This window comes from Streptomyces sp. O3 (assembly GCF_054788135.1).
The window spans coordinates 1-50,772 of the sequence record NZ_JBTVYK010000050.1 but is presented as its reverse complement, the minus strand read 5'-3'; the positions used below and the strand labels follow the sequence as shown (position 1 = coordinate 50,772).

Annotated in this window: 40 protein-coding genes, 2 tRNA genes and 1 pseudogene; 22 read left to right on the top strand and 21 right to left on the bottom strand. The window is 72.0% G+C overall.

Going from position 1 to position 50,772, the window contains the following annotated elements; all coding sequences use genetic code 11:
• Window positions 1-90: 90 nt before the first annotated feature.
• From ACX6XY_RS23325 to ACX6XY_RS23300, 6 genes and pseudogenes are all read right to left on the bottom strand, one after another.
• Complete coding sequence (locus ACX6XY_RS23325; protein WP_460334084.1) at window positions 91-984, bottom strand: cellulose-binding protein; 894 nt, start codon at window positions 982-984, stop codon at window positions 91-93.
• A 133-nt stretch (window positions 985-1,117) separates the two neighbouring features.
• Window positions 1,118-2,311, bottom strand: a pseudogene (locus tag ACX6XY_RS23320) (SUKH-4 family immunity protein); the annotation flags it as partial.
• A gap of 207 nt (window positions 2,312-2,518) precedes the next feature.
• Complete coding sequence (locus tag ACX6XY_RS23315; RefSeq protein WP_460334095.1) at window positions 2,519-3,478, bottom strand: N-acetylglucosamine kinase; 960 nt, start codon at window positions 3,476-3,478, stop codon at window positions 2,519-2,521.
• A gap of 62 nt (window positions 3,479-3,540) precedes the next feature.
• On the bottom strand, window positions 3,541-4,806 hold the full coding sequence (locus ACX6XY_RS23310) for a 6-phospho-beta-glucosidase (protein WP_460334081.1): 1,266 nt from the start codon (window positions 4,804-4,806) through the stop codon (window positions 3,541-3,543).
• A 77-nt stretch (window positions 4,807-4,883) separates the two neighbouring features.
• Window positions 4,884-6,086, bottom strand: a complete 1,203-nt coding sequence (locus tag ACX6XY_RS23305) for an ROK family transcriptional regulator (protein ID WP_460334078.1) — start codon at window positions 6,084-6,086, stop codon at window positions 4,884-4,886.
• 115 nt (window positions 6,087-6,201) lie between these two features.
• The gene (locus ACX6XY_RS23300; RefSeq protein ID WP_460334074.1) at window positions 6,202-7,254 is read right to left on the bottom strand and encodes a mechanosensitive ion channel family protein; all 1,053 of its coding nucleotides are present in this window, start codon (window positions 7,252-7,254) and stop codon (window positions 6,202-6,204) included.
• Between the two features lie 206 nt (window positions 7,255-7,460).
• Here ACX6XY_RS23300 and ACX6XY_RS23295 point away from each other — a divergent pair, with 206 nt between their 5' ends.
• Entirely contained in the window at window positions 7,461-7,997 is a 537-nt protein-coding gene (locus tag ACX6XY_RS23295) for an HNH endonuclease (protein ID WP_460334071.1), read from the top strand.
• Window positions 7,998-8,185: 188 nt separating this feature from the next.
• Entirely contained in the window at window positions 8,186-9,661 is a 1,476-nt protein-coding gene (locus ACX6XY_RS23290; RefSeq protein WP_460334068.1) for a hypothetical protein, read from the top strand.
• Here ACX6XY_RS23290 and ACX6XY_RS23285 read toward each other — a convergent pair.
• From ACX6XY_RS23285 to ACX6XY_RS23270, 4 genes are all read right to left on the bottom strand, one after another.
• The gene (locus ACX6XY_RS23285) at window positions 9,652-10,992 is read right to left on the bottom strand and encodes an ABC transporter permease (protein ID WP_460334065.1); all 1,341 of its coding nucleotides are present in this window, start codon (window positions 10,990-10,992) and stop codon (window positions 9,652-9,654) included. The genes ACX6XY_RS23290 and ACX6XY_RS23285 overlap by 10 nt on opposite strands.
• Window positions 10,982-11,746 carry an ABC transporter ATP-binding protein gene (locus tag ACX6XY_RS23280; protein ID WP_460334062.1) on the bottom strand — a complete coding sequence of 255 codons (765 nt, stop codon included), beginning with the start codon at window positions 11,744-11,746 and terminating at the stop codon, window positions 10,982-10,984. The genes ACX6XY_RS23285 and ACX6XY_RS23280 overlap by 11 nt, the downstream gene beginning before the upstream one ends.
• On the bottom strand, window positions 11,743-12,276 hold the full coding sequence (locus ACX6XY_RS23275; RefSeq protein WP_460334059.1) for a PadR family transcriptional regulator: 534 nt from the start codon (window positions 12,274-12,276) through the stop codon (window positions 11,743-11,745). The genes ACX6XY_RS23280 and ACX6XY_RS23275 overlap by 4 nt, the downstream gene beginning before the upstream one ends.
• Before the next feature lie 93 nt (window positions 12,277-12,369).
• Entirely contained in the window at window positions 12,370-15,504 is a 3,135-nt protein-coding gene (locus tag ACX6XY_RS23270) for a beta-N-acetylglucosaminidase domain-containing protein (RefSeq protein ID WP_460334056.1), read from the bottom strand.
• A gap of 295 nt (window positions 15,505-15,799) precedes the next feature.
• Between ACX6XY_RS23270 and ACX6XY_RS23265 the strand changes: the two genes are divergently transcribed.
• The 5 genes from ACX6XY_RS23265 (at window position 15,800) to ACX6XY_RS23245 (ending at window position 19,892) form a co-directional block, all read left to right on the top strand.
• Window positions 15,800-16,081, top strand: coding sequence for a hypothetical protein (locus ACX6XY_RS23265; protein WP_460334054.1), 282 nt, complete (start codon window positions 15,800-15,802; stop codon window positions 16,079-16,081).
• A gap of 85 nt (window positions 16,082-16,166) precedes the next feature.
• Window positions 16,167-16,409, top strand: a complete 243-nt coding sequence (locus ACX6XY_RS23260) for a hypothetical protein (protein ID WP_460334052.1) — start codon at window positions 16,167-16,169, stop codon at window positions 16,407-16,409.
• 224 nt (window positions 16,410-16,633) lie between these two features.
• Entirely contained in the window at window positions 16,634-17,593 is a 960-nt protein-coding gene (locus ACX6XY_RS23255; RefSeq protein ID WP_460334049.1) for a DMT family transporter, read from the top strand.
• Window positions 17,594-17,702: 109 nt separating this feature from the next.
• Window positions 17,703-18,947, top strand: a complete 1,245-nt coding sequence (locus ACX6XY_RS23250) for a cytochrome P450 (RefSeq protein WP_460334046.1) — start codon at window positions 17,703-17,705, stop codon at window positions 18,945-18,947.
• 18 nt (window positions 18,948-18,965) lie between these two features.
• On the top strand, window positions 18,966-19,892 hold the full coding sequence (locus ACX6XY_RS23245; protein WP_460334043.1) for a LysR family transcriptional regulator: 927 nt from the start codon (window positions 18,966-18,968) through the stop codon (window positions 19,890-19,892).
• Window positions 19,893-20,106: 214 nt separating this feature from the next.
• Here ACX6XY_RS23245 and pepN (ACX6XY_RS23240) read toward each other — a convergent pair whose 3' ends face one another.
• From pepN (ACX6XY_RS23240) to ACX6XY_RS23230, 3 genes are all read right to left on the bottom strand, one after another.
• Window positions 20,107-22,683, bottom strand: a complete 2,577-nt coding sequence (pepN, locus tag ACX6XY_RS23240; protein ID WP_460334040.1) for an aminopeptidase N — start codon at window positions 22,681-22,683, stop codon at window positions 20,107-20,109.
• A 207-nt stretch (window positions 22,684-22,890) separates the two neighbouring features.
• The gene (locus ACX6XY_RS23235) at window positions 22,891-23,919 is read right to left on the bottom strand and encodes an aspartate-semialdehyde dehydrogenase (protein WP_460334036.1); all 1,029 of its coding nucleotides are present in this window, start codon (window positions 23,917-23,919) and stop codon (window positions 22,891-22,893) included.
• 195 nt (window positions 23,920-24,114) lie between these two features.
• Window positions 24,115-27,441 carry a S8 family serine peptidase gene (locus tag ACX6XY_RS23230; RefSeq protein WP_460334033.1) on the bottom strand — a complete coding sequence of 1,109 codons (3,327 nt, stop codon included), beginning with the start codon at window positions 27,439-27,441 and terminating at the stop codon, window positions 24,115-24,117.
• Between the two features lie 252 nt (window positions 27,442-27,693).
• Between ACX6XY_RS23230 and ACX6XY_RS23225 the strand changes: the two genes are divergently transcribed.
• Entirely contained in the window at window positions 27,694-28,137 is a 444-nt protein-coding gene (locus ACX6XY_RS23225) for an NUDIX hydrolase (protein ID WP_460334030.1), read from the top strand.
• A 54-nt stretch (window positions 28,138-28,191) separates the two neighbouring features.
• On the opposite strand, the gene ACX6XY_RS23220 is transcribed toward ACX6XY_RS23225, so the two are convergent.
• Both ACX6XY_RS23220 and pepN (ACX6XY_RS23215) read right to left on the bottom strand, forming a co-directional pair.
• A complete protein-coding gene (locus tag ACX6XY_RS23220; RefSeq protein WP_460334028.1) occupies window positions 28,192-29,265 on the bottom strand; it encodes a hypothetical protein in 1,074 nt (357 codons plus the stop codon).
• 221 nt (window positions 29,266-29,486) lie between these two features.
• Window positions 29,487-32,072 carry an aminopeptidase N gene (gene pepN / locus ACX6XY_RS23215; protein ID WP_460334026.1) on the bottom strand — a complete coding sequence of 862 codons (2,586 nt, stop codon included), beginning with the start codon at window positions 32,070-32,072 and terminating at the stop codon, window positions 29,487-29,489.
• 182 nt (window positions 32,073-32,254) lie between these two features.
• Between pepN (ACX6XY_RS23215) and ACX6XY_RS23210 the strand changes: the two genes are divergently transcribed.
• Entirely contained in the window at window positions 32,255-32,917 is a 663-nt protein-coding gene (locus ACX6XY_RS23210) for a mycothiol-dependent nitroreductase Rv2466c family protein (protein WP_460334023.1), read from the top strand.
• Between the two features lie 152 nt (window positions 32,918-33,069).
• On the opposite strand, the gene ACX6XY_RS23205 is transcribed toward ACX6XY_RS23210, so the two are convergent.
• Together ACX6XY_RS23205 and ACX6XY_RS23200 are read right to left on the bottom strand one after the other, a co-directional pair.
• Window positions 33,070-33,711, bottom strand: a complete 642-nt coding sequence (locus tag ACX6XY_RS23205; protein WP_460334020.1) for a superoxide dismutase — start codon at window positions 33,709-33,711, stop codon at window positions 33,070-33,072.
• A gap of 164 nt (window positions 33,712-33,875) precedes the next feature.
• Window positions 33,876-35,309, bottom strand: coding sequence for an amino acid permease (locus tag ACX6XY_RS23200; protein WP_460334017.1), 1,434 nt, complete (start codon window positions 35,307-35,309; stop codon window positions 33,876-33,878).
• 428 nt (window positions 35,310-35,737) lie between these two features.
• On the opposite strand from ACX6XY_RS23200, the gene ACX6XY_RS23195 reads away from it, so the two are divergent.
• The 3 genes from ACX6XY_RS23195 to ACX6XY_RS23185 all read left to right on the top strand — a co-directional run bounded on the left by ACX6XY_RS23195 (window position 35,738) and on the right by ACX6XY_RS23185 (window position 37,826).
• The gene (locus ACX6XY_RS23195; RefSeq protein WP_460334014.1) at window positions 35,738-36,322 is read left to right on the top strand and encodes a biotin transporter BioY; all 585 of its coding nucleotides are present in this window, start codon (window positions 35,738-35,740) and stop codon (window positions 36,320-36,322) included.
• A gap of 116 nt (window positions 36,323-36,438) precedes the next feature.
• Window positions 36,439-36,930, top strand: coding sequence for a ribose-5-phosphate isomerase (locus ACX6XY_RS23190; protein WP_460334011.1), 492 nt, complete (start codon window positions 36,439-36,441; stop codon window positions 36,928-36,930).
• A 74-nt stretch (window positions 36,931-37,004) separates the two neighbouring features.
• A complete protein-coding gene (locus ACX6XY_RS23185) occupies window positions 37,005-37,826 on the top strand; it encodes an Fpg/Nei family DNA glycosylase (RefSeq protein ID WP_460334008.1) in 822 nt (273 codons plus the stop codon).
• Window positions 37,827-37,836: 10 nt separating this feature from the next.
• Here ACX6XY_RS23185 and ACX6XY_RS23180 read toward each other — a convergent pair whose 3' ends face one another.
• Window positions 37,837-39,081, bottom strand: coding sequence for a GNAT family N-acetyltransferase (locus tag ACX6XY_RS23180; RefSeq protein ID WP_460334092.1), 1,245 nt, complete (start codon window positions 39,079-39,081; stop codon window positions 37,837-37,839).
• Between the two features lie 137 nt (window positions 39,082-39,218).
• Between ACX6XY_RS23180 and ACX6XY_RS23175 the strand changes: the two genes are divergently transcribed.
• Entirely contained in the window at window positions 39,219-40,394 is a 1,176-nt protein-coding gene (locus ACX6XY_RS23175; RefSeq protein WP_460334005.1) for a SpoIIE family protein phosphatase, read from the top strand.
• Window positions 40,395-40,421: 27 nt separating this feature from the next.
• Here ACX6XY_RS23175 and ACX6XY_RS23170 read toward each other — a convergent pair whose 3' ends face one another.
• Window positions 40,422-40,640 (bottom strand): hypothetical protein, encoded by a 219-nt coding sequence (locus ACX6XY_RS23170; RefSeq protein ID WP_460334002.1) that lies wholly within the window; start codon window positions 40,638-40,640, stop codon window positions 40,422-40,424.
• Window positions 40,641-40,851: 211 nt separating this feature from the next.
• Between ACX6XY_RS23170 and ACX6XY_RS23165 the strand changes: the two genes are divergently transcribed.
• The 3 genes from ACX6XY_RS23165 (at window position 40,852) to ACX6XY_RS23155 (ending at window position 43,661) form a co-directional block, all read left to right on the top strand.
• Window positions 40,852-42,048, top strand: a complete 1,197-nt coding sequence (locus ACX6XY_RS23165; RefSeq protein ID WP_460333999.1) for an NAD(P)/FAD-dependent oxidoreductase — start codon at window positions 40,852-40,854, stop codon at window positions 42,046-42,048.
• A gap of 278 nt (window positions 42,049-42,326) precedes the next feature.
• A complete protein-coding gene (locus tag ACX6XY_RS23160) occupies window positions 42,327-43,187 on the top strand; it encodes an RNA polymerase sigma-70 factor (protein WP_460334090.1) in 861 nt (286 codons plus the stop codon).
• Between the two features lie 9 nt (window positions 43,188-43,196).
• Window positions 43,197-43,661: an HD domain-containing protein gene (locus ACX6XY_RS23155; RefSeq protein ID WP_460333996.1), complete on the top strand. Its 465-nt coding sequence runs from the start codon at window positions 43,197-43,199 to the stop codon at window positions 43,659-43,661.
• A 59-nt stretch (window positions 43,662-43,720) separates the two neighbouring features.
• On the opposite strand, the gene ACX6XY_RS23150 is transcribed toward ACX6XY_RS23155, so the two are convergent.
• A complete protein-coding gene (locus ACX6XY_RS23150) occupies window positions 43,721-44,818 on the bottom strand; it encodes an acyltransferase family protein (RefSeq protein WP_460333994.1) in 1,098 nt (365 codons plus the stop codon).
• A gap of 535 nt (window positions 44,819-45,353) precedes the next feature.
• Between ACX6XY_RS23150 and ACX6XY_RS23145 the strand changes: the two genes are divergently transcribed.
• On the top strand, window positions 45,354-45,548 hold the full coding sequence (locus ACX6XY_RS23145) for a hypothetical protein (protein WP_460333991.1): 195 nt from the start codon (window positions 45,354-45,356) through the stop codon (window positions 45,546-45,548).
• A gap of 73 nt (window positions 45,549-45,621) precedes the next feature.
• Here ACX6XY_RS23145 and ACX6XY_RS23140 read toward each other — a convergent pair.
• Window positions 45,622-45,695 (bottom strand) — tRNA-Gly (locus tag ACX6XY_RS23140).
• Window positions 45,696-45,904: 209 nt separating this feature from the next.
• Here ACX6XY_RS23140 and ACX6XY_RS23135 point away from each other — a divergent pair.
• From ACX6XY_RS23135 to clpX, 5 genes are all read left to right on the top strand, one after another.
• A tRNA-Pro gene (locus ACX6XY_RS23135) sits at window positions 45,905-45,981 on the top strand.
• Window positions 45,982-46,165: 184 nt separating this feature from the next.
• Window positions 46,166-47,602, top strand: a complete 1,437-nt coding sequence (tig, locus tag ACX6XY_RS23130) for a trigger factor (RefSeq protein WP_460333988.1) — start codon at window positions 46,166-46,168, stop codon at window positions 47,600-47,602.
• Between the two features lie 285 nt (window positions 47,603-47,887).
• Window positions 47,888-48,493, top strand: coding sequence for an ATP-dependent Clp protease proteolytic subunit (locus ACX6XY_RS23125; protein ID WP_460334087.1), 606 nt, complete (start codon window positions 47,888-47,890; stop codon window positions 48,491-48,493).
• Between the two features lie 46 nt (window positions 48,494-48,539).
• The gene (locus ACX6XY_RS23120) at window positions 48,540-49,220 is read left to right on the top strand and encodes an ATP-dependent Clp protease proteolytic subunit (RefSeq protein ID WP_460333985.1); all 681 of its coding nucleotides are present in this window, start codon (window positions 48,540-48,542) and stop codon (window positions 49,218-49,220) included.
• 180 nt (window positions 49,221-49,400) lie between these two features.
• Complete coding sequence (gene clpX, locus ACX6XY_RS23115; RefSeq protein WP_460333982.1) at window positions 49,401-50,687, top strand: ATP-dependent Clp protease ATP-binding subunit ClpX; 1,287 nt, start codon at window positions 49,401-49,403, stop codon at window positions 50,685-50,687.
• The last annotated feature ends 85 nt before the right edge of the window (window positions 50,688-50,772 follow it).

Below are 50,772 nucleotides of genomic sequence, written 5' to 3'. Positions count from 1 at the left end.
GTTCGCAGCTTCCGGGTTATCAGTCGCCGTGAGCACGTACCCCCCCCCCCGCCCCCGCCCCACAACGAACAGAACGCGCGCGGAGCGCGGCTAGGGCGTGTCCTCCGCTGGGGCCCGCCCCGTAAGCGCCGTCAGGCTGGTGCGCACATGGTCCATGCGCGACCGAAGCTCCTCCGCCACGGCCTCATGCTCCCGCAGCACCCGCTCAGTCTCCCGCTCGATCCGCTCCACCCGCGCCCCCGCCGCCGCCACCAGCTCAGCCCCCCGCGCCTCCGCGTCCTCCTGCCCGTGCCGAGCCGACTCCTCCGCCTCCGCGAACGCCCGCCCCGCCTCCGCGAGCCCCGCCTCAGCCGCCGCCGTGAGCCGCGCGTGCAGCTCTTCCTGCCCGGCCTCGCGCTCGGCCTCCGCCCGCCCCGCCTCGTCCCACCGCTCGGCCTGCTCCTTGCCGAGGTCCCTGAGCATCCCCTCAGTACGCTGCCGCATCTCCCGAAGCACGGCCGCCGCCTCCGCCCGCACCGCCTTCACCGACCGCCGCGCCGCCAACCGCTCCTCGTCCGCCCGGCTCCGCGCCTCGGCCAGCACCTGCCGGGCGCGCTCCTCCGCCGCAGCACGCACCGCGTCGGCCGCCGCCCGCGCCTCGTCGACCAGCGCACGCTCATACCCGGCCGCGTCCTCGGCCCACCGCTCCGCGTCCCCCCGCGCCGCGCCCCGCACGGCGTCCGCCTCCTCCTCGCTGGCCGCGAGGATCGCCTGCGCGCGCGGGCCCAGCGTCTCGTACGTCTGCGGGGCCAACTCCGCCACGACCGCCCGCAGTCGCTCCGCCTCCGCCGACATCTCCTTGGCCAGCACCGTCAGCCGCGCCGCCCGCTCCCACGCGGCATCACGCTCCCGGCACAGCCCGGAGACGTACGCGTCCGCCTGATCGGTCCGATAGCCACGGCGCCGTACGACGTCGAAGCCGTGCGGGGACGACGGTGCACCCATCCTGGAAGCCCTTCTCCGACGATGTGCTGCACGCACATCTTGGTGGATCAGAACGAAGGGCACATAACGCGACACTCCGCACGCGGAAGGGGCGCCCCGGCCAAGCCGAGACGCCCCTCCGCGCACGAACGTCCTACAACAGTCCGTCCCACATCTGCTCAAGCAGCACCGACCACCAGCCCTCGGGCGAGGCCAGCGCCGCCTGGTCCAGCGCGGCCAGCTGCTGCTGGAAGTCGATGGTCCAGCGCGCGGCCTGCTCCTGATTCAGACCGGTCCGCAGCCGCCACATCCGCCCGAGCAGCGCCAGGCAGCGTACGAACTCGGGCAGCCCGGTGTTCACGAACTGCGGCGGCACCGGCGCGCCGCCAGGCCCCGCCTCGACCGGCACGGCCACGATGTGCGCCGTGCCGTACTGGACACAGATCGCGCGCCCGAAGTCGCTGCCCATGACCAGGTACGACCCCGCGTCCGACGCGGGCTGCACCTGGCGCTCCTGCGCCAGCTCGGCCAGCGTCGGCACCGGACGGCCGGGCTGCGCCTGTGCCCAGAAGAACGGGTTGAAGTCGAACGGCAGCCCCGCCCACACCAGCGTGTGCGCGACGATCTCGGGCACACCCGCGCGGGACACCGCCCGCTGGTCGAAGCGGAAGACGCCCTGCGGTCCGAAGGCGCCCATCAGCTCGTGCCCCACCGCGTCCGGCGGAACCGGCGGCGCGGGCTGCACGGGCTGCATCGGCGCGCGCACCGGGCCCGGCCGTGCCGGGCCGTCCGCGACCTGGTGCAGCTCGCCCTGGTGCGCGAGCAGCTGCTGCATGCCCTGCTGACGGCTGGCGTGGTCCCGGCCGTACGGGGCGATCGAGGTGATCCGGGCCTGCGGCCAGGTCTCCCGGATCATCCGGGCGCAGTACGCGCCGGGCAGCTCGCAGGACTCCAGCTCGGTGTGGAGTTCGAGCACCTGCTGCGGCGGGACGTTCATCGCGCGCAGCTCGTGCAGGATCTGCCACTCCGGGTGCGGGGTGCCGGGCGCCGAGCGCCGGATGAGCTGCTGCTCGGACCCGTCGTGCGCGCGATAGCGCAGCACGGCCTGGTAGCCGGGCCCGACGGTGGGCTGGCCGGGCGGCGGATAGCCGTACGCACCGGGCGCGCTGGGCGCACCAGACGCAGCAGGTGTGCCAGGCGCACCGGGCGCACCGGGCGTACCCGGAGCACTAGGCGCGCCAGGCGCACCGGGAGTGCCCGGCGCGGCGGGCGCGCCCGGCGCCGACGGCCCCGGGCCGCCGCTGTGCGGGTATGTCACCTCTCGGCCTCCCCCTCGGTCCGTGCCGCCCGCCCGCCGCGCGCCGCGGCGCGCGGAACGACGCGTGGCCGCTCATTATTGCGGCAGGGTCGGACATCCACCCCCGCGTTTACTCGATCTTGTGCTCGATCCCGCTCTCGATCATCTCGATCATGTCCGGAACGCCCTTGCCTGTAACACGCGTTGCGCGACTGTTCGGTTCCTCACCGGTACGCGCCGCACGCCGCGCATCACGTGTCACGCGTAGTGCGCTCGCGCCCTGGCGTACGCCTCGTCCGCCGCGCCCAGCTCGTCGAGGCCCAGCAGCGCCGCCCCGAGCACCGGCCGCGCCGTGATGACCCGCGCGGTCGCCCGCGGGGCCCTGGCCGCCAGCTGGGCGCGGACACGGGCGTCCAAGTCCGGGTGCCCCGCCGCCAGGACGGAGCCGCCGAGGAGGACCGGGGCGGGCTCCGCCAGCAGGCCGACGCGGTCCAGGGCGACCGCCGCCATGGCCGCCACCTCGTCGGCGAGGCGGTCGACGAGCGCGCGGGCGAGCGCGTCCCCGGCCGCGGCCGTGGCGAACAGGACCGGTGTGAGCTCGTGCCTGCGGTGCGCGGCGACCCGCTTCAGGTGCAGCGCCTCGATCAGCGCGTACATGGTGGGCAGGCCGAAGTGGGCGGGCAGGGCACGGGCCAGTGCGGTGGGCTCCCCGCGGCCGTCCTCGGCGCGGGCCGCGCACCACAGGGCCTCCTCGGCCAGCGCCCAACCGCCGCCCCAGTCACCGGAGATACGGCCGACCGCGGGGAACCGGGCGGTGCGCCCGTCCGGGGTCATGCCGACGCAGTTGATGCCCGCGCCGCAGACGACCGCGACGCCGCGCGGCTCGGCCCCCGCGGGCAGGCCCGCCCGCAGCACGGCGAAGGTGTCGTTGCGCACCGACAGCGTCCGCCCCCAGGCACGCGCGCGTAGCGCGTGAGCCAACTCCCGCTCCTCGGCCGGGAAGTCGGCGTTGGCCAGACAGGCCGCCACATGCCGTACGCCGGTCACGCCCGCGTCGGCCAGGGCCCGCCCGACGGTCCCGGCCAGCGCGTCGACCGCCGCCGGTACGCCGACGGCCGGTGGCTGGAAGCCGCCGCCGCGGGCCGCGCCGAGCACCCGGCCGTCGGCGGCGAGCACCGCGGCGTCGGTCTTGCTGTTGCCCGCGTCGACGGCGAGCAGCGCCGCGGTGTCGCCGGTGAGGGTGTCGCCGGTGGGGGTGTCGCCGGTGGGGGTGTCATGCGTCAGGCCCACGCGAGGTGCTCCCGGTTGTGCGCGATCAACTGGTCGGTGAGCTGGTCGGCTTGGGCGTACTGGCCGATCAGCGGGTGGGCGAGCAGGGCCCTGAATACCGCGTCCCGGCCGCCGTGCAGGGCCGCCTGGAGCGCCAGGTCCTCGTAGGCCGTGACGTTCGCGATCAGCCCGCTGTACAGCGGGTCGAGCGGCGCTACGGGCAGCGGCGCCGCCCCGCCGTGGCCGACGCGCGCCTGGACCTCGATCACCGCGTCGTCGGGCAGGAAGGGCAGGGTGCCCGCGTTGCGCGTGTTCACCACCTGGGTGGCCGGGCCGCCGCTCCCCAGCAGCGACGCGGCCAGGTCGACGGCCGCCTCCGAGTAGAAGGCGCCGCCCCGCTCAGCGAGCAGCTCCGGCTTCTCGTCCAGCGCCGGATCGCCGTACAGGGCCAGCAGTTCGCGTTCCATCGCGGCCACTTCGGCGGCTCGGGACGGCCTCTCGCGCAGCTCCCGCACCACCTCGTCGTGGGCGTAGAAGTAGCGCAGGTAGTACGAGGGGACGACGCCCAGCCGGTCCAGGAGGGCGCGCGGCAGGTGCAGGCTCCCGGCGATCGCGTCGCCGTGCGCGGCCAGCAGGCCGGGCAGGACGTCCTCGCCGTCGGGTCCGCCGACGCGTACGCCGGTCTCCCAGCTGAGGTGGTTGAGGCCGACGTGGTCGAGGTGGACCTCGCCGGGCGCGACGTCCAGGAGGGCCGCGAAGCGGCGCTGGAAGCCGATCGCCACATTGCACAGGCCGACCGCCTTGTGCCCGGCCTGGAGCAGCGCACGGGTCACGATGCCCACCGGGTTGGTGAAGTCGATGATCCAGGCGTCCGGGTTGGCGCGACGCACCCGCTCGGCGATGTCCAGGACCACTGGGACGGTCCGCAGCGCCTTGGCGAGGCCCCCGGCGCCGGTGGTCTCCTGGCCGACGCAGCCGCAGTCGAGCGGCCAGGTCTCGTCCTGCTCCCTGGCCGCCTGGCCGCCGACCCGCAGTTGCAGCAGGACCGCGTCGGCGCCGTCGACGGCCGTGTCCAGGTCGGCGGTGGTGACGATCGCGCCGTCGTGGCCCTGCTTGGCGAAGATCCGCCTGGCCAGGCCGCCGACCAGGTCAAGACGCTCGGCCGCCGGGTCGACCAGGACCAGCTCCTGGACGGGCAGGACGTCCCTGAGCCGGGCGAAGCCGTCGATGAGTTCGGGGGTGTAGGTGGAACCGCCGCCTACGACTGCGAGCTTCATCAGGTCTCTCTTTCGTGGCCGCCCCGGCCGCCGCCGGGGAGTCGGTTTCCGCGGGATCGGGCTTCATCGGGATCGGTTCAGCGGGAGGTGTCGAACACCTCGTCGCGCGTGTCGGCGAGCGCGCTCTCCAGCGCCCCGCGCAGTACGGGATCATCGCGCACGTCGCCGAGTACGAGCCGGGGCCGGGACGCGGCCAGTTCGGCCAGCTCGGCCTGGACGAGCCCGCGCAGCAGCTCCCCGCCCGCGGCGAGCACCTCGCCGGAGAGCACCACGAGCTCGGGGTCCAGGACGGCGACCAGCGCGGCGATTCCGGTGGCCAGGCCGGTGGCGAAGCGCTCCAGCAGCAGCCGCCGGGGACCGTCGGCCGCGGCGGCCGCGTCCCGGATGAGCGCGGCGGCCCGCGCCGCGGCCGTCGGCAGCTCGGGGACCGCGATCCCCAGGTCACGGGCGATGCCGGACACCGCCTGGGCGCCGGCCAGCCGCTGGTAGCCGCCCGCGCCCGCGCGGGCCACCCCCCGCTGGAGCGGGGCGCCGGGCACGGGCAGGAAACCGACCTCGCCCGCGCCGCCGGTCCAGCCCCGGTGCAGCCGCCCGCCGAGCATGAGGGCGGCGCCGACGCCGGTCCCGTTCCACAGCAGGACGAAGTCCTCATGCCCCCGCGCCGCGCCCAGACGCCGCTCGGCGACCGCGGCGAGGTTGACGTCGTTCTCGTACCCGACGGGCATCGGCAGTACGGCGGCCAGCTCGGCCAGGAGCGTGGGGGAGTGCCAGCCGGGCAGATGGCTGGCGTACCGCAGCCGCCCGGTGTTCGGGTCGAAGGCGCCCGGCGTGCCGATGACGACCCGGTGCAGTTCGGAGCGGACGCGTTCGGCCGCCTTCGCCGCGCCGTCCAGCGCGTCGCGTACCTGGCGTACGACATCGTGGCCGCTGCGCCCAGGCGTCGCCAGCTCGTAGGCGCCGACCGTCTGGCCGGTGAGGTCCGCGACGGCGGCGCGGATCCGCTCGGGGGTGACGTCCAGCGCGCCGACGTACGCGGCGCGCGGGTTCACCGCGTAGAGCTGGGCGCTCGGTCCCGGACCGCCCTCGCTGGCGCCGGTGGCGACCACCAGGCCCGCCGCTTCGAGCCGGGCGAGCAGCTGGGACGCGGTGGGCTTGGACAGGCCGGTCAGCTGGCCGATCCGGGTGCGCGAGAGCGGCCCGTGGGCGAGCAGCAGATCGAGCGCGGCCCGGTCGTTCATGGCCCGCAGCACGCGCGGCGTGCCCGGAATCGTCCCCGCCATACGTCGAAGCCCCCAGCCACGGTTAGGAAACTTTCCTATCCAGTGAGAGGGAACTTAGCAGCGCAGGTCAGGGCGGCGTCAAGGGGTCGCGAACGGGACAGGCCAGCCTCGGCGGCTACCTGGGGTGCGCGGACGGCGGGATCGGGGACGCCACCCGCGACTGCGGCGAGAACGCCGACCCGTACGCCGAAGGGGCCGCGACCGGCGGAGCCGCCGGGGCGTCGTCGTCGGCGTCGTCCTGCGGCTCGCCGCCGACGATCCGGATGCCCGCCGCGTCCAGCGCCTGCTTGATCCGCCAGCGCAGCTCGCGCTCCACGCCGACCGCCTTGCCCGGCATGGTCTTGGCCGATACGTGGATCACCATCGACTCCAGCGTCACCGAGTCCAGGCCGAGCACCTCGACCGGGCCCCACAGCTGCTCGTTCCACGGCTCGTCCCCCGCCAGGTCATCGCCGACCCCGGTGAGGACCGCGCGCACCCGGTCCAGGTCCTCGTCGGGGCGTACGGTCACGTCCACATGGGCCGTCGCCCAGCCCTGGCTGCGGTTGGCGATCCGCTTGACCTCGCCGTTGCGCACGTACCAGATCGCGCCGTTGTCGCCGCGCAGCTTGGTGACCCGCAGCCCCACCTCGATCACCTCGCCGGTGGCCACGCCCGCGTCGATGGTGTCGCCGACCCCGTACTGGTCCTCAAGGATCATGAAGACGCCGGAGAGGAAGTCGGTCACCAGGTTGCGCGCGCCGAAGCCGAGCGCGATGCCCGCCACGCCCGCGCTGGCCAGCAGCGGCGCGAGATTGATCTCGAACGTGCCGAGGATCATCAGCCCGGCTGAGCCCATGATCAGAAACGTGGTGACCGAGCGCAGCACAGACCCTATGGCCTCGGAGCGCTGCCGTCTCCGCTCCGCGTTGACCAGCAGCCCGCCGATCGACATCCCTTCCAGAGCCTGGGCGCCGCGGTTCATCCGCGCGATCGCCTTGGTGATCGCCTTGCGGATCACGTGCCGCAGCGCGACGGCGATCACCAGGATCAGCAGCACCCGCAGCCCGGTGCTCAGCCAGGTGGACCAGTTCTCTTCCACCCATCCGGCGGCGTTGGTCGCCTTCTCCTGGGCGTCCTGAAGGGTGGGGTCCTCCGATCCGGCGACGGCCGGAACAGGCAGCGACACGGTGGGCTCCTCTTTGAAAGCTGACTCATCACACTAACGAGGGATGGAGGGCAGATGGTTGCCGTAGCGGGCGCGAGAAGCGTGTGGTCGAAAACACTTCCAGCCCGTTACCCGGACATGGTGGCGCTTCGACCAGGCATGAGGGGAAACTGGCTACAGATCGTCCCGGCGCGAGCCACGCGCCGCCGGCGTACAAGGAGGCATCCGTGCCGCATGTCCTGGTCCTCAACGCGTCGTACGAGCCCCTCGGCGTCGTACCGCTCCGCCGCGCGCTCGTCCTCGTCCTGGAGAACAAGGCTCACTGCCTCGAGGAGTCCGGCGCCTTGATGCACAGCGCGACCCGCACCATGCCAGCGCCCAGTGTGGTCCGGCTCAAGCGGTTCGTACGGGTCCCCTACCGGGGGCCCGTTCCACTCACCCGGCGCGCCCTCTTCGCCAGGGACGGCGGCCGGTGCATGTACTGCGGTGGCGTCGCAACCAGCGTCGACCACGTCGTTCCCAAGAGCCGCGGCGGCCAGCACGCGTGGGAGAACGTGGTGGCGTCCTGCCGCCGCTGCAACCACGTCAAGGCCGACCGACATCTGCTGGAGCTCGGCTGGCGGCTGCGCCATAAACCGGCCCCGCCCACCGGGCTCGCCTGGCGCATCATCGGCACCGGGCACCGGGACCCGCGCTGGCTGCCGTACCTCCAGCCGTATGGCGCGGACGACGCGCTGGCCCGGATCGACGGCGTCTCCGCCTGACGGTCCGGGCCTTCGTCTGCCCCGCGGAGCCCGGCTCCGCGGGGCAGACGGGCGTGGGGACGGGTGTGAGGCGGGCGGGCGTGGCGCGAGGGAGCCGTTATCGCCATGATTAGTCCTGTTTGAGACTTATCACCTCTTTGAGGTGCTTCAAGCTGCGTTTCCCCCGTTATCGCTGGCCTAATGGCGTGGTGAGCCAGGTGAACGTGGGGGAGCGACGGGACCCGGCCGTGCCGGACGGCACGGCCGGGTGTGACCGGCGGGCGGCGGCGCACCGGGCGCTGGCCGGGGTCTGCGCGGCCTTCGTCGCGCTGTCGCTGGCCGCCGTCCCGCTGGGCCTCGCGCTGGGCTGGGACGAGATCGTCTACGCCAGCCGGTTCGGGCCGTACGGTCCTGTCACCGAGTTCAGCGCGCCGCGCAGCCGGGGCGTGCCGGTGCTCGTCGCGCCGGTGGCGTCCTGGAGCGACTCGACGGTACTGCTGCGGGCCTGGCTGACGCTGCTCGCGGCGCTCGCGCTGTACCTCGGGTTCCGGCCCTGGCTGCGGGCGGCGCGGCGGCCCGCCGTGGCGCCGGTGGCGGCAGCGGCGTACACGAGCCTGTGGATCGTGCTGTTCTACGCCGGTGCGGCGATGCCCAACCACTACACCGCCATGGCCGCGGTCGCCGCGGTCGGCTGCTTCGTCTCGCCCTCGCGGTCCCGGCTCACCCCGGCCCTGCTGGCGGGCGCGCTCGCGGCCGCCGCCCTGATGCGGCCCAACGACGCGGCGGCGATCGCGCTGCCGCTGCTGCTCGCGGCCGTGCTCGTACGGCGATGGCGGCGCCCGGAGCGGGTCGGCGCGGTGCTCCTGGGGCTGGCGGCCGGGCTGCTGCCGTGGGCGGTCGAGGCGTACGCGCGCTTCGGCGGGGTGCGGGAGCGGCTCGCGCGGGCCGAGGAGATCCAGGGCGGGATGCGCCCCACCTTCACGCTGCCGGAGTATCTGGGCGCGCTCGACGGGCCGTTGCTGTGCCGTCCCTGCGGCACGGACCTCGGGCCGGGTCCGGGCTGGCAGGTGGCGGGCTGGTGGCTGGTGCTGCTGGTGCTGGCCGCGGTCGCGCTGTGGACCGCCCGGCGCGGGCGGCGACCGGCCGGTGAGCTGTGGCTGTCGCTCGCGGTGGCGGCGTGCGCGGCGGGCACGTATCTCTTCCTCGTCGACTACGCGGCCCCGCGCTTCCTGCTGCCCGCGTACGCACTGCTGACGGTGCCCGCCGCGCATGGCGCGCTGGAGCTGTGGGAGCGTCGCCCGCGCCGCCCGCGCCGCGCCGCCTGGGCGTCGGCGGCGCTGGCCCTGCTGCTGGCGGCCCATCTCGCGGCGCAGCTCCTGATGGCCCGCGGGCACGCCGGGATCCAGGCCGGGGCCCGCGGCGACTGGGTCCGGATCGCCGATGTGCTGCACGCGCACGGGGTACGGGAGCCCTGCGTGATCAAGGCCAATCGGGCGGCGGTCCCCATCGGGCACACGGCGGGCTGCGACGGCGTCCGCTGGCCGGCGCAGCGCCGCCTCGACGCCCTGGTACTCCGCGACCGCGAGCCGCCCGCCTGGGCCCGAGACTGGCGGCGGGTCCCGGTCCCCGACACGTACAGCGGCTCGTGGGCGGTGCTGCTGCGGCCGGACGGCCCCTACTCGTAGCGGAGTTCGGCGGGGCGTACCGCGCGGCGCAGCAGCGGCAGGGTGGCGGCCGTGGCCAGCAGGCAGGCGGCGTACACCAGGAACGGGGTCAGCAGGGGCAGCAGGAGCGGCATGCGGACGTCGGCCGTCAGCGAGGCGTACGCCGCGTACAGGCCCATGCCGCCGACCCCGGCGAGCAGGACCGCGGGCGCCAGCGGCAGCGCGGACTCCAGGAGCACGGCGCGGCGCAGCACCGACTGGGGCACCCCCGCGGCGGCCTGGGCGGCGAGCGCGCGGCGCCGGGCGGCCAGGGACTCGGCGGCGCCGACCGCCAGGGCGCCCAGGCTGAGGGCGATCCCGACGAGGACGGCGACGCCCGCGAGGTGATATCCGCCCAGGTAGTAGTCGGCGTTCGCGCCCCAGGACGCACCGGCCGCGAGCTCGGCGCGGGTCAGCTGCCACATCCCGGTGAAGCCGACCGCGGCCACCGTCATCAGGAGCACGGAGGCATGGGTGCGGGACGCCGCCCACGGGTCCAGCCGCAGGCGGCCCGCCGCGATCAGCACCGCGGGGCGGGCGGAGTCGGCGAGGCGGTCGCCGAGGAACTTCGCGCTGGCGCCCGCGACGCTCACCGCGGCGAGGCCGGACAGCGAGAGCGCCCCGACGAACGCGAACGGGACGAGCGCTTCCTCCGCGGGGCGTCTGGCGGCGAGCAGCACCGTCGCCGCCGCGCCGGTCGCCAGCATCCCGGCGGCCGTGAACGCCATCCCGGTGCGGGGCTTCTCGGGGCGGACCCGGCGTACCGAGCCGAGCGGCGACGCCACGACCCGGCGCAGCGCCAGCCCGCTGACCGCCACGGCGAGCACCGGTACGCCTGCCACGACCAGGGCGTAGCCCAGCCAGGCCAGCGGCGGGCGCGCGCCTTGGCCGGTCGTAAGGAGCAGTGCCAGGAAGCCGCCCAGCCCGAGCGCCGCGCCTGCCAGGCAGGCGAGACCGGACTCCAGCGCGGCGATCCGCCGCACCTGGACCGGCGTCGCCCCGGCGAGCCGCAGCCCGGCCAGTCGCCGGTCGCGGTGGACGGCGCCGAGGCGGGCGCACTGGCCGAGGAAGCCGAGGAGCGGAACGAGCAGCCCCAGCAGGGCCACGGCCACTCCGCGCCGGGTGCCCGGCTCGTCCAGCAGGCCGTTGCCGTACGGGACCCTGGTGTAGCCGGTGACGGTGACCACGGTGACCGCCCCGAGCGCCAGCAGCGTGGCGAGCAGCGCCCCGAGCGCGGTCAGCGCGATCCGCCACCACTCGCGGCGGTCCGAGCCGCGCAGCAGGGCCCAGGCGAGTGCGGCGTCAGCCCTCATGGCCCGCCTCCGTCATCCGGGACGTCTCGGCCGCCTGGGACGCCTCGGCGGCCTGTGGCGTCCCAGCGGCCGGTGGCGCCTCGGTCACGGCGCCGTCGCGCAGTTCGACCTCGCGGTCCGCGTAGGCGGCGGTCTGCGCGTCATGGGTGACCAGCAGGACGGACGTACCCGCCTCGCGGGCCGTGTGCACCAGCGCGGTCATCACCTGCTCACCGGCGAGCGAGTCGAGCGCGCCGGTCGGCTCGTCCGCGAACACGGCCTTCGGCTCCGTCACCAACGCCCGCGCCAGCGCGACCCGTTGCCCCTGCCCGCCGCTCAACTCGCCGGGCCGCAGCTCCGCCTGGCCCCGCACCCCGAAGCGCTCCAGCCACGCGTCGGCCCGCGCACGGGCCGCCGCCCGCGCGGTCCCGGCCAGCAGCAGCGGCAGCGCGACGTTGTCGAGCGCCGTCAGCTCCGGGATCAGCTGCCCGAACTGGAAGACCACCCCGAAGTCGGTACGGCGCAACAGCGTGCGGTCCGCCTCGGACAGCTGATCCACCCTGCGCCGCTCGTAGACGACCGTGCCCTGGTCCGGTGTGACGATCCCCGCGAGGCAGTGCAGCAGCGTCGACTTGCCGCTGCCGCTGGCGCCCGTGACGGCGAGGATCTCGCCCGCGGCCAGCTCGACCGACGCGCCGCGCAGCGCGCCGGTTCGGCCGTAGGACTTGGTGAGGTCGCGCGCCGCGATCAGCGGCGCCGACTGCTGCGTACTCATGCGGTGATCTCCTGGGTGAGAGCGGTGAGCCGTCCCGCGGTGGAGTGCATCCAGCGCAGGTCGGCGTCGAGGTGCTGGAGCGCGTAGTCGGCCGACAGGACCGTCGCCAGGTCCGCGCCGGGCACCGCCTTGACGGCGGTCAGCTCGCGCATCCGCGCCTTGTGCGCGGCGCGTTGGTCGCGGAGGTACGCGGCGGGGTCGGCGCCGGAGGTGAGGATCGCGACCACGACCTTGGCGAAGATCTCGTTGGTCACGAAGGGCGCGGGCGGGGCGACTCGCCCCAGCCAGTCGGCGAGTTCACGCTCGCCTTCGGCGGTGGCGCGGTACCGCGTGCGCTCCGGGCCGCCGTCGGCCTCGGTGCCGTCGACCTCGGCGAGGCCGTCGCGCACAAGGCGCTGCAGGGTCGTGTAGACCTGCCCGTATGCCAGCGGGCGGGCCTGTGGGAAGCGTTCGTCGTGCCGTCGCTTGAGGTCGTAGCCGTGACCGGGGTCGGTGGCGAGCAGTCCGAGCAGGACATGGCGGGTGCTCATGACGACCACTATGCACTACGTACATGTACTGAGTGAATAGTGGGTGGGCCGACGGCGGGCCGCCGGTCGCACCCGCGTGTCAGCCGGGCGGTCTCACCGGTCCTCGGGTTCGGGGTCCTCCCGTACCGCGTACGCCTTCACGGACCACAGCGAGTAGCCGTACTGCGTGGCCCGCTGGTCGCCCTGGACGCGGATGAAGCGGGTGCCGGGCGCGTCCATCCGGACCGTCTCGTGGCCGCCCCTGCTGTCCTTGACCGTCGCCGCCGTACGCCAGGTCTTGCCGTCGGCGGACACCTGGACGCGGTACGCCTTCGCGTAGGCCTCCTGCCAGTGCAGGGTCACCTGGCCCAGGCGCACCGGCTCGTCGAGCTCCACCTGCCACCAGGAGTCGTCCTTGACCGGGGACGACCAACGGGTCGCCGGATCGGTGTCGTTGGCGCCCGCCGCCGGGAAGTCCGGGGTCTCGTCGGCCGACGACGTGGCCCGCGCGCCGCGGGCCAGGTCGGGACCCGACGCGCGCGGGAAGGCCCGTACGGTCAGGGTGTGGGTCTGGTCGCCGAAGGTGAGGGGGACCCGGTACTCGCCCGCCGGGGTGTCCTTGGGCACGGTGATCTCGACGGGCACGTCGACGTCCGTGCCGCGCGGGAGCACGGACTTCTCGGGCGTGCGCACCGTGATGCCCTCGGGGGCCTTCGCGGTCAGCTCGCCGTCCGCCCCGGCGCGGCGCGGCGAGCTGAGCTTCGCCGTCACCCGCTGCGGCCGTCCGCCGATCTCGGCGTCCGTCTCGGCGCGCGGCAGCCGGAACTCCGCGTCCGGGACGTCCGCGAACCACGGCACAAGACGCTCGATCATGCCCGCCGCGCCCGGCTTGCCCTGCCAGGTGACCCGTACCGCGTCGGCGCGCAGCCCGCGGGCGTCGGTCTCCGTCCAGCCGCTGGGGGCGAGTTCGCCCAGCCGCCGCCAGCCCTCGCCGGGCACATGGGCCTCGACCGCGCCGGCGGCGCCGGGCTGGCCCATGGCGGTCACCGCGTCCAGGGGGCGCGGCGAGGGGATGCGCACGGTGTACGAGGAGTCGTCGTCGCGCTCGGGCTTCGCGGCCCGGTGGCTCGCGCCCGTCCAGGCCGCGGCCTCCTTCTGGACCCGGTCCAGGAAGGGGTCGAGTACGTCCTTGCCGACCGTGGCGCGGCCCTTCGCCGCCTCGGCGCGCGCCGCCTTGAGCCTGCGCCCCGCGGTCCAGGCCGCGGCCCCTTCGCCGCGCGACTGGGCGTGCAGCAGGTCCACGGCGTACTCGCCCGCGGTGCCGTACCGCGCCAACTGCGCCAGCCAGGGCCCGGCTTCGGCCCCGAGCGGGGTGCCCGCGAGGCGCTGAGGGGACTCCCGCAGCACGGTGAAGGCGTGCCGCAGGCGTTTCGCCGCGGCGTCCACGCGCCGCTGGTCGCCGCTGCCGCGCGCCGCGAGGAAGCCGTCCATCAGCGGGCGCAGATACGCCGACTCCGCGTTGCCGAGCACGGAGGACGCGGTGTTGCCCGCGAGCGCCGCCACGGCCTCGCGGATCTGCGGCGCCCCGGCCCCGGCCCCAGCCCCAGCCCCGGCTCCGGTCTCGGCTCCGGACCGCGGCGCGTCGGCCGCCGTCGTGGCGGCCAGGTCGTCGACGGCCGCCCGCCAGGACTCCTGCGGGCGGTACCGCTTGGGGTTCCAGGCGTAGTCCGCGGCCGTGAACAGCGGGATCCGCGCGGCCGTCGCCTGCTCCATGGCGTTGGCGAGCAGCGCCGTCGAACCCGCGGCCACGGCGGGCTCCCGGCCCTGGTAGGGGCCGAGGAAGAGCCGGTCCTGGGCGTAGTCGTTGACCGAGAAGTTGTCCATGGTGACCAGCAGATGCCCGAACGCCTCGCGCGCACCGGCCATTTCACGGCCCGTGATGGTCTTCGGCACCACGCCGACGCCCGTCCAGGCGACCATGACGCCCGCGTCCAGCTTCTCCGCCAGCGTTGTGCGGTACGCGGTCGAGCCCTCCTGGTAGTGCTCGGTCGGCAGCAGCGACAGCGTCCCCGCCTTGCCGTAGCGCTCCGCCAGATGCCCGGCCACCTTGCCCGCGACCTCGGCGTGCGCGGCGGCCGCCGCCTCCGGGCCCGAGCCGAAGGTCTCGCGGTCGGCGGCGCAGTGCCACTCGGTGTACGAGACGTCCTGGAACTGGAGTTGGAAGGCGCGCACCCCGAGCGCCCACATCGCGTCCAGCTTCCGGTTCAGCGCCTTGACGTCGCGGTCGGACGACAGACACATCGCCTGGCCCGGCGCCACCGCCCAGGCGAGCGTCACATGGTTGCGCCGGGCGCGCTCGGCCAGCGCCCGGAACTCGGCGCGCCGCTCGGCCGGGTACGGCTCGCGCCAGCGGGACTGCCGGTACGGGTCGTCGCCGGGGGCGTAGAGATAGCGGTTCTGCTTGGTGCGCCCCATGAAGTCGAGCTGGGCCAGGCGCTGTTCACGGGTCCACGGGGTGCCGTAGAAGCCCTCGGCCAGACCGCGTTCGCGCGTGGTGGGCCAGTCGCGGACCAGGACGCCGGGCACCGCCGCCGAGTCGCCGATCAACTGGCGCAGGGTCTGCACGGAGTGGAACAGTCCGTCGTCGCCGACACCGGCGAGTACGACCGTGTCCCGGCCGTCGATCCGGCCGGTGGCGATGCGGTAGCCGCCGGGGGGCAGGTCCGCGCGCTTCGGGCCCTTGAGCGCGCGCAGGGCGCGCTCGGTGTCGGAGTCCTCGTCGGGCGCGGGGAGGCCCGCGACGAGGCGCGGCGGCTGCCCCGACGGCTCGCCGCCCGCGCGGACCAGCAGGCCGCCGTCGGGCAGCGGGTCCGCGGCGGACAGCTCGGTGACCTCGCGCGCGCCCGCGGCGCGCAGCAGCTCGCGGAGCGCGTCGATCGCGTACGGGTCGGCGCCGTCGTCGGCGAGCAGGAACACCTCGTCGCCGACCGGGAGCGCGGGTCCGCCCGACGCCCGGATGGAGTGTGGTTTCGGCCACACCGCGGGGACGTTCTCGGCGCTCTCGCGGGTCGTTTTCGGGCCCGTTCGCCCGCCGGGCTTCTGGTCCGCCGCGTCGGCCGCGGGAGACGCTGAGGGCGTGGGGGCCGCCGGGTCCGACGGGGCCGCGAGCGCGCCGGGGGCGGTGCCGAGCAGACCGCTGATGACGGCGGCCGCGAGGGCCGCGGCCCCCTTACTGCGCCGGAGCTGCACGGCTTCCCTGCCCTTCTGCGTCAGACCCCGCCACGGGGGTTCAGGGGGTGAGCCGAGCCCACCACCGCGGCGGTGAGAGTGTCAATGCGCGTGACCGATGTGTCCCGCGTTGTCTCCCAGTTGATCATGCGTGTGACGGACGGCCGACACGGCCGGACGAGGTGGCCGAGAGGCGACTCCGGCACGCCGGGCGGGATGTGAGCAGCACCACACAGCCCGAATGGGGAGCGATCCAGTGGGTAAGGGCCCGCGTGGAACAGGGAACCTGACACCATCGCACCCGAGGAGGCCCACCGTGGCCACAGCCGCGTACCTTCTGCTCGACGCCCTCTCCAAACGCCCGGAGACGCGTGACCTGCCCGACCTGTCGCTCGTCTCCGACCCCGACTCAGGACTGCTCGGCTCCTGCTCCTGCGGCTGCCTGGAGCCACCGCTGACCAGCGAGCCGCCGCTCGCCGACGCCGCACCCCTCACCAGTGAGCCGCCGCTGGCCGACGCCGCGCCGCTCACCAGCGAACCCACCGCCACCGGCACCGCCACCGGCGCCGCCTCCGGCCTGGACCCCTCGGCGTACTAGGCCCGCAGACCTCCTTCGGCCGCCCTGGGCCCCCGAACGGCACCCCGGCCGCGCGGCCCGTCGACGCGTTCGCTACGTTGGCACCGTGGACAAGAAGAATGCCCTGCGCGCCGGCGCCGTAGCAGCCGGTACGACGCTGATGATGCTGCTCATGTCGTCCCCCGCGCTCGCGCTGACCCGCGACGACGGCGACGATCCGGGTCCCAAGCTGAGCGTGCTGGACACCCTCGGCCTGTATGTCGCGGCGCCGATCGGGCTCTTTCTGCTGATCGCGGGCCTGGTGATGGTCGGCGACAAGTCGAAGGACCGGACGCGGAAGCAGGGCTGACCGCCCAGCGGGGCTGACGGCCCGCACCCATCCGTTTCGCGCCGAGGGCGCCCCTCCTGAGTGAGGGGCGCCCTCGGCGTTTTCGTGTCCGGCCGCACATTGTTCAGTTCACCTGAACGAATACATCGAAAGTTTTCGATAGACCTAATGACAGAGAGGCTGGAACGGTAGAGGGCGTCAACCGAACAGCGTCCCCCTACCGGGGAGAAGGCAGGAGATACTCAGTGGCGATCCTGGACCGAGCACGCACCCACCGGCCCACGCCCACCCCGGCCCCGAGCACCACGGACACGCCGAAGAAGCACGGCGGGGCCACCGGCCTCGGCGTAGGGCTCGTGCTCGCGGCGGTCGCCACCGTCGTCTGGTCCGGCAGCTTCGTCACCTCCCGCGCGCTCGCCGAGACCGTCCCGCCCGTCCAGCACGCCTTCTGGCGCTGGATCATCGCGCTGACCGCCGTGGCGCCCTTCGCGGCCCGCGCCGCCTGGCGTCAGCGCGACCTGCTCCGCCGCCACGCCCGCTACCTCCTGCTCGCCTCACTCCTCGGCGTCACCACGTACAACACCCTGGTCAACCAGGCCGGAGTCACCACATCGGCCGGGAACATGGGCATGATCATGGCCGCTTCGCCGGTCCTGATGGCCCTGTACGAACGACTCGGCGGCGCCCGGCTCGGGGCCCGGCGCGCGCTCGGCACGCTGATCGCCTGCGCCGGGGTGCTGCTGCTGGTCAGCAAGGGCTCGCTGGCGATGGACCTCACCACCGGGGATCTGTGGATGCTGGCCGCCGCGCTGTCGTTCGCCTCGTACAGCGTGCTGCTGCGCCGTAAGCCCGCGGAGATCGGCGGGCTGGCCTTCCTGTTCACCACGTTCGCGCTCGGCGCCCTGCTGCTGGCCCCCCTGTACGGCGTGAGCCTCGCCGTACAGGGCGGCTTCACGATCGGCGCGGGCACGGCGGGGCCCCTGCTGTACGTCGGCGTCGCCTCGTCCGCCGTCGCGTTCTTCGCCTGGAACAAGGCGATCTCGCTGGTCGGCGCGGCCCGCGCCGGGGCCGTCTACTACCTGCAGCCGGTCTGCGTCGCGGCCCTGTCCTTCGCCGTACTCGGCGAGCCGACCGGCCCGACGCAGCTGTTCTGCATGGCCCTGATCCTCGTCGGCGTCATCCTGGCCTCGGCCCGCACCCGCTGACGCCCCGCCCCTCGCGGCCCGGCTCTGTGGGATCCCCACAGAGCCGGGCCGCGAGGGCTGGCCGGGGGCGGCCATGCGCCCCGGAACCGGCGTGCGCGAGGATGGCCGCGTGCCTGAGCTCCTGGACCCCGCCGCCCCCGCCTTCGCCCGCGACCCGTACCCGTACTACGCGCGGCTGCGCGCCCAGGGCCCGGCCGTGCGCACCCCGCTGGCCAACGGCACGCACGCCTGGCTGGTGACCGGCTACCAGACCGCGCGCACGGTCCTGGCCGACCCGCGGTTCTCCAACGTCCCGGCGCCCCGCGCGGGCCGCCCCAAGCCCGACTCGGCGGCCGAGCGGGCCCGCGCCTGCCTGGCGCGGCACATGCTCAACCTCGACGACCCCGACCACCACCGCCTGCGCCGCCTGGTGACCGGGGCCTTCACCCCGCGCCGGGTGGACGCGCTGCGGCCGCGGATCGAGGCACTGGTCGGGCCGCTGGCAGCGGACGCACGGGCGCGCGTCGAGCGGGACGGGGCGGCCGATCTGGTCGACGCGTTCGCGTTTCCGCTGCCGGTGCTGGTGATCGCCGAGCTGCTCGGCATACCCGAGGCGGACCGCACGGACCTGCGCGAGTGGACGTACCGCGTGGGGTCGCCCGCGGACTCGCTCGCACCGGGCGAGGCGGAGGAGGCCTGGGGCAGCCTGTACGGCTACTTCCGCACGCTGATCGCCGACAAGCGGCGGGATCCGGGCGACGACCTGTTCAGCGCGCTGGTGCACGAGGAGCGGGAGGGCGCGCTCGACGACGGCGAGCTGCTGGCGCTGGCGTTCCTGCTGCTGTTCGCCGGTTACGAGACGACGATGAACCTCCTCTCGTCCGCCGCGCTGCTGCTGATCACGCACCCGGAGGAGCTCGCCGCGGCGCGGCACGGCGGCGCGCGGCGCTGGGACGCCGTGGTGGAGGAGACGCTGCGGCACGCCAGCCCCCTGGAGGGCGCCACCTGGCGGCGCACCACCGAGGACGTGGATCTCGGCGCGGGGACGGTCGTACCGGCGGGCGAGTCGGTTCTGGTGGTCCTGGCCGCGGCCAGCCGCGACCCCGAGCACTTCGACGCACCGGACGCGTTCCGGCCCGCGCGCTATCTGAGCGGCGCGGGCCGGGCGGCCGGGCATGTGGCGTTCGGGCACGGCGCGCATGTGTGCCTGGGGGCGCGGCTGGCCCGCCTGGAGGCCACGGTCGCGCTGCCGCTGCTGTTCGACGCGCTGCCGGGGCTCGGCCTCGCCGACGCCGACGCCGTCGACGACATCCCGTACCGGCCGGGTCTGCTGGTACGCGGCCCGAAGACGCTGCTCGTGTCGGCTTCGGGCTGACGGGATACGTTGCGCCGCATGACCGAATGGGACGTCAGGAAGCTCCGGATCCTGCGCACGCTGAACGAGCGGGAGACGGTGACCGCGACCGCCGAAGCGCTGTCGATGACCCCGTCCGCGGTGTCCCAGCAACTGACCAACCTGGCCAGGCAGCTGGGCGTCACCCTCCTGGAGGCGCAGGGGCGGCGGGTGCGGCTGACGGACGCCGCCCACCTCGTACTCCGGCACGCCGAGGCGGTCTTCGCCCAGCTGGAGCGCGCCGACGCGGAGCTCGCGGGCTATGCGCGCGGAGAGGCCGGGGAGGTGCGGATCGGAGCGTTCTCGACGGCTGTGCCCGCGCTCGTCGTACCGGCCGTACGCGCCCTGCGGGCGACGGCGCCCACGCTGGAGGTACGGGTACGGGAGGCCGAGGCGGCCCAGGCGTACGCGCTGCTGTCCGGCGGCGAGGTCGACGTGGCCCTGTCGCTGGCCGCGCACGCGCCGACCGCGCGGGACCCGAGGACGAGCCGGGTGCCGCTGCTGGCCGACCCGCTGGACGTCGCGCTGCCGGTGGACCACCCGATGGCGGCGGAGACGACGGTACGGCTCGCGGACCTCGCCGGGGAGCGGTGGATCTTCGGCGGCAGCGGACCCTGGTCGGAGATCACCACGACCGCGTGCGAGGCCGCCGGGTTCGTACCGGAACAGGCGCACAGCGCGGCCGGGTGGACGGCGATCCTGGCCATGGTCGAGGCGGGCATGGGCGTCGCGCTGGTGCCGCGCATGGCGGCGGCGCGGCGGGCGGGCGTCGCGATGTGCGTGCTGGCCGGGGAACAGCCGCGCCGCCACGTGGTGGCCGCGGTCCGCAGCGGCGCGGAGGCGGCCCCCGCGGTGGCCCGAGTACTGACCGCGCTGCGCGCGGCGGCGGAGGCGCACACGGCGGACAGCGCCGTCACCGGCGCGTAGCGACCTGCCGGTCTGGCCACCGGCGACCACCGTCCCGGCGGCCCCCCTGGTTTCACGGGTTGCCCCGTGTCCCCCTCCGGGGAGGGGGACGCCCTGCGGGGAGGGGGACGCCCTACGGGCCCTGTCGGGACGGCTGACCGGGGTCGGGGGGGTTGTGCCCACCCGTTCCGCCCTGCGGAACGTATGCCCACAACGGTGGGACGGGAGGGGACGGCTACGCCGCCGCGTCCGCCGCCTGGGCGCGGAGCGCGCGCTCCACGCCCGAGCGGGACTCCGAGATCAGCCGCCGCAGCGCCGCGCTCGGCTCGGCCGCCGTCAGCCAGGCGTCCGTGGCGTCCAGCGTCTGCCGCGAGACCTGGAGCGTCGGGTAGAGCCCGACCGCGATCTGCTGCGCCATCTCGTGCGAGCGCGACTCCCAGACGCCCTTGACCGCCGCGAAGAACTTCTCCGTGTACGGGGCGAGCAGCTCCCGCTGGTCGGTCTGGACGAACCCGCTGATCACCGCCTCCTGCACGGCGTTCGGCAGCTGGTCGGACTCGACGACCGAGGCCCAGGCCTCCGCCTTCGCCTCCGCGGTCGGCCGGGCCGCCCGCGCGGTGGCCGCGTGCCGCTCACCCGCCGCGGTGCGGTCCCGCTCGTACTCGGCGGCGATCTCCTTCTCACCGATCCGCCCGGTCGCCGCGAGCCGCTGTACGAACGCCCAGCGCAGCTCGGTGTCGACGGCCAGGCCCTCGACGGACTCGGCGCCGTCGAGCAGCCCCGCCAGCAGGTCCAGCTGGGACTCCGTACGGGCCGTCGCGGCGAACGCGCGGGCCCAGGCCAGCTGGTGGTCGCTGCCCGCGTCGGCGGCCCGCAGATGCTCCAGCGCCGCGTCGGTCCAGCGCGCGAGCCCCTCGGCGCGGAAGTCCGGCGCCGCGTACAGGTCCAGGGCCAGCTTCACCTGCCGGTGCAGCGACTGCACCACGCCGATGTCCGACTCCTTGCCGATGCCGGACAGCACCAGGTTCAGGTAGTCGCGGGCGGCCAGCTCGCCGTCGCGGGTCATGTCCCAGGCCGACGCCCAGCACAGCGCGCGCGGCAGCGACGCCTCGAAGTCGCCCAAGTGCTCGGTGACGTACCGCAGCGACTCGGCGTCAAGGCGCACCTTGGCGTACGACAGGTCGTCGTCGTTGAGCAGCACCACGGCCGGGCGCTTCCTGCCGACGAGCTGCGGTACGGCGGTGAGCGCGCCCTCCACGTCCAGCTCGATCCGCTCCTCCCGCATCAGCTTCCCGGACGCGTCGTCCAGGTCGTACAGGCCGATCGCGATGCGGTGCGGACGCAGCGTCGGCGCGCCCTTGGCGCCCTCGGGCAGCGCCGGGGCCTCCTGGCGCACCGCGAACGAGGTGACGACACCGGACGCGTCCGTCTCGATCTCCGGGCGCAGCACGTTGATGCCCGCGGTCTCCAGCCACGCCTTCGACCAGGTCTTCAGATCCCGGCCGCTGGTCTCCTCCAGCGCGCCCAGCAGGTCGGACAGCTGGGTGTTGCCGAAGGCGTGCGCCTTGAAGTACGCCTGCACACCCCGGAAGAACTCGTCCATCCCGACATACGCCACCAGCTGCTTCAGCACCGACGCGCCCTTGGCGTACGTGATGCCGTCGAAGTTCACCAGCACGTCGTCCAGGTCACGGATCTCGGCCATGATCGGGTGCGTGGACGGCAGCTGGTCCTGCCGGTAGGCCCAGGTCTTCATGGAGTTGGCGAACGTGGTCCAGGAGTGCGGCCACTTCGAGTCCGGCGCGTACGCCTGGCAGGCGATCGAGGTGTACGTCGCGAACGACTCGTTCAGCCACAGGTCGTTCCACCACTCCATGGTGACCAGGTCGCCGAACCACATGTGCGCCAGCTCGTGCAGGATGGTCTCGGCGCGGACCTCGTACGCCGCGTCCGTCACCTTCGAGCGGAAGACGTACTGGTCGCGGATGGTGACCGCGCCCGCGTTCTCCATCGCGCCCGCGTTGAACTCGGGCACGAACAGCTGGTCGTACTTCTTGAACGGGTACGCGTAGTCGAACTTCTCCTGGAACCAGTCGAAGCCCTGCCGGGTGACGTCGAAGATCGCGTCCGCGTCCAGGAACTCGGCGAGCGAGGGGCGGCAGTAGATGCCCAGCGGCACGCTCTGCCCGGTCTCCTTGTTCTCGTACGAGCTGTGCACCGCGTGGTACGGGCCCACGATCAGCGCCGTGATGTACGACGAGATCCGCGGGGTCGGCTCGAACGCCCAGACGTCGTCCTTGGGCTCGGGCGTCGGCGAGTTCGAGATCACGGTCCACCCAGCCGGGGCCTTCACGGTGAACTGGAAGGCCGCCTTCAGGTCGGGCTGCTCGAAGGACGCGAAGACCCGGCGGGCGTCCGGCACCTCGAACTGGGTGTACAGGTACGCCTGGTCGTCGACCGGGTCCACGAAGCGGTGCAGGCCCTCACCGGTGTTGGTGTACGCGCAGTCCGCGACGACCGTCAGCTCGTTGGGGCCCTGGAGCAGGTTCGCCAGAGCGATCCGGGAGTCCGCGAAGACCGCGCCGGGGTCCAGCGCGTCGCCGTTCAGCGTGACCTCGTGCACGGTCGGCGCGACCAGGTCGATGAAGGTCTCGGCCCCGGCCTCGGCGCTCTCGAAGCGCACGGTGGTCACGGACCGGTAGGTACCGCCCCGCTGCGCGCCGCTCAGATCGAGATCGATCTCGTACGCGTCGACAGTGAGCAGCTTCGCGCGCTGCTGCGCCTCTTCACGGGTCAGATTGGTGCCGGGCACGCGGTCATCTCCTCGGGTTGCGATGGTGCCGACCATCCTTCCACGAGTGCCGCGCCGGGCCCGTGGGGATATCCCGCCACGGGCCGCGCACGCTGACGCTTCACGCTTGCCGCCCCCGCGCATGGCCGGAACATGCCGGGGCGGGTGTCCGTACGCGAGGAACCGAACACCCGCCCCATGCTCCGAGACGACCGGGCCAGCCCTGGGTCAGCCCTTGAGCTCGGCCGCGACCAGCTCCGCGATCTGCACGGCGTTCAGCGCCGCGCCCTTGCGGAGGTTGTCGTTGGAGACGAAGAGCGCGAGGCCGTTGTCGGCCGTCTCGTCGCCGCGGATGCGGCCCACGAAGGACTCGTCCTTGCCCGCGGCGGTCAGCGGCGTCGGCACGTCCGTGACCACGACGCCGTCCGCGCCGGACAGGATCTCGGTGGCCCGCTCGGGGCTCAGCGGCCGCTCGAAGCGGGCGTTGACCTGGAGGGAGTGGCCGGTGAAGACCGGGACCCGCACGCAGGTGCCGGAGACCTTGAGCTCCGGGATCTCCAGGATCTTGCGGGACTCGTGGCGGAGCTTCTGCTCCTCGTCGGTCTCGTTCAGGCCGTCGTCGACGATGGAGCCCGCCATCGGCAGCACGTTGTACGCGATCGGCGCGACATAGTTGTCCGGCGCGGGGAACTCCACCGCGTCGCCGCCGTGGGTCAGCTTCGGCGCGTCCGCGCCGACCTTCTCGACCTGGCCGCTGAGCTCCTCGACACCGGACAGGCCGGAACCGGAGACGGCCTGGTACGTCGCGACGACCAGGGAGGTGAGACCGGCCTCCAGGTGCAGCGGCTTCAGCACCGGCATGGCGGCCATCGTGGTGCAGTTCGGGTTGGCGATGATGCCCTTGGGGCGGTTCGCCACCGCGTGCGGGTTGACCTCCGAGACGACCAGCGGCACCTCGGGGTGGCGGCGCCAGGCGGAGGAGTTGTCGATCACGACGGCGCCCTGCGAGGCGACCTTCTCGGCCAGCGCCTTGGAGGTGGCGCCGCCCGCCGAGAACAGCACGATGTCCAGGCCGGAGTAGTCGGCGGCGGCCGCGTCCTCGATGCGGATGTCCGTGCCCTCCCACTCCACGGTCTTGCCCGCGGAACGGGCGGAGGCGAACAGTCGCAGCTCGTCGACCGGGAACTTGCGCTCAGCGAGGATGGCGCGCATGACTGTGCCGACCTGACCGGTGGCTCCGACGATTCCGACCCTCACGTGGGCTCCTTACTCCGTGCGACGTACTGGTGACCCAGCTGGACCTGGCAGTCCCGCTCCATCATGCGTATGACCGGTACGCGCTTGTCCAATCCATTGTCCGCGCATGGGACGGGGCGGGTGGCCGTGAGATAGCGCACCCGCCCCGCTCACACATCCGGATCAACTACAACAGATCCGACATGAAGGATCGCCTTACTCGACGACCTTCCCGATCTTGACGGTGCCTGCCCCGGCGACCGTGCCGCGGGCGTTGAGCGCCTTCAGCTCGCCGACGAACTTGCGGCCCTCGGGCGCGGCGCCCGCGACCACGACCTCGGCGGGCAGCTGCGCGGACTCGCCGTTGGCCAGCTTCACGGCCGCCGACTCGTCGACCTTGAGCTCACCGAGCGAGGGCGCGTAGTACACGTCCCGGTAGTCGTACGCGGTCTCCCCGGCCGGAACCGCGTAGGCGTAGACCTCGACCGTGTACGTGCCCGCCGCGGGCTCGGTCAGGGTGACCCGCTCCTCGGAGTCGCCGCCCGCGGACTGCTTGACCAGCTTGCCGTCCAGGTAGACCGCCAGGTCCAGGTCGGCCGACGCGTCGGAGACCTTGCCGATGGCGATGTCGAACAGCTCGACGTCCTCGCCGATCGTGACCGTGCGCTTCTGCGAGGCGTGGTTCTCGATGGTCGGGCGCTCCTCGACGGACGAGCCCAGCGAGCCGCCCTCAAGCTTGCCGTCGATCGGGGCGAAGCCGTTGGCGCCCTTCCACTCGACCGGGGCCGGGGCGCCGATCTTCGCCTCGTCGAGGGTCAGCTCGGCCGGGTCGAACTCCACGCCGAGGACCGTGACATCCAGCTTGTACGGGTTCTTCAGCAGCGGCGAGGTGCGCCGCGACTCGACCTCGATCTCCCAGACGCCCGGCTGCGGGTTCGCGTAGGAGCGCAGGTCGGGGCGGCAGGTGTCGCCCGGATACTCGTAGTTCGGGTAGCAGTACACCGTCGCGGTCGGGTCCATCGGCACGCCGTACGGGTGCAGCGAGACGAACCGCGTCTGGCCGTCCTTCTTCAGCCCGCTCATCGCGACCTCAAGGGTCTTCGCGCCCTCCGGCACCGTCACGAAGTACGAGGTGGTGAGGTTGCGCAGGGACGTGCCCGAGGCGGAGAACCGGTACGAGGGCTCAGTCAGCTTCTCGGCGGCCACCACCGTGGTGAGGATCTGCTGGTCCACGCCCTGGGTCAGCAGGTCGTCGACCTTCAGGATGGCGCTGCTGATCCCGTGGGAGCGGGGCTTGGCCTTCACCTTGACGGTGACCGGCTTGTTCAGCGGCAGCGCGACGAAGGTGTCCCACACGCGCGCCAGCTTGAAGGTGCGGTCGTGGTTGTTCTTCCACGACAGCCGGTGCAGCACGGGGTACTTCGGGCCCGTGGTGCGGGTGATCGTGATGTCGTACGTCTTGGTCTGGCCGACCTTGAGGCCGCCCTCGCGGTCGTACAGGCCGGCGCCGAAGCCGGGCTCCTTCAGGTGCTCGGACAGCGCGGTGTCGACCGGGGCCTTGACCTGGTAGCTGTGCGCCTGAGCGGCCCACTTGCTCCACCTGATCGACTTCCAGGCCTTCACGACGTTGATCAGGCCCGCGCCCTGCTCGTACGCCTGGGCGCCCTTGATGTGGGTCGCGGTGCTGGTGAGCGCGGTGCGCAGCTTCGCCGGGCTGAGGTCGATGTTCTTCTGCTTCGCGGCGGAGAGCAGCAGCGCGCTGGCGCCCGCGGCCTGCGGCGAGGCCATCGAGGTGCCCTGGAGCATGCCGTAGCCGGCGGGCAGGTCGTAGCCCGCCTCGCCGACCGGCTCGCCGGGCGACCAGGTCTGGATGGTGTTGATCGAGGCGCCGGGCGCGCTCAGGGTCGGCGTGAAGCCGCCGTCCTCACGCGGGCCGCGCGAGGAGAACGGCATCATCGCGTACTTGCGCTTGACGACCGAGCCGTAGTTGGCGGCCCAGGTCTCCTTGGAGACCGACGCGCCCACCGAGATCACCTTGTCGGCGAGCGAGGGCGAGCCGATGGTGTTGGCGCCGGGGCCGCTGTTGCCCGCCGAGATGACCAGCTGGACGCCGTACTCGTCGATCAGCCGGGTGTAGAGCTCGGAGCGGGCGTCGTTGCCGTCGTTCAGCGCGGGCAGGCCGCCGATCGACATGTTGACGATGTCGACGCCGCGGTTGACCACGAGGTCGATCATGCCCTCGGTGAGCGCGGTGCTGGTGCAGCCGCCGGACCAGGTGCAGGCGCGCGAGGAGACGAGCTTGGCGCCGGGCGCGGCGCCGTTCATCTTGCCGCCGAACAGCGAGTTGGCGGCGGTGATGCCCGCGACGTGCGTGCCGTGCGAGCCCTCGATGACGCCGATGTTGACGAAGTCGGCCTTCTTGCCGACCCAGTCGCCGCCGTACGGGTCCATCGGCACGTCCTCGCGGACCTCGACGACGAACGGGATCCGCTCGACGACGTCCGTCTTCGGGTCGTCCTCGCCGAAGTGGCCGATCTGGAAGCCGTCCTTGTAGGGCTTCATCGGCTTGTCATCGGTGAAGTCGCCGTCGTCGTCGAGGTCGACGGTGACGGTGCCCTTCGCCGGGTCGTAGAGGACGCCCCACACGTCGGTGGTGTCACCGTCGCGGTTGAGGTCGCCCTTCATGTCGCCGCCCTCGGTGGCGGACTCGGCGAACCTGCTGACCCGGAACTTGCCCTCGGGGGCCTGCCAGGTGCGGCCCGCGTAGCTGAACTCGGGGCCGGAGACGCCGGTGACCATCGGGCGCCAGGTGGCGTCCTCGTCCACGATCGGGTCGGTCGCGGTGACCCAGTCGACGATCTTGCGCTCGCCGGTGGTGGTCTTCTGCAGCGCCGGGTGGTCGATGTCGACGCCGGAGTCCAGGATGCCGATGGTGATCCCGCGGCCGTCGGCCTTCGGGTTCTTCTTGACGAAGTCCACCGCGCCGGTCTCGAAGGACGGGTTGTACGGGTTCTTCGCCGGGGTGTTCGCGTCGGGCCCCGAGTACGTGCCCTTCTTGCCCTTCTTCGCGCCCTCGGCGGTGTCGGCGCCGGGCGTCGGGTCGTCCAGCTTGATCTCTTCGCTCAGGTCGATCGCGTGGACGCTGGAGAGCTTGGCCGCCTTCTTGATCGCGCCCTCGGCCTTGGGCGTGGGCAGCGTGGCGCGTACATAGCCGAGCTTGTCGTAGGTCATGCCCACGGCGCCGCCCTTGACGCCGTCGAGTTGCTTGGACACTTCCTCGGTGGCGCCGGGCTTGGTCGCCACCATCACGGTGACGGTCTTGTCGCCGTTGGCCCGCGCCTCGGCGAGGCGCTCGGCGTCGGCGGAGCCGAGTTTGTCCTCGGCGGACTTCACCGGCGCGGGATCGCCGTCCGATGCGCCGTCGGCGGCGAAGGCGGGTATCGGACCGGCCGCGGCGAGTGCGGCGACCAGACCCGCGGACACCGCGATGCGGGCTGCGCGTCTCGCACCGGATATCGGTGCGTGGGGGGTTTCGAGGGTCATCTGCATCCCGTAAGTGAGAGAGAAGGTCCGGTTTTCGGACCCAGATGACCGCTCACCCTTATATAAGTGATCGATGTTTGGGGAGAGTTGTCCCAGCCAACACACAGGATTGGCGGACATCCGCCATACGCCACAGGAGATATGGCGGCCTAAATCAGGACATCCGCACGGGATCCGGAACCTCAACTTCCATGAGGCGCGCGTCCAGCGGTATCCACCCTGAGGGCCCCGCCGGACGCCTAACGTCGACCTGTGCACCAAGAGCTCAGGGTGGCGGCCTACGCCATGTGCGTACGGGACGGGCGGCTGCTGCTCGCACGCTGGGTCGCGCGCGACGGCGGCAAGCGGTGGACGCTGCCCGGCGGCGGCCTGGAGCACGGCGAGGACCCGTATGACGCGGTGATCAGGGAGGCGGCCGAAGAGACCGGATACACCGTCGATCCGGTCACGCTGCTCGGCGTCGACTCCCTCCGCCGCCGTTATCCGCGCAAGCTCGGCGCCTTCGCCGACTTCCACGGACTGCGGCTGGTGTACGAGGCCCGGATCACCGGGGGCGAGCTGCGCTCCGAGCAGCACGGCTCAACCGACCTGGCGGCCTGGCACCCACTGGACGCGGTTCCGGGCCTGCCCAGGGTCAGCCTGGTGGACATCGGCCTGACCCTCTGGCGTACCCGCCCGCCGGCAGGCCACACGTAAACCAGCACGGGGGCGGGACACCGGCCCCACCCCCGCCATTCCCCCTCGGGCCGGTCAACGCGGAAGGACCACCACATAGGCCGCGGGATCGCGGTCCGCGGCCGCCATCAGGGCCGTACGGACGACCGCCGCCTGCTGCTCCATCGCCTCGCGCAGCTTCTTCGGCGTCAGATGCACCACCGTGATCCCCAGCCGCTCCAGATGCTCGCGCTTGCGCGCGTATTCGGACCACAGCGCGTCCTCCTCCTGGCGCGGCGCCCGGACGTCCAGCTCGATCGCCACGGCCTGCTCGGGCCAGTACGCGTCCACGCCGCCCAGATGCGGGCCGCCGGGCAGCCGCAGGTCGACGTTCCACACCGGATCGGGCAGCCCGTAGTCGGAGACCATCGTGTACAGCCGGTTCTCGGCGATCGACCGCCCCTCCGCGAGCAGCGAGTCCACGGCGTTCACCACATGGGGCCGACTCAACAGCCGCGCCTTGCTCAGCTCCTTCACCAAAGCAGCCGGTTCGCAGTGCCCGCAGCGCACGGCCTCAGTGAGCATGCGGCGCACCACGTCCGCGTCGGAGAGCTGGCCGACCGCGTCCGCGAGCGCCCGCGGCACCGGGGCGACCGGCAGGTCGGTGACGGTCTGCGGGCGGGGCAGCGCGTGCGCGCGGACCAGCCGGGCGCAGCCGGTGGAGCGCAGACGGCGGGTGCGCGGCACGAGGACGTCGATCCGGTCCAGCGAGAGCAGCGGCGGCACGGACGAGAACCGGTGCAGCGCCAGTGCGGCGAGCCCGGTGACCATCGCGTCCCCGTAGCCGGGCACGCTCGGCCGCTCCGCGGGCGGCCGGGCGGCCGCGGCCGCCGAGGCCGGAGACTGGCGCGGCAGCACGCCCGCGGCGGCCGGTGGCCGCCCCGCGTACAGCAGTGCGGCGTGCAGCCGCTCCTCGCTGGTGGGCGGCCCCGGCCGGAGCAGGAAGACGCCCGGCAGGATCTCCTGCCACGGTCCGCCGGGTCGGCAGGCGGTGTCGATCTCTGCTGCGGATACGCCGTGGGCCCGGAGCTGGGACACGGTCAGGACCTGGCGCTGGGCGGTCGCGAGGTCGTGCAGGGGGCGGGGGGAGAGCGGGGTGTTGTGGTTCATGACCGGGAGATGCCCGCGGCCGAGCCGGTCCCTAACCGCTGTTACCGTCCCGTCGACAGAGCGGGACAATTCCGCACTAAAGGACGAGCGTTCGACTGCCGAGTAGGCCGTAGCCCATTAGCGTGACCCTGTTCCCCCGGCACCCTCACCCCACCCCCGCCCCACAACGAGACAGCACGCACGCACCGCGCACCCCGCACCCGCCCGCCGGGCGGCGGGTCCTACGACGCCGCCGCGCCCCCGTCGCAGGACTGCGCGCGCAGCGCGCGGGCCAGGTCGTCGCGGGACTCAAGGACCAGCCGACGCAGCGCAGGCGCCGCCCCCGCATGCGCCGCGAGCCACGCGTCCGTGGCGTCCAGCGTGCCCGCGTCGTCCTGCAGGGCCGGGAACATGCCCCGTACGACATGCATACCGATCTGGATGGACCGCTCGTCCCACACCCGCTCGATCGCCTCGAAGTACCGCGTCGCGTACGGCGCGACCAACTCCCGCTGAGACGGCTGCGCGAATCCCGCGATCGTCGCCTCCACCAACGCGTTCGACAGTGCGTCAGACTCCACGACCCGCGCCCAGGCCTGCGCCTTGACGGCCGCCGAAGGGCGCGCCGCCAGACACCGCGTCTGATGCCGCTCGCCCGACGCCGTATCGTCCCGCGCCAGCTCCGCCGCCAGCACGCCCTCGTCCGCCACGCCGTGCACCGCCAGCGGCTCCAGGAAACTCCACCGCAGCTCCTGGTCCACATCGAGCCCGTCGATCTTCGCGGTGCCGTCGAGCAGCCCCCGCAACAGCTGCAGATCGGCCTCCGACGAGGCCACCGTGGCGAAGAACCGCGCCCAGGTCAACTGATGCTGACTGCCAGGCTCCGCGACCCGCAGCTCGTGCAGCGCGCCCTCGGCGACCAGCCGCCCGCCCTCCTCGCGCCACTGAGGCGCCGCGTAGTGCGTCAGGGCGGTCCGCGCCCAGGTGTGCAGCATCTGCAGCACCCCGATGTCGCTCTCACGCCCGGCGAACCGCAGCACCAGGTCGACGAAGTCCCGCGCGGGCATCAGCGCGTCCCGCGTCAGGCTCCACAGCGCGGACCAGCACAGCGCACGCGCCAGCGGGTCGGTCATCTCGCCCAGGTGCTCGCGCAGCGTGCCGAGCGAGCGCTCGTCGAAGCGGATCTTGCAGTACGTCAGATCATCGTCATTGACCAGAATCAGATCAGGCCGCTCCGCGCCCGCCAGCTCCGCCACGACCGTACGCGGCCCGTCCACATCGACCTCGGCGCGCGCGTACCGCGCGAGCTCGCCGTCGCGGGACCGCCGGTAGAGCCCCACGGCCACCCGGTGCGGCCGCAGCTCGGGCCAGGAGTCCACAGCCTCCTGAAGGACGGCCAGCTCGGTGATCCGCCCGTGCGCGTCATACGTGGCCACCGGCGTCAGCGAGTTGACCCCCGCCGTCTGCAGCCAGGACCGTGACCACGCGGCCATGTCCCGCCCCGAGGTCTCCGCCAGCACCGACAGCAGGTCCTCGAGCCGGGTGTTGCCGTAGGCGTGCCGCTTGAAGTACCGCCGGGCGCCTTCCAGGAACGCGTCCTGGCCCGCGTACGCCACCAGCTGCTTCAGCACACTGGCGCCCTTGGCGTAGGTGATGCCGTCGAAGTTGAGCTTGGCGTCCTGGAGGTCGTGGATGTCGGCCGTGACCGGGTGTGTCGAGGGCAGCTGGTCGGCGCGGTACGCCCACGCCTTGCGGTTGTTGGCGAAGGTGATCCAGCCGTTCGTGAAGCGGGTGGCGTTCACCAGCGAGAAGGAGCCCATGAAGTCGGCGAAGGACTCCTTGAGCCACAGGTCGTCCCACCAGCGCATGGTGACCAGGTCCCCGAACCACATATGCGCCATCTCGTGCAGGATGACGTTCGCCCGGCGCTCGTACGCCGCCTCGGTCACCTTGCCGCGGAAGACGAACTCCTCACGGAAGGTCACACAGCCGGGGTTCTCCATCGCGCCGAGGTTGTACTCGGGCACGAAGGCCTGGTCGTACTTCCCGAACGGATACGGGTAGTCGAAGTGATCGTGGAAGAAGTCAAGCCCCTGCTTGGTCACCAGAAACACATCATCCGCATCGAAGTACGGCGCCAGCCCCTTGCGGCACATGGCGCCGAGCGGAATCTCCAGCGTGGTGCCGTCGCCGAACGTCCGCGTGTAGCGATCCGTCACATAGTGGTACGGCCCGGCGACAATGGCCGTGATGTACGTGGAGATCGGCTTGGTCTCGGCAAACCGCCACACCCCGTCAACGACATCACCAGCGCCGTTGCTCCACACCGTCCACCCCTCGGGCGCCCGCACCTCGAAGCGGAACGGCGCCTTCAGGTCGGGCTGCTCGAAGGTGGCGAACACCCGGCGGCAGTCGGCGGGTTCGTACTGCGTGTAGAGGTAGACCTCGCCGTCCTCCGGGTCGACGAACCGGTGCATGCCCTCGCCGGTGCGGCTGTAGGCGCACCGCGCGTCGACCACCAGGACGTTCTCCGCGCGCAGGTCCTCCAGGGTGATCCGCGAGCCGTCGAAGACCGCGCCGGGGTCGAGATCCTGTCCGTTCAGCGACACGGCGGTCACGCTCGGCGCGATCAGGTCGACGAAGGTCGCGGCGCCCGGCTCAGCGCAGCGGAACCTGAGTGTCGTCACCGAGCGGAACGTACGCGGCTCGCCCTCGCCCTCGACGTCACCGACCGCCGAGCGCAGGTCGAGCGCGACCTCGTACCCGTCGACGGACAGCAGGGCGGCCCGCTCGCGGGCCTCATCGCGGGACAGATTCTCACCGGGCACAGACACTCCTTCGTGACTGATACGACGTACGTGTGGCGTCACGATCCTGCCATGCGGCACCGACGGCGCACGTACCAGGGAATGCGCCCGCCGAAGAGCACGTTGCCCCTGGCACGACGCACACAGAGCACGAGCACAGAGCACGAGCACACGAGCACACGAGCACGGACACAAGGAGAGACATGACTGCCGCACAGCCCTCGGGTGACAAGGTCACGGCGGACTTCTGGTTCGACCCCCTGTGCCCCTGGGCCTGGATGACCTCTCGCTGGATGCTTGAGGTGGCGAAGGTGCGCCCGGTCGAGATCCGCTGGCATGTGATGAGCCTCGGCGTCCTGAACGAGGACAAGCTGGACGAGCTCCCCGAGGAGTACCGCGAGAACTTCGTCCCCGGCGGCAAGTCCTGGGGCCCGGTCCGCGTCGTCACCGCGGCGAAGGAGGAGCACGGCGAAGAGGTGCTCGGCGACCTCTACACCGCGCTCGGCACCCGTATCCACAACCAGGGCGAAGGCATCACCGAGGAAGGCGTCGCCGCCGCCCTGGAGGAGGTCGGCCTGCCCGCCTCGCTGCTGGAGCACTGGGACTCGCCGCGGTACGACAAGGAGCTGCGGGCCTCGCACCAGGAGGGCATCGACAAGGTCGGCCAGGAGGTCGGCACCCCGGTGATCGCGGTACCGGGCCCGGACGGCGCCGAGGTCGCGTTCTTCGGCCCGGTCGTCACCCCGGCCCCGCAGGGCGAGGAGGCGGCCCGCCTCTGGGACGGGACGCTGGCCGTGGCGTCGGTGCCGGGCTTCTTCGAGCTCAAGCGCACCCGCACCAAGGGCCCGGACTTCAGCAACCTGTAAACCGGACCTCGGCAACCTGTAAGCCTGTAAGCCTGTAAGAAGGACACGGAAGCCCCCGCGAGTCACGTCCTCGCGGGGGCTTCCGCTCTATCCGCCTGCCCGGTGAAGGTTGAGAAGACGATCACGAGCAGGACGTACGAGAGGCGATGCGGTCAGGGCGCGAGCAGCAGCGTCCCCGCGCGCTCCTTGGCCGCGGCGTAGCGTGCCGCCACGTCCTGCCAGTTGACGACCTGCCACATGGCCTCGATGAAGTCGACCTTCTGGTTCTTGTACTGGAGGTAGAAGGCGTGCTCCCAGGCGTCGAAGACCAGAATCGGCACCGAGCCCTGGCCGACGTTCCCCTGGTGGTCGTAGATCTGCTCGACGATCAGACGGCCGCTGACCGGCTCATAGGCCAGCACGCCCCAGCCCGACCCCTGCGTGGTCGCCGACGCCTTGGTCAGCTGGGCCTTGAAACCGGCGAAGGAGCCGAAGGACTCGGCGATGGCGTCCGCGAGGTCGCCCACGCCGTCCGCCGCGAGCGGCTCGCCGCCGCCGTCGCCGGTCATGTTCTGCCAGTAGATGGAGTGCAGGATGTGGCCGGAAAGGTGAAAGGCCAGGTTCTTCTCCAGGCCGTTGATCGCGCCCCAGGTCTCCTTGTCGCGCGCCTCCGCCAGCTGTTCGAGGGTGTCGTTCGCGCCCTTCACATACGCCGCGTGGTGCTTGTCGTGGTGCAGCTCGATGATCTCCGGGCTGATCACGGGCGCGAGCGCGGAGTAGTCGTAGGGAAGTTCCGGGAGTGTGTAGACGGCCATGACGATCGATCCCCTCCGAGCTTATTGCAACCAACTTGCAAGTGCACGCTACCAGCAGCAATCCCGGAAGGCAGGCCCAGGGCACACGAAAGGCCCTCGCGAGAGGCGGCCAGCGGACCGCCCCACACGAGGGCCTTGGGAACTCAGTGCGTCGTCTCTGTGCGTCAGCGGCGCAGCAGCTTCGCCGCCAGCCGCCCCCACCAGGCCTTCTGGTGCGCGTACCCCACCGCGGCGAGCGCCAGCACGAGCCCGCCGGTGAAGTACAGCTGCACCCGCGTGTCACGCTCCAGCGCCATCAGCACGAAGATCGCGGCCATCCCCGCCAGCGCGGCCACGGTCAGGTACGGGAACAGCCACATCCGCACCACGAGCCGCTCGCGGTTCCGACGCCGGAGGATCAGCTGGGACACCCCGATGAAGATCCAGACGACCAGGATCATCGCGCCGATCATGTTCAGCAGCCAGCTGAAGATCGTGTCCGGGTACCAGTAGCTGAGCAGCACGCACAGGAACCCGAAGAACGACGAGGCCAGCACCGCCAGGCGCGGCACCCCGCCGCTGACCCGGCTCAGCGCCCGCGGCCCCTGTCCGCGCTCGACCAGCGAGTAGGTGATGCGGGACGCGCCGTAGATGTTGGCGTTCATCGCGGACAGCAGCGCGACCAGGATGACCACGTTCATGATCTGGCCCGCGCCGGGGATGCCCAGGTGGTCGAGGGCGGCGACGTACGGGCCCTTCTCGGTGACCGCCGGGTCGTTCCACGGCACCAGGGTGACGATGACCGCCATCGAGCCGACGTAGAAGACCGCGATCCGCCACATCGCCGTGCGCACGGCCTTGGCCACGCCCTGGACGGGGTTCTCGGACTCGGCCGCCGCGATGGTGACCGTCTCCAGGCCGCCGTACGCGAAGACCGAGGCGAGCAGGCCGAGTACGAGCCCCTCGCTGCCGTTGGGCAGCAGGCCGTGCTCACCGGTGAGGTTGCTGAGGCCGGGGGAGTCCGAGCCGGGCAGTACGCCGATGATCGCCAGCGTGCCGAGGCCCAGGAAGAGCACGATCGCGCCGATCTTGAGCGCGGCGAACCAGAACTCGAACTCGCCGAAGTTCTTCACGGCGGCCAGGTTGGTGGCGCAGAACACCAGCATGAACAGGGCGACCCAGGCCCACTCGGGCGTGCCGGGCAGCCAGCCGGTGACGATCTTCGCGGCGCCGATGGCCTCCAGGCCGACGGCGACGCAGAGCAGGATCCAGAACCCCCAGCCCGCCGCGAAGCCCGCCCACGGGCCCAGCGCGCGCTCGGCGTGCGCGGAGAACGAGCCCGACGAGGGGTTGGCGGCCGACATCTCGCCGAGCATCCGCATCACGAGCATGACCAGCAGCCCGGAGATCGCGTACGCGACGACGATGGAGGGACCGGCGGCGGCGATGCCCGCGCCGGATCCGACGAAGAGCCCGGCGCCGATCACGCCGCCGAGGGCGATCATCGAGAGGTGCCGCTGCTTGAGGCCGTTCGACAGCGGTGAACCGCCGGGGCTGGAGGAGGCCGGAGCGTCCTTTTCGCCGTCAATCGCCTCGGAAGTGAGGGTTGTCCGAGTCATGGTATGGCGTTGTCCAGTACGTGAGATGACATGCAGGGCGGGCCAGTCTGCGACGCGCGTTCGCTGGAGCGTCCACGCAGACCGATATCCGGACACCGTGGCTACGCACCGTGCGCACGCGCGCACGTGCGCGCCCGTGGGGTACTGCCGGGATTTGGCGAGAATCTACAGTCTCACCTGGAGGAAACCATCTACGCAAAAAGAACATAAGGAGTCCAGTCCCAAGTGACGAGCATCACTCGCCCTCTCACCCGCCCTCCATGCACTTCCCGACCTTTGTGCACACCCCACCAAGTCGCCAAGCCCCGCTTTGTGGACGGCTGATGGCGAGCGGAACTCCACCAGTGGGCTAGCGTCACGCTGTCCCCTAGTCCTAGCCACGGCCACAGCCGTAGCCCCTAGCCGGTCCGACCGACCCTGGAGCCCGTATGACCACCGCTGCCCTCACCACGCGCCCCGGCCAGGTGCTCGCCGACCTGCTGCCCGCCACCCGCGTCCGGGACATCGCGCTCGTGTTCGGCGGCGCCGCGCTCACCGGCGCCGCGGCCCAGCTCGTGGTGCCCGTTCCGGGCTCACCGGTGCCGGTCACCGGGCAGACCTTCGCCGCCCTGCTGGTGGGCACCGCGCTCGGCGCCCGCCGCGGCTTCCTCTCGCTCGGCCTCTACCTCATGGTGGGCATGGCGGGCGTGCCGTGGTTCGCCCAGGCGGAGTCCGGCGTGGCGATCCCGACCCTCGGCTATGTCATCGGCATGCTGCTCGCCGCGACCATGGTGGGCGCCCTGGCCCGGCGCGGCGCGGACCGCTCCCCGTGGCGGATGGCGGGCGCGATGGCACTCGGCTCCCTGGTGATCTACGCGGTCGGCGTCCCGTACCTGATGCTGGCCACCGGCAACTCGCCGGGCTGGGCCCTGGAGAAGGGCCTGGTCCCCTACCTGGTCGGCGACGCGCTGAAGGCGGCGCTGGCGATGGGCGCGCTCCCGGCCGCCTGGAGACTGCTCGGCCGCCGCGGCTGACCCCCGCCGCGTCTGAACCCCTGCCGAGGCTGCCCCTGCCGCGCCCGGACCCGGCCGGACCTGACCGAGCCGACCCGGACGCGGCCCGGCGCCTCGGGGCATGCCACACTCGGTGCATGCGCGTGTACCTCGGTTCCGACCATGCCGGATACGAACTCAAGAACCACCTCGTCGAGTGGCTCAAGACCAACGGCCACGACCCCGTCGACTGCGGCCCCCACATCTACGACGCCCAGGACGACTACCCCCCGTTCTGCCTGCGCGCCGCCGAGCGGACCGCGGCCGACGGCGACAGCCTCGGCATCGTGATCGGCGGCTCCGGCAACGGCGAGCAGATCGCCGCGAACAAGGTGAAGGGCGTCCGCTGCGCCCTGGCCTGGAGCGAGCAGACCGCGGCGCTCGGCCGCGAGCACAACAACGCCAACGTCGTCTCCATCGGCGGCCGGATGCACACGCTCGACGAGGCGGTGAAGTTCGTCGAGGTCTTCCTCGCGACCCCGTACTCGAACGAGGAGCGCCACACCCGCCGCATCGACATGCTCTCGGCCTACGAGACGACCGGCGAGCTCCCGCCGATCCCGGCCCACCACCCGCAGCAGCAGGACTGACGCCCCTCGGGGGGCTGGCAACGCACTCGTGACGAGAACGAGGACGAGAACGAGGACGACGAGGAGGAGGACCCGTGCCTGAGGGGCACACCATCCACCGCCTGGCGGCCGACCACCGGGAACGCTTCCTGGACCGGCCGACCCGCGTCACCAGCCCCCAGGGCAAGTTCTCCGACAGCGCGGCCCTGCTGGATGGCCAGCGGCTCACCGAGGCCGAGGCGCACGGCAAACACCTCTTCCTCGGCTTCGCCGACACCGGCTGGGTGCATATCCACCTCGGCCTGTTCGGCAAGCTCGGCTTCGGGGCCGCCCCCGCGCCCCCGCCCGCCGACACCGTACGACTGCGGCTGCGCACCAGCACGGCCTACGCCGACCTGCGCGGCCCCACCACCTGCGCCCTGATCACGGACGCCGAGAAGCAGGCGATACACGACCGCCTCGGCCCCGACCCGCTGCGCGACGACGCCGCCGACGGCGACGGAGCAGACCGGGCCTGGCGGCGTGTCTCCCGCTCCCGTACGACGATCGCCGCCCTGCTCATGGACCAGAAGGTGATCGCGGGCGTCGGCAACGTCTACCGCGCCGAAGTGCTGTTCCGGCACGGCATCGACCCGTACCGCACGGGCCGGGACCTGACACACGCCGAGTGGACGTCCATCTGGTCCGACCTGGCCGCCCTGATGCGCGAGGGCGTACGCCACAACCGCATCGACACCGTACGGCCCGAGCACACGCCCGAGGCGATGGGCCGCCCGCCGCGCGTGGACGACCACGGCGGCGAGGTGTACGTGTACCGCAGAGCCGACCAGCCCTGCCACATCTGCGGCGACGAGATCCGCACCGCCGACCTCGCCGCCCGCAACCTCTTCTGGTGCCCCACCTGCCAACGACGGTGACCCGGCGCGGTCAGAACCCGTGCGGCAGCCATGGCGCGAGGGCCGACCCGAACGCCACCGACGCCTGCCCCAGAGCCCCGTCCCGCAGCTCCCGCACCCGCCCGGCGGCGGCCAGCGACAGCAGCGGCACACCGCCGAGATACGCCGCGCCCAGCTCCCGTACGGACAGCGCCACATCCGCCGCGTCCTCGGTGCGCACACAGGACGCGCCCTTCGCGTCGCCGGTCAGCCGCCAGCGCCCGGCGTTCCAGGGGCAGAAGGCGTCCGCCACCTCGAACACCACGTCCACCGGCGTCTGATAGGTACGCGCCTCCAGCGCGGCCCCGACCTCCACAAGCCGCACATACAGCGCGTCCCGCAGCCGGACACCGCACCGCCGCACATCGGACACCATCTGCAGCCAGGCGTCGTCGACGGGCCGGTTCTGCAACCGGATCCGGGAGCTCAGGTCCAGCTCGAAGAAGTAGCGCAGCAGCGCGGCGTACGCGGCCGGGTCCAGCGCCTCCAGATCGCGCACCGTCGCCGAGCCCTGGGGGCTGGCCAGCTCCGTCCACTCGGGTGTCACGCTGAACCGCGCGTACCCGACGACCTCGCCCCCACGGCCGTCCCGCCCCCCACGCTCGGCCAGCAGGCACTGCACCGGCGACGCCCCGTTCCGTTCCCCCGGCGGGTCGAGCAGCCCCCGCCGCTCCCAGGGGGCCACCCGCGCCAGCATGCCGGGACGGCCCCTGACCAGCCGCGCGTACACCGCCTCACACGCCTCAAGCGCCTCAGCGGGCGGGACCAGTCGCAGCCGTACGTCGTCCGTCCCCTCCGGCACGGACAGCCGCACCCGGTCGGTCTCGATCTCGGCCAGCATCTGCTGGGTCGCCGCGCCGTACCCGAACCGGCCGTAGATCGCGGGCTCGGACGCGGTCAGGACCGCCAGCGGCTCACCCAGCGCCCGTACGTCGTCCAGCTGCCGCCGCATCAGCGCGCTGAGCAGCCCCCGCCGCCGATGGGTCGGCTTGACCCCGACCATCGTCACCCCGGCCGACGGCACCAGGGCGCCTCCGGGAACCGCCAGCGAGAACGGGAACGACCCGGCCCCCGCGACGACCTCGGGACCGTCCCAGACCCCGAGCGACCGCTCGGGGACGGTCGAAGCGAGAGCGAACGCCCGGTTCTCGTCCTCCTCCCGTACCCCTCCGAACGCCAGCTCCAGATTGCCGAACCAGGAGTCCCAGTCACCGGGATCGAGTACGCGTACATCCATCGTCGTCATCTGCCATGCGTATCAGTGCGCGGACGCCCCCAGCGAGGCAATTTCACGCGACCGCGGGCCGTCCCAGAGGGGGACAACCAGGACCTCCTGTGCGAAGCCGCACGCCGGGTGGATAGGGTCCACGAGCAATGACACGACGACAGGGACGACAGCGCGGCCCCCGAGACCGCGCGGCAGCCGACACGATCCCGGCCCGGCTGCGCAAGCGGATGCACCGGGCCCGTATCGCGCTGCGCAAATCCGGCGTCGACTACTTCCGCGGCGACGGCTCCGACTGGGTGGCCCTGGCCGGGCTGCTGCTCTCGGTCCCGGCGATCACCGCGGGCACGCTCGCCGCGCCGCTGTGGTTCTCGCCCGCGCTGCTCGTGCTGCCGATCGTCGCGGGCGGTCTGCTGCTGCGCCCCGCCAGCCTGATCGGGCTCTACGGAGTGGTCGGCGCGGCCCTGATCCTGGAGTCCGTCCACCTGGGCCCTTATACGGAGGGCCATGACACGGTGACTCCGGGCGTCGTCCTGACGGTCGCCGCCTGCGGCTTCTTCGGCCTGGTCATCGCGCAGTTCCGCAGCCGGGTCGGAGTGCCCTGGCGGCGCGGCCACACCATGCTCTTCGACCTGCGCGAACGCATCCGGGTCCAGAGCAAGCTGCCCAAACTGCCCACCGGCTGGCACCGCGAGATGGCCCTGCGCCCGGCGGGCGGCCAGTCCTTCTCGGGCGACTTCGTGGTGGCCGCCCGCACCAACGGCGGCCGCACCCTGGAGATCGTCCTCACCGACGTCTCCGGCAAGGGCATGGACGCGGCGTCCCGCGCCCTGCTCCTGTCCGGCGCGTTCGGCGGCCTGCTGGGCTCGCTGCCGCCGCACGCCTTCCTCCCGGCCGCCAACGGCTATCTGCTCCGCCAGGACTGGGAAGAGGGCTTCGCGACGTCCATTCACCTCGCCCTGGACCTGGACTCCGGCGACTACGAACTCCTCACCGCGGGCCACCCGCCCGCCATCCAGCTGCACGCGGGCAGCGGCCGCTGGGAGGAGAAGGCCGCCGAAGGGCCGCTGCTCGGCGTCTACGACGGCGCGCAGTTCGACCCGGTCAAGGGGACCCTGCGCCCCGGCGATGTGCTGATGCTGTTCACGGACGGCCTGGTCGAGACCTCCGACCGGGACATCGCCGAGGGCATAGACCGCCTCACCGGCGAGGCGGACCGCTATGTGACGGGCGGCTTCCGGGGCGCGGCCTGGCACCTCATCGAGGCGGTGGCCAAGGACGTCAACGACGACCGGGCCCTGCTCCTGCTGACCCGCGACGCGTGACAGCCGTCGCTGCATCAGGCCCAGCCGCTACACCAGGCCCAACCGGTGCACCAGCCACCCGACGGCCGCCACGGTCAGCACCGTACTGGTGAGCACCCACCGCCCCCGCAGCCACCGGGCCACCCGAGGCGAGGCCTTCCGGGCCCACGCCTCCCGTCGCACCGCCCAGGCCGCGCGGACCGGGGCGGTCTTGGACCGCAGGGCGACCGCGAGCAGCAGCCCGAGCAGACAGTAAACGATCAACAACGCCGAAGCGCCCCGCCTTCATGCGTCAGGTCCTGGCCGGTTTCCCCAGGGATCGTAGCCCCTCACGCAACCCGGCCCCTCACCGTGTGTAGCGGACCACCGCCATGGTGTGACCTGGTTCACATGCGCGACCTGTCACGTCCGGCACGCGTCACTTGTCACCTGGGCGTCACCGGCACCGAAGGCCGGTGCCCGATTACAGGAGACCGAGATGAGCAACGGCATGAGCAGGGGCGACGGCCGCCGCATCGTCGTGCTGGGCGCGGGCTACACGGGCATGTTCAGCGCCATCCGCCTCGCCCGCCGGACCCGCCGGACCGGAGTGAAGATCACCCTGGTGAACGCCTCCAGCCGGTTCGTCGAGCGGCTGCGGATGCACCAGATCGCCGCCGGGCAGGAGCTGGCCAACCACCAGATCCCCCGCCTGCTGGAGGGCACCGGCGTCACCTTCGTCCAGGGCACCGCCACGGCCATCGACCCCGAGGCCCGGCGGATCACCGTCGACGGCGCCGACGTCCTCGAGTACGACACGCTCGTCTACGCGCTGGGCAGCTCGACCGACACCGGCACGGTCCCCGGCGCCGACGCCCACGCGTACACCCTCAACACCCCCGAGACCGCCGGCCGGTTCGCCGCGCGGCTCACCGAGGTCGCCGCGCACGGGGGCACGGTCACCGTCTGCGGCGGCGGCCTGACCGGCATCGAGGCGGCGACCGAGGTCGCCGAGAGCCACCCCGGCCTGAACGTCACGCTGATCAGCCTGGACGAGCCCGGCGGCATGATGGGCGACAAGGCCCGCGCCTACGTCCACCGCGCGCTGGACCGCCTCGGCGTCACCCTGGTCACCGGCGTCCAGGTCACCAAGGTGCTGCCCGACGGCGTCGAGCTGAGCGACGGCAGGCTCGTCCGCTCCGACGCCTGCCTGTGGACCACCGGAGTCAAGGTGCCGCCGCTCGCCGCCGACGCCGGGATCGCCACCGACGGCCGCGGCCTCATCCTGGTCGACGGCACCCTGCGGTCGGTGTCCCACCGGGACGTGCACGCCATCGGCGACGCCGCCGCCGTACGCCTGGCCTGGGGGCAGATCCACGGCACCTGCCAGAGCGGCCTGCCCACCGCCCAGTACACCGCCGACGCCATCGCGCGGCTCGTCCGCGGCAAGACCCTCAAGCCGTTCCGCTTCGGCTACTTCCACCAGCCGGTCAGCCTCGGCCGCCGGGACGCCGTCATCCAGTTCACCAAGGCCGACGAAACCCCGCGCCGCCTGCGCCTCACCGGCCGGAGCGCCGTCGCGTACAAGGCGATGATCAGCGGCAGCCCGCTCAAGACCTACCGGTTCAGCAAGCGCGTGAACGTCACCACCATCCTCTCCAAGGGCGGCCGCGCCACGCGCAGGCCAGCGGTATGACCACTGCACTGGACCCCGGCGCCGTGGCCGCGGATTTGCCGCTCTGGTCACGGCGCTGGCAGCATGACCGCATGGTCGACGCCGAAGCCGCGAACACCAACTCCTCAGCCGCGCAAGCGAGTTCCGCGAACGCGGGAGCCACAGCCGCGCAAGCCACGGGCACCAGTCCCGCAGCCGGAGCCCCAGCCGGAGCCACAGCCGCGCGAGGCCCCGCCCAGGACCCCGGCATCGACCCGTGCGTCGAACACCGCAGGCTGCTGTTCGCCACGGCCTACCGGATGCTGGGCAGCGTCACCGACGCCGAGGACGTCGTCCAGGACGCGTGGCTGACCTGGCGGACCGTGGACCGCGACACGGTCCGCCACCCCAAGGCCTATCTGGTGCGCACGGTCACCAACCTCGCGCTGAACCGCCTCACTTCCGCGCGCGCCACCCGCGAGACCTACGTCGGCCCGTGGCTCCCCGAGCCCCTGCTGACGTCCCCCGACATCGCCACGGAGACCGAATTGGCCGACTCCGTCTCCACCGCCATGCTGGTCGTGCTGGAAACCCTCAGCCCCGTCGAACGCGCCGTCTTCCTGCTCCGTGAGGTCTTCGGTTACTCGCACGCCGAGATCGCCGAGACCATCGAACGCCCCGAGCCGACGGTCCGCCAGATCGCCCGCCGCGCCCGCGCGCACGTGCAGGCCCGCCGCCCCCGTTTCGACGCGGACCAGGCCCGGCGGCAGCAGGTGACCGCCCAGTTCCTCAAGGCCTGCGCGGGCGGCGACCTGAACGCCGTCATGGAACTGCTCGCCCCCGACGTCACCGCCTGGTCCGACGGCGGCGGCAAGGTCACCGCGGCCCGCCGCCCGCTGCACGGCGCCGACCGCGTCGCACGCTGGTTCCTCGGCTTCCTCGCCAAGCCCGAACTGGCCGCCCTGGCCATGAAGCCAGCCGTCATCAACGGCGAACTGGGCATCCTGGCCACCCTCCACGGCCACACCGTCGGCGCCGTCTCCTTCGACCTCGCCGACGACCGCGTCCAGCACCTCCGTTTCCAGGTCAACCCCGACAAACTCGCGGGCCTCGCCCCCGACAACAGCCTGGCGCGCCAGCCCCGCACACGCGTTATGTTGCCAGGGCGAAGCGAGAAGTGAGGGGGCGCAGTGGGACAGTTGACCGTCGCCGAGGTCGAGGCCATCGCACGCGCGGCGCACGCCGGGCAGACCGACAAGGCCGGGCGCCCGTACGCCGAGCATCTGGCGGCCGTGGCCGACGGCGTACGCGCACGGGGCGGGTCGCCGGAACAGGTCGCCGCCGCCTGGCTGCATGACGCCTTGGAGGACGGCGCGTTGAGCGAGGAGTGGCTCGCGGCGGCCGCGCTGGCGCAGCGGACCAAGGACGTCGTGCGGGCGTTGACCAAGCGGAGCGGGGAGGAACCGCGGGCGTACGCGCGGCGGATTCTCGCGACACCGGGGGCGCTGCTCGTCAAGGAGGCCGACCTCGCGCACAACGCCGACCCGGCGCGCCTCGCCGCACTGTCCGACGAGGCGACCAGGGAGCGGCTCACGCGGAAGTACGCGGCGATGCGGCGGTACCTCGGACTGGCGGACGGGGCGCGCGAGTCGTAGCGGAAGCACGACAGCCGCGGCGGAAGCGCGACAGGGGAGCCGAGCCCGGATCCGGCGTCTCAAGAGCGCTTGAACGCCCAGTCCAGCCGGGGTTCGACGGCGAACCGGAACAACCGGCGCACCGGCGGTGTGCACAGCGCCGTCACGATGACTCCGGCCAGCAGCGTGATGAGGACCGCGCCCAGCGGGGTGTGCACCCAGCCTTGGTCGTACCAGTCCCAGAACCCGGCGCCCTGGACGAGCAGGCCGTGCAGGAGATACCCGTACAGTGTGCCCGTGCCCAGCGCCGTGAACCACATGTGGCGACGGGGCGCCCAGGCCAGGAAGCACGCGACGAGCAGCAGGGAACAGACGAACAGGCCGAGGGACATCAGCACACCGGTACCCCAGGAGACACCCAACTCCTGGGCGCTCTCGCGGTGGTAGAACCACTTGACGTTCATCCGGGTCGCGGCCCAGTAGGCGAACACCAGGGCGGACGCGAAGACCGGCACGGCCAGCAGCCGCACCTCGCGGCGGCGTACCCGCTGGAAGTGCTCGGGCTTCAGATGCAGGCCGATGACGAAGAACGGCAGAAACTGCAGCACCCGGTGCAGGTCGAAGTCCCGGCCGATGCTGGGCGAGACGGAGGCCAGTACGGCGATGCCGAGCGCCAGCGGCACCGGCCAGCGCACGAGCCGCCACAGCGGCGTGGTCAGCCGCCAGACGAACAACGCGGCCAGGAACCAGGTGAGATACCAGGGGTCGAGCAGGCTGATCGGATGGTTCGGGGCGTCGCCCGCCCAGCGCTTGAAGAGGCTGTACGCGACCTCGAACACGACGTAGGGGACCAGGACTCCGGTCACCAGGCGCTTGAGCCGGTCCGGTCTGAGGTCGAAGCCGCGGGAGAAGTAGCCGGAGATCAGGATGAAGGCCGGCATGTGGAAGGCGTACACGGCCATGTAGAGCGCCGTGGCGGCGCGGCTGTCCGCCATCAGGGGCGACCAGGCGTGCCCCAGGGCCACCAGCACGATGGCCAGGTATTTGACGTTGTCGAAGTACGCGTCCCGCTGCTTCACGGGCCTGGTGCCCCGGACCTCGCCCCGGAATCCGCCGGGGGAGACGATCCGCGGCCGCCCGGTGTTCTTTTCTGCGGTGGTGGTGGCGGCGTGGAACATCTGGGAAACCCTAGTGCCGTAAAAGCGAATCCGTAAAACGTGTTCACAGGGTGTGTTTATGTGCTGGTGACATTCCGACGAACGGGAAGTCGACATAGCGACTGCGATACATCTGGAGTGCGCTCGACCGGGTTGCTATGTCCAGGTTTGCGAGGGTCAATACGGGCATAGTGCCCGCAAGTGGCTTCGGTGATAATTCCCGAGTATTCGCGCGTCCGGGGCTCCAGGGTGTGCCTGCCCAGACAAATCGAATTCGCCTGCGAGCACACCCTGAGGCGGGCGGTCGAATTCGCTCTCACGAGCATCTGTCGAAATTCCGTACGTATGCCGGGTCGAGCGGGTGCGGCCCGCGGTGTTCGTGCGGAAGGTGCGCGGAGGGTATGCGGAGGGTGCGCGGAGGCACCCGGCGTTGACCCGACGTTCTGTCACCAGCCGCATAGGCCAGGCGGGTTGGTGGCACGATGGTTCTGGCGGGGGTGTGCGGGGAAGCGCGCCTCGCGGCCGGGAGAGCGAACCGACCTAGGGTGTGATCAGTGTGGCCATTTCACTGTCAGTGGTGTTGCTGTTGGCGATCATTCTGGTGGTGCTGATCCGCGGCGGGTCGCTGAAGGCGGGCCCCGCGATCGTCGCGGCGCTCTTCGGCTTCTTCCTGGCCTCGACCGACATGGCCCCGTCGGTCAACCGCTTCCTCAACTCGATAGCGGAGACGATCAACGAGATCAGCTTCTGAGACGACTCCGGCCCGGCTCGGCGCCGTACGCGCGCTCCTCGCGACGTACGGCACCGGCCGGGCCGGAGACTTTTGGAGCGGGTGACGGGAATCGAACCCGCGTAGCCAGTTTGGAAGACTGGGGCTCTACCATTGAGCTACACCCGCACACGCGGCACCGCGAGTCCTCAAGGGAGCGAACCCCCGCATGCGGACCGCGGTACGAGGAGCATCGTAGCGGGTCGACGCCCCGCGGCGCACACCCCCTCCACGAGCCCCTGACAAGCCCCTGCCAGCGCGGACCCCCGGCGCGGCGGGCTCGCCGACAATGCGGGAGCCGCACCGGCCACGGGCATGTACCCTACGTGTCGCACCGACGGGGTGTGGCGCAGCTTGGTAGCGCGTCCGCTTTGGGAGCGGAAGGCCGTGGGTTCAAATCCCGCCACCCCGACCACTGGCAAGATCGCTTCAAGATCGCTTTTTGGGACGCGTACCCGCTGCGGTTACTATGCAAGCTGCGCGCCCGTGTGTCTCTGTTCTGATCCGTTCCGATCCGAGTGTCTTCCGGGCGACGCGCATCCGCTGCAGCTCTCTGGCTCAGCAGAACCCAAAGCAGTCAGCCACAAGGAGACCGAACCGTGAAGAGCGCCGTGGAGACCCTGAACCCGACTCGGGTTCGGCTCACTGTCGAGGTGCCCTTCGAGGAGCTCAAGGACAGCCTCGACGCGGCGTACAAGAAGATCAACCAGCAGGTCACGGTGAAGGGCTTCCGCAAGGGCAAGATCCCGGCCCGCGTCATCGACCAGCGGTTCGGCCGCGGTGCGGTGCTGGAGGAGGCCGTCAACGACGCCCTCCCGAAGTTCTACACCGAGGCGGTCAACGAGGGTGAGCTGAACGTACTCGGCCAGCCCGAGGTCGACATCACCGAGCTGAAGGACGGCGAGCTGCTGGCCTTCACCGCCGAGGTCGACGTCCGCCCGACCATCGAGATCCCGGACTACTCCGGCATCGAGGTCGAGGTCGACGCCGTCGAGGTCACCGACGAGGACGTCGAGAAGTCGGTGGAGCAGCTCCGTGAGCGCTTCGCCTCCACCACCCCGGTCGAGCGCGCCGCCGCCGAGGGCGACGTCCTCACCATCGACCTGCAGGCCAAGGTCGACGGCGAGGTGCTGCCCGACGGCGTCGCCGACGGTGTCTCGTACACCATCGGCTCCGGCGAGCTCCTCGACGGCATCGACGAGGCCGTGACCGGCCTGGAGGCCGGGGCTGAGGCCACCTTCACCTCCGAGCTGAAGGGCGGCAGCGCCGAGGGCAAGGAGGCCGAGGTCACCGTCAAGGTCACCCAGGTCGCCGCCCGCGAGCTGCCCGAGCTGGACGATGACTTCGCGCAGCTGGCCAGCGAGTTCGACACCCTGGACGAGCTCAAGGCCGACAGCCGCAAGCGCCTCGAGAACATGAAGCAGTACGACCAGGCCACCCAGGCCCAGGAGCGGGTCCTCGAGAAGCTCCTCGAACTGGTCGAGGTCCCCGTCCCCGAGAAGCTCCTCGAGGACGAGGTCAACACCCGCAAGCACAACCTGGAGAACCACCAGCTCGCCCAGATGGGCATGGACCTCGAGGGCTACCTCAAGATCCAGGGCAAGACGGTCGAGGAGTTCGAGGCCGAGACCAGCGAGCAGGCGGTCAAGGGCATCAAGACGCAGTTCGTCCTGGACGAGCTCGTCAACAAGGAGAAGCTGAACGTCAACCAGGAGGAGCTCACCGAGCACCTCATGCGGCGCGCCCAGTCCTCCGGCATGAGCCCCGACCAGTTCGCCCAGGCCGTCGTCGAGGGCGGCCAGGTGCCGATGCTCGTCGGCGAGGTCGCCCGCGGCAAGGCCCTCGCGGTCGTCGTCGAGGCCGCCACGGTCAAGGACACCAAGGGCGAGCTCGTCGACCTGTCCGACGACGAGGACGAGGTCGAGACCGCCGCCGAGACGGTCGAGGCCGTGACGGACGGCGAGCCCGCCGAGGCCGCCGAGGCCGCCGCGGCCGACCAGGCTGAGGACAAGGCCGAGGAGAAGAAGGAGGCCTGAGCCTCCCGGTCTCCGATCGTGTACGAGGGGCTCCGGACGCACTGCGCGCCCGGAGCCCCTCGCCGTACCCGGCCCGTGCGGCCCGGTGACCCTGCGCTCACAGCGAACAGTTCCCTGTGCGGGATGGCACCCGCCTGCCTGCGCGTTAGGGTCCATAACTACGAGGGCAGGGGAGTCCCCGAAGCCGCCCGGAGCGGCGCGACGCGGGGGGCCCAGGCCCCGACCGAAGACGTGAGACGGCCCAACACCGTCGCAAGACGAGCAGGTGGATACGTGACGAATCTGATGCCCTCCGCCGCCGGCGAGCCTTCCATCGGTGGTGGCCTCGGCGACCAGGTCTACAACCGACTGCTCAACGAGCGGATCATCTTCCTCGGCCAGCCGGTCGACGATGACATCGCCAACAAGATCACCGCGCAGTTGCTGCTGCTGGCCGCGGAGCCGGACAAGGACATCTACCTCTACATCAACAGCCCCGGCGGCTCGATCACCGCGGGCATGGCGATCTACGACACCATGCAGTACATCAAGAACGACGTCGTGACGATCGCCATGGGCATGGCCGCGTCGATGGGCCAGTTCCTGCTCAGCGCGGGCACGCCGGGCAAGCGCTTCGCGCTGCCGAACTCCGAGATCCTGATCCACCAGCCCTCCGCCGGCCTCGCCGGTTCCGCGTCGGACATCAAGATCCACGCGGAGCGGCTGCTGCTGACCAAGAAGAAGATGGCGGAGCTGACCGCCTTCCACACCGGGCAGACCGTCGAGCAGATCACCCGCGACTCGGACCGCGACCGCTGGTTCGACCCGCAGGAGGCCAAGGAGTACGGCCTGATCGACGAGGTCATGCCCACGGCTTCAGGCGTACCGGGCGGCGGCGGCACCGGGGCCTGAGCCCCAGCGTCCCGAGCCGACCCCCAGCCCCCTTCAGGAGACCCCAGTGAACGACTTCCCCGGCAGCGGCCTCTACCAGCGCGGCCAGGCCGAGTACACCGGCCCGCGCGCCGAGTCGCGTTACGTCATCCCGCGCTTCGTCGAGCGCACCTCGCAGGGCGTGCGCGAGTACGACCCGTACGCGAAGCTCTTCGAGGAGCGCGTGATCTTCCTCGGCGTGCAGATCGACGACGCCTCCGCCAACGACGTCATGGCGCAGCTGCTGTGCCTGGAGTCGATGGACCCCGACCGTGACATCTCCGTCTACATCAACAGCCCCGGCGGCTCCTTCACGGCGCTCACGGCCATCTACGACACCATGCAGTTCGTGAAGCCGGACATCCAGACGGTCTGCATGGGCCAGGCCGCGTCGGCCGCCGCGGTCCTGCTGGCCGCCGGTACGCCGGGCAAGCGCATGGCGCTGCCGAACGCCCGCGTGCTGATCCACCAGCCGTACAGCGAGACCGGCCGCGGCCAGGTCTCCGACCTGGAGATCGCGGCGAACGAGATCCTCCGGATGCGTTCGCAGCTGGAGGAGATGCTGGCCAAGCACTCCAGCACGCCGATCGAGAAGATCCGCGATGACATCGAGCGCGACAAGATCCTCACCGCCGAGGACGCGCTGTCCTACGGCCTGATCGACCAGATCATCTCCACCCGGAAGATGAACAACGGCGCGGTCGTCTGAGCCGCCGTCTGACGCGGCACAGCGGCGCCTGCCTTCCCTTGGCGCGGTTCGCGACACGGTTCACGTCACAGCGAACCGCGCCAAGGGGGGCCCGAACGGGGGGCCAGGCAAGGTACCGTCGGATACAGGCACCAGGAGCCGCCGAACTCAGCGGCTCCCAGGCGATTGGGGAAGCACCTCGTGGCACGCATCGGTGACGGCGGCGATCTGCTCAAGTGCTCGTTCTGCGGGAAGAGTCAGAAGCAGGTCAAAAAGCTCATCGCAGGCCCCGGTGTGTACATCTGCGACGAGTGCATCGACCTCTGCAACGAGATCATCGAGGAGGAGCTCGCGGAGACCAGCGAGGTGCGGTGGGAGGAACTCCCCAAGCCCCGCGAGATCTACGAGTTCCTGGAGGGGTACGTCGTCGGGCAGGAGCCCGCGAAGAAAGCCCTCTCGGTCGCGGTGTACAACCATTACAAGCGGGTCCAGGCCGGTGAGAACGGCGGGTCCCAAGGGCGTGAGGACGCCATCGAGTTGGCGAAGTCCAACATCCTCCTGCTGGGTCCCACGGGCTCCGGCAAGACCCTCCTCGCCCAGACCCTGGCCCGCATGCTGAACGTCCCGTTCGCCATCGCCGACGCGACGGCGCTCACGGAGGCGGGCTACGTCGGCGAAGACGTCGAGAACATCCTGCTGAAGCTGATCCAGGCGGCGGACTACGACGTCAAGAAGGCCGAGACCGGCATCATCTACATCGACGAGATCGACAAGGTCGCCCGGAAGAGCGAAAACCCGTCGATCACGCGCGACGTCTCCGGCGAGGGCGTACAGCAGGCCCTGCTGAAGATCCTTGAAGGCACCACCGCCTCGGTCCCGCCCCAGGGCGGCCGCAAGCACCCGCACCAGGAGTTCATCCAGATCGACACGACGAACGTGCTGTTCATCGTGGGCGGCGCCTTCGCGGGCCTGGAGAAGATCATCGAGGGCCGGGCGGGCGCCAAGGGCATCGGCTTCGGCGCGACCATCCACTCCAAGCGGGAGCTGGAGGAGAAGGACCAGTTCCAGGACGTCATGCCGGAGGACCTGGTCAAGTTCGGGATGATCCCCGAGTTCATCGGCCGCCTCCCGGTCATCACCTCGGTCCACAACCTCGACCGCGAGGCCCTGCTCCAGATCCTCGTCGAGCCGCGCAACGCACTCGTCAAGCAGTACCAGCGCCTCTTCGAACTCGACGGCGTGGAGCTGGACTTCGAACGCGAGGCGCTGGAGGCCATCGCGGACCAGGCGATCCTCCGCCAGACCGGCGCGCGCGGCCTGCGCGCCATCATGGAAGAGGTCCTCCAGGCGGTGATGTACGAGGTCCCGTCCCGCAAGGACGTGGCCCGCGTCGTCATCACAGCCGACGTCGTCCACTCGAACGTCAACCCGACCCTGGTCCCGCGCATCGTCGGCAAGAACGACGGACGGCACGAGAAGAGCGCGTAGCTCTCAGCGGTACGACGAAGGGGCGGGGGGGGCCGGGGGGCCCCCCCCCCCAAACGTGGGGGGGCGGCCCCCCGGGGCGCGGGTG

Excerpts from the sequence above, each read along its gene's own strand:
- ACX6XY_RS23325 (WP_460334084.1), bottom strand. The coding sequence starts at position 984 with ATGGGTGCACCGTCGTCCCCGCACGGCTTCGACGTCGTACGGCGCCGT.
- ACX6XY_RS23310 (WP_460334081.1), bottom strand. The coding sequence starts at position 4,806 with ATGAAGCTCGCAGTCGTAGGCGGCGGTTCCACCTACACCCCCGAACTC.
- ACX6XY_RS23305 (WP_460334078.1), bottom strand. The coding sequence starts at position 6,086 with ATGGCGGGGACGATTCCGGGCACGCCGCGCGTGCTGCGGGCCATGAAC.
- ACX6XY_RS23285 (WP_460334065.1), bottom strand. The coding sequence starts at position 10,992 with ATGAGGGCTGACGCCGCACTCGCCTGGGCCCTGCTGCGCGGCTCGGAC.
- ACX6XY_RS23280 (WP_460334062.1), bottom strand. The coding sequence starts at position 11,746 with ATGAGTACGCAGCAGTCGGCGCCGCTGATCGCGGCGCGCGACCTCACC.
- ACX6XY_RS23275 (WP_460334059.1), bottom strand. The coding sequence starts at position 12,276 with ATGAGCACCCGCCATGTCCTGCTCGGACTGCTCGCCACCGACCCCGGT.
- ACX6XY_RS23245 (WP_460334043.1), top strand. The coding sequence starts at position 18,966 with ATGACCGAATGGGACGTCAGGAAGCTCCGGATCCTGCGCACGCTGAAC.
- ACX6XY_RS23230 (WP_460334033.1), bottom strand. The coding sequence starts at position 27,441 with ATGACCCTCGAAACCCCCCACGCACCGATATCCGGTGCGAGACGCGCA.
- ACX6XY_RS23220 (WP_460334028.1), bottom strand. The coding sequence starts at position 29,265 with ATGAACCACAACACCCCGCTCTCCCCCCGCCCCCTGCACGACCTCGCG.
- ACX6XY_RS23210 (WP_460334023.1), top strand. The coding sequence starts at position 32,255 with ATGACTGCCGCACAGCCCTCGGGTGACAAGGTCACGGCGGACTTCTGG.
- ACX6XY_RS23205 (WP_460334020.1), bottom strand. The coding sequence starts at position 33,711 with ATGGCCGTCTACACACTCCCGGAACTTCCCTACGACTACTCCGCGCTC.
- ACX6XY_RS23200 (WP_460334017.1), bottom strand. The coding sequence starts at position 35,309 with ATGACTCGGACAACCCTCACTTCCGAGGCGATTGACGGCGAAAAGGAC.
- ACX6XY_RS23195 (WP_460334014.1), top strand. The coding sequence starts at position 35,738 with ATGACCACCGCTGCCCTCACCACGCGCCCCGGCCAGGTGCTCGCCGAC.
- ACX6XY_RS23190 (WP_460334011.1), top strand. The coding sequence starts at position 36,439 with ATGCGCGTGTACCTCGGTTCCGACCATGCCGGATACGAACTCAAGAAC.
- ACX6XY_RS23180 (WP_460334092.1), bottom strand. The coding sequence starts at position 39,081 with ATGGATGTACGCGTACTCGATCCCGGTGACTGGGACTCCTGGTTCGGC.
- ACX6XY_RS23175 (WP_460334005.1), top strand. The coding sequence starts at position 39,219 with ATGACACGACGACAGGGACGACAGCGCGGCCCCCGAGACCGCGCGGCA.
- ACX6XY_RS23165 (WP_460333999.1), top strand. The coding sequence starts at position 40,852 with ATGAGCAACGGCATGAGCAGGGGCGACGGCCGCCGCATCGTCGTGCTG.
- ACX6XY_RS23160 (WP_460334090.1), top strand. The coding sequence starts at position 42,327 with ATGCTGGGCAGCGTCACCGACGCCGAGGACGTCGTCCAGGACGCGTGG.
- ACX6XY_RS23150 (WP_460333994.1), bottom strand. The coding sequence starts at position 44,818 with ATGTTCCACGCCGCCACCACCACCGCAGAAAAGAACACCGGGCGGCCG.
- ACX6XY_RS23125 (WP_460334087.1), top strand. The coding sequence starts at position 47,888 with ATGCCCTCCGCCGCCGGCGAGCCTTCCATCGGTGGTGGCCTCGGCGAC.